At 71.0% G+C, this 57,671-nt stretch carries 47 protein-coding genes and 1 pseudogene (1 of these 48 running past the window's edge); 24 read left to right on the plus strand and 24 right to left on the minus strand.

The genetic code is table 11. The annotated features are described in order from the left end of the window. Positions 1 to 532: endonuclease/exonuclease/phosphatase family protein (locus tag IF61_RS0129275; protein ID WP_043191313.1), on the plus strand; the 532-nt coding region annotated here is incomplete at its 5' end. Between the two features lie 313 nt (positions 533 to 845). Here the strand turns inward: IF61_RS0129275 and IF61_RS0129280 are convergent. Continuing rightward, complete coding sequence (locus tag IF61_RS0129280; protein ID WP_030369564.1) at positions 846 to 1,934, minus strand: endonuclease/exonuclease/phosphatase family protein; 1,089 nt, start codon at positions 1,932 to 1,934, stop codon at positions 846 to 848. A gap of 661 nt (positions 1,935 to 2,595) precedes the next feature. Between IF61_RS0129280 and IF61_RS0129285 the strand changes: the two genes are divergently transcribed. The 6 genes from IF61_RS0129285 to IF61_RS0129310 all read left to right on the plus strand — a co-directional run bounded on the left by IF61_RS0129285 (position 2,596) and on the right by IF61_RS0129310 (position 15,787). Beyond that, positions 2,596 to 5,841 carry a DUF6603 domain-containing protein gene (locus IF61_RS0129285; protein ID WP_052393183.1) on the plus strand — a complete coding sequence of 1,082 codons (3,246 nt, stop codon included), beginning with the start codon at positions 2,596 to 2,598 and terminating at the stop codon, positions 5,839 to 5,841. Positions 5,842 to 5,869: 28 nt separating this feature from the next. Beyond that, on the plus strand, positions 5,870 to 8,137 hold the full coding sequence (locus IF61_RS0129290; RefSeq protein WP_052393185.1) for a hypothetical protein: 2,268 nt from the start codon (positions 5,870 to 5,872) through the stop codon (positions 8,135 to 8,137). Between the two features lie 11 nt (positions 8,138 to 8,148). Beyond that, complete coding sequence (locus tag IF61_RS33690; protein WP_052393187.1) at positions 8,149 to 11,847, plus strand: hypothetical protein; 3,699 nt, start codon at positions 8,149 to 8,151, stop codon at positions 11,845 to 11,847. Next, positions 11,844 to 12,959 (plus strand): hypothetical protein, encoded by a 1,116-nt coding sequence (locus tag IF61_RS0129300; protein WP_030369568.1) that lies wholly within the window; start codon positions 11,844 to 11,846, stop codon positions 12,957 to 12,959. The genes IF61_RS33690 and IF61_RS0129300 overlap by 4 nt, the downstream gene beginning before the upstream one ends. Positions 12,960 to 13,023: 64 nt before the next feature. Beyond that, positions 13,024 to 14,628: a hypothetical protein gene (locus IF61_RS0129305; RefSeq protein WP_052393188.1), complete on the plus strand. Its 1,605-nt coding sequence runs from the start codon at positions 13,024 to 13,026 to the stop codon at positions 14,626 to 14,628. A gap of 37 nt (positions 14,629 to 14,665) precedes the next feature. Next, positions 14,666 to 15,787, plus strand: coding sequence for a hypothetical protein (locus IF61_RS0129310; RefSeq protein WP_030369570.1), 1,122 nt, complete (start codon positions 14,666 to 14,668; stop codon positions 15,785 to 15,787). A gap of 206 nt (positions 15,788 to 15,993) precedes the next feature. On the opposite strand, the gene IF61_RS0129315 is transcribed toward IF61_RS0129310, so the two are convergent. The 7 genes and pseudogenes from IF61_RS0129315 to IF61_RS35570 form a co-directional block, all read right to left on the minus strand. Beyond that, positions 15,994 to 16,593, minus strand: a complete 600-nt coding sequence (locus tag IF61_RS0129315) for a hypothetical protein (protein ID WP_030369571.1) — start codon at positions 16,591 to 16,593, stop codon at positions 15,994 to 15,996. 329 nt (positions 16,594 to 16,922) lie between these two features. Further along, the gene (locus IF61_RS34770) at positions 16,923 to 17,078 is read right to left on the minus strand and encodes a helix-turn-helix domain-containing protein (protein WP_211264953.1); all 156 of its coding nucleotides are present in this window, start codon (positions 17,076 to 17,078) and stop codon (positions 16,923 to 16,925) included. Between the two features lie 8 nt (positions 17,079 to 17,086). After that, entirely contained in the window at positions 17,087 to 18,070 is a 984-nt protein-coding gene (locus tag IF61_RS0129325) for a terpene synthase family protein (RefSeq protein WP_030369572.1), read from the minus strand. 422 nt (positions 18,071 to 18,492) lie between these two features. Further along, positions 18,493 to 18,705 (minus strand): hypothetical protein, encoded by a 213-nt coding sequence (locus tag IF61_RS37280; RefSeq protein WP_030369573.1) that lies wholly within the window; start codon positions 18,703 to 18,705, stop codon positions 18,493 to 18,495. 53 nt (positions 18,706 to 18,758) lie between these two features. Continuing rightward, positions 18,759 to 18,887, minus strand: a pseudogene (locus tag IF61_RS37810) (hypothetical protein); the annotation flags it as partial. A 229-nt stretch (positions 18,888 to 19,116) separates the two neighbouring features. Further along, complete coding sequence (locus tag IF61_RS0129335; RefSeq protein WP_157848713.1) at positions 19,117 to 19,431, minus strand: hypothetical protein; 315 nt, start codon at positions 19,429 to 19,431, stop codon at positions 19,117 to 19,119. A 13-nt stretch (positions 19,432 to 19,444) separates the two neighbouring features. Further along, on the minus strand, positions 19,445 to 20,767 hold the full coding sequence (locus IF61_RS35570; RefSeq protein ID WP_157848714.1) for a hypothetical protein: 1,323 nt from the start codon (positions 20,765 to 20,767) through the stop codon (positions 19,445 to 19,447). 216 nt (positions 20,768 to 20,983) lie between these two features. On the opposite strand from IF61_RS35570, the gene IF61_RS0129345 reads away from it, so the two are divergent. After that, the gene (locus IF61_RS0129345; protein WP_030369576.1) at positions 20,984 to 21,964 is read left to right on the plus strand and encodes a hypothetical protein; all 981 of its coding nucleotides are present in this window, start codon (positions 20,984 to 20,986) and stop codon (positions 21,962 to 21,964) included. Between the two features lie 391 nt (positions 21,965 to 22,355). Here the strand turns inward: IF61_RS0129345 and IF61_RS0129350 are convergent, their stop codons facing one another. Together IF61_RS0129350 and IF61_RS0129355 are read right to left on the minus strand one after the other, a co-directional pair. Further along, positions 22,356 to 22,688 carry a hypothetical protein gene (locus IF61_RS0129350; protein ID WP_078660599.1) on the minus strand — a complete coding sequence of 111 codons (333 nt, stop codon included), beginning with the start codon at positions 22,686 to 22,688 and terminating at the stop codon, positions 22,356 to 22,358. Positions 22,689 to 22,941: 253 nt separating this feature from the next. After that, positions 22,942 to 24,192: an IS110 family RNA-guided transposase gene (locus IF61_RS0129355; protein ID WP_030369578.1), complete on the minus strand. Its 1,251-nt coding sequence runs from the start codon at positions 24,190 to 24,192 to the stop codon at positions 22,942 to 22,944. Positions 24,193 to 24,361: 169 nt separating this feature from the next. On the opposite strand from IF61_RS0129355, the gene IF61_RS0129360 reads away from it, so the two are divergent. The 3 genes from IF61_RS0129360 (at position 24,362) to IF61_RS0129375 (ending at position 27,231) form a co-directional block, all read left to right on the plus strand. After that, positions 24,362 to 24,544 (plus strand): hypothetical protein, encoded by a 183-nt coding sequence (locus tag IF61_RS0129360; RefSeq protein ID WP_030369579.1) that lies wholly within the window; start codon positions 24,362 to 24,364, stop codon positions 24,542 to 24,544. A gap of 243 nt (positions 24,545 to 24,787) precedes the next feature. Beyond that, positions 24,788 to 25,030 (plus strand): hypothetical protein, encoded by a 243-nt coding sequence (locus IF61_RS32870; protein WP_043191326.1) that lies wholly within the window; start codon positions 24,788 to 24,790, stop codon positions 25,028 to 25,030. Between the two features lie 209 nt (positions 25,031 to 25,239). Continuing rightward, on the plus strand, positions 25,240 to 27,231 hold the full coding sequence (locus IF61_RS0129375) for a hypothetical protein (protein WP_030369580.1): 1,992 nt from the start codon (positions 25,240 to 25,242) through the stop codon (positions 27,229 to 27,231). A gap of 129 nt (positions 27,232 to 27,360) precedes the next feature. On the opposite strand, the gene IF61_RS0129380 is transcribed toward IF61_RS0129375, so the two are convergent. From IF61_RS0129380 to IF61_RS0129400, 4 genes are all read right to left on the minus strand, one after another. After that, complete coding sequence (locus tag IF61_RS0129380) at positions 27,361 to 28,137, minus strand: helix-turn-helix domain-containing protein (protein ID WP_078660596.1); 777 nt, start codon at positions 28,135 to 28,137, stop codon at positions 27,361 to 27,363. Between the two features lie 6 nt (positions 28,138 to 28,143). Continuing rightward, positions 28,144 to 28,428 (minus strand): hypothetical protein, encoded by a 285-nt coding sequence (locus tag IF61_RS0129385; RefSeq protein ID WP_030369582.1) that lies wholly within the window; start codon positions 28,426 to 28,428, stop codon positions 28,144 to 28,146. 1,148 nt (positions 28,429 to 29,576) lie between these two features. After that, positions 29,577 to 30,314, minus strand: coding sequence for a hypothetical protein (locus tag IF61_RS0129395; RefSeq protein WP_030369583.1), 738 nt, complete (start codon positions 30,312 to 30,314; stop codon positions 29,577 to 29,579). Between the two features lie 322 nt (positions 30,315 to 30,636). Further along, the gene (locus IF61_RS0129400; protein WP_030369584.1) at positions 30,637 to 31,122 is read right to left on the minus strand and encodes a hypothetical protein; all 486 of its coding nucleotides are present in this window, start codon (positions 31,120 to 31,122) and stop codon (positions 30,637 to 30,639) included. A gap of 99 nt (positions 31,123 to 31,221) precedes the next feature. Here IF61_RS0129400 and IF61_RS0129405 point away from each other — a divergent pair, with 99 nt between their 5' ends. Next, entirely contained in the window at positions 31,222 to 31,611 is a 390-nt protein-coding gene (locus tag IF61_RS0129405; RefSeq protein ID WP_157848715.1) for a hypothetical protein, read from the plus strand. A 175-nt stretch (positions 31,612 to 31,786) separates the two neighbouring features. Here IF61_RS0129405 and IF61_RS36090 read toward each other — a convergent pair whose 3' ends face one another. Next, positions 31,787 to 32,068 carry a hypothetical protein gene (locus tag IF61_RS36090; RefSeq protein WP_157848716.1) on the minus strand — a complete coding sequence of 94 codons (282 nt, stop codon included), beginning with the start codon at positions 32,066 to 32,068 and terminating at the stop codon, positions 31,787 to 31,789. Positions 32,069 to 32,236: 168 nt separating this feature from the next. On the opposite strand from IF61_RS36090, the gene IF61_RS32875 reads away from it, so the two are divergent. After that, complete coding sequence (locus IF61_RS32875; RefSeq protein WP_052393192.1) at positions 32,237 to 32,611, plus strand: hypothetical protein; 375 nt, start codon at positions 32,237 to 32,239, stop codon at positions 32,609 to 32,611. A 253-nt stretch (positions 32,612 to 32,864) separates the two neighbouring features. Here the strand turns inward: IF61_RS32875 and IF61_RS0129415 are convergent, their stop codons facing one another. The 4 genes from IF61_RS0129415 to IF61_RS0129430 all read right to left on the minus strand — a co-directional run bounded on the left by IF61_RS0129415 (position 32,865) and on the right by IF61_RS0129430 (position 36,314). Next, complete coding sequence (locus IF61_RS0129415; protein WP_030369586.1) at positions 32,865 to 33,059, minus strand: hypothetical protein; 195 nt, start codon at positions 33,057 to 33,059, stop codon at positions 32,865 to 32,867. A gap of 46 nt (positions 33,060 to 33,105) precedes the next feature. Next, entirely contained in the window at positions 33,106 to 34,191 is a 1,086-nt protein-coding gene (locus IF61_RS0129420; protein ID WP_157848717.1) for a hypothetical protein, read from the minus strand. A 509-nt stretch (positions 34,192 to 34,700) separates the two neighbouring features. Next, entirely contained in the window at positions 34,701 to 35,162 is a 462-nt protein-coding gene (locus tag IF61_RS32880; RefSeq protein ID WP_157848718.1) for a hypothetical protein, read from the minus strand. Positions 35,163 to 35,363: 201 nt separating this feature from the next. Further along, positions 35,364 to 36,314, minus strand: a complete 951-nt coding sequence (locus IF61_RS0129430) for a hypothetical protein (protein WP_052393195.1) — start codon at positions 36,312 to 36,314, stop codon at positions 35,364 to 35,366. A gap of 201 nt (positions 36,315 to 36,515) precedes the next feature. On the opposite strand from IF61_RS0129430, the gene IF61_RS0129435 reads away from it, so the two are divergent. Further along, a complete protein-coding gene (locus IF61_RS0129435) occupies positions 36,516 to 36,770 on the plus strand; it encodes a CPBP family glutamic-type intramembrane protease (RefSeq protein WP_157848719.1) in 255 nt (84 codons plus the stop codon). Between the two features lie 96 nt (positions 36,771 to 36,866). On the opposite strand, the gene IF61_RS0129440 is transcribed toward IF61_RS0129435, so the two are convergent. Then, positions 36,867 to 38,087 (minus strand): lipase family protein, encoded by a 1,221-nt coding sequence (locus IF61_RS0129440; RefSeq protein ID WP_030369591.1) that lies wholly within the window; start codon positions 38,085 to 38,087, stop codon positions 36,867 to 36,869. Between the two features lie 553 nt (positions 38,088 to 38,640). On the opposite strand from IF61_RS0129440, the gene IF61_RS0129445 reads away from it, so the two are divergent. The 3 genes from IF61_RS0129445 to IF61_RS0129455 all read left to right on the plus strand — a co-directional run bounded on the left by IF61_RS0129445 (position 38,641) and on the right by IF61_RS0129455 (position 40,217). Next, on the plus strand, positions 38,641 to 38,925 hold the full coding sequence (locus IF61_RS0129445) for a hypothetical protein (protein ID WP_030369592.1): 285 nt from the start codon (positions 38,641 to 38,643) through the stop codon (positions 38,923 to 38,925). A gap of 102 nt (positions 38,926 to 39,027) precedes the next feature. Further along, complete coding sequence (locus tag IF61_RS0129450) at positions 39,028 to 39,744, plus strand: aminotransferase class IV (RefSeq protein ID WP_245684660.1); 717 nt, start codon at positions 39,028 to 39,030, stop codon at positions 39,742 to 39,744. After that, a complete protein-coding gene (locus tag IF61_RS0129455; RefSeq protein ID WP_052393199.1) occupies positions 39,729 to 40,217 on the plus strand; it encodes a 2'-5' RNA ligase family protein in 489 nt (162 codons plus the stop codon). Before IF61_RS0129450 ends, IF61_RS0129455 begins: the two co-directional genes overlap by 16 nt. 75 nt (positions 40,218 to 40,292) lie before the next feature. Here the strand turns inward: IF61_RS0129455 and IF61_RS0129460 are convergent, their stop codons facing one another. Further along, on the minus strand, positions 40,293 to 40,748 hold the full coding sequence (locus tag IF61_RS0129460) for an NUDIX hydrolase (protein ID WP_030369595.1): 456 nt from the start codon (positions 40,746 to 40,748) through the stop codon (positions 40,293 to 40,295). Between the two features lie 42 nt (positions 40,749 to 40,790). Here IF61_RS0129460 and IF61_RS0129465 point away from each other — a divergent pair, with 42 nt between their 5' ends. The 3 genes from IF61_RS0129465 to IF61_RS0129475 all read left to right on the plus strand — a co-directional run bounded on the left by IF61_RS0129465 (position 40,791) and on the right by IF61_RS0129475 (position 44,066). Then, a complete protein-coding gene (locus IF61_RS0129465) occupies positions 40,791 to 41,519 on the plus strand; it encodes a DeoR/GlpR family DNA-binding transcription regulator (protein WP_052393200.1) in 729 nt (242 codons plus the stop codon). Positions 41,520 to 41,684: 165 nt separating this feature from the next. Then, a complete protein-coding gene (locus IF61_RS32885) occupies positions 41,685 to 42,587 on the plus strand; it encodes an alcohol dehydrogenase catalytic domain-containing protein (protein ID WP_342668028.1) in 903 nt (300 codons plus the stop codon). Between the two features lie 72 nt (positions 42,588 to 42,659). Then, positions 42,660 to 44,066 carry a xylulokinase gene (locus IF61_RS0129475; RefSeq protein ID WP_030369597.1) on the plus strand — a complete coding sequence of 469 codons (1,407 nt, stop codon included), beginning with the start codon at positions 42,660 to 42,662 and terminating at the stop codon, positions 44,064 to 44,066. A 57-nt stretch (positions 44,067 to 44,123) separates the two neighbouring features. Here the strand turns inward: IF61_RS0129475 and IF61_RS0129480 are convergent, their stop codons facing one another. Next, positions 44,124 to 45,140, minus strand: coding sequence for an NAD-dependent epimerase/dehydratase family protein (locus IF61_RS0129480; protein ID WP_030369598.1), 1,017 nt, complete (start codon positions 45,138 to 45,140; stop codon positions 44,124 to 44,126). After that, positions 45,137 to 46,087 carry an alpha/beta fold hydrolase gene (locus IF61_RS0129485; protein WP_052393202.1) on the minus strand — a complete coding sequence of 317 codons (951 nt, stop codon included), beginning with the start codon at positions 46,085 to 46,087 and terminating at the stop codon, positions 45,137 to 45,139. The genes IF61_RS0129480 and IF61_RS0129485 overlap by 4 nt, the downstream gene beginning before the upstream one ends. Positions 46,088 to 46,368: 281 nt before the next feature. Here IF61_RS0129485 and IF61_RS0129490 point away from each other — a divergent pair, with 281 nt between their 5' ends. Beyond that, positions 46,369 to 48,027, plus strand: a complete 1,659-nt coding sequence (locus tag IF61_RS0129490) for an AMP-binding protein (RefSeq protein WP_169748859.1) — start codon at positions 46,369 to 46,371, stop codon at positions 48,025 to 48,027. Between the two features lie 30 nt (positions 48,028 to 48,057). Here the strand turns inward: IF61_RS0129490 and IF61_RS0129495 are convergent, their stop codons facing one another. Continuing rightward, the gene (locus IF61_RS0129495) at positions 48,058 to 55,593 is read right to left on the minus strand and encodes a type I polyketide synthase (protein WP_052393204.1); all 7,536 of its coding nucleotides are present in this window, start codon (positions 55,591 to 55,593) and stop codon (positions 48,058 to 48,060) included. 232 nt (positions 55,594 to 55,825) lie between these two features. Between IF61_RS0129495 and IF61_RS0129500 the strand changes: the two genes are divergently transcribed. The 3 genes from IF61_RS0129500 to IF61_RS0129510 all read left to right on the plus strand — a co-directional run. Continuing rightward, positions 55,826 to 56,788: a 3-oxoacyl-ACP synthase III family protein gene (locus IF61_RS0129500; protein ID WP_078660598.1), complete on the plus strand. Its 963-nt coding sequence runs from the start codon at positions 55,826 to 55,828 to the stop codon at positions 56,786 to 56,788. A 264-nt stretch (positions 56,789 to 57,052) separates the two neighbouring features. Beyond that, positions 57,053 to 57,250, plus strand: a complete 198-nt coding sequence (locus tag IF61_RS0129505) for a hypothetical protein (protein WP_030369603.1) — start codon at positions 57,053 to 57,055, stop codon at positions 57,248 to 57,250. Between the two features lie 237 nt (positions 57,251 to 57,487). Continuing rightward, positions 57,488 to 57,671: the 5' end (the start) of a serine hydrolase domain-containing protein gene (locus IF61_RS0129510; RefSeq protein WP_043191330.1), read on the plus strand. 1,085 nt of this gene lie beyond the right edge of the window; only the first 184 of its 1,269 coding nucleotides appear in the window; the start codon lies at positions 57,488 to 57,490; its stop codon lies off the right edge, out of view.

Raw genomic sequence — 57,671 nt, forward strand, 5'->3', positions numbered from 1 at the left:
CCGTGCGCTGACCGACCGGACTGTCCACACGTTGCGGTATCCGCGCGTCCCAGCACCACGCCAGGATGGCCCCTGCTCGCTGCGCGACCCCGGGGAGTACCTCGTGCTCCTGGTCGACGGGCCGAGCCGGGGAGTCGCCACTGTGTCCTTCGAGGACGACCGAGGGAAGGGCGCGCTCGCCGTCGAGGTCGCCGGAACGCTCATCGTCGCCACCCACGTGAGCGGGGACCAGCGGCGCACGCGCCAGCTGGCTCGCCTGGCCGAACTGGCCGCCACTCCCCCGGGACACACGGCAGTTCTTCTCGGTGACTTCAACACCGACCGCGCCACCGTGGCGTCGGCTCTGGACACTGGCTTCACCGTCGCGGATCTCCCGTCAGACGCCCTGCCGACACGGCCGCACCCGCCAGGCTCGGCGTCACCGTGGATCGACCACGTGGTCGTACGAGGCGCTGGCGTCAGCAGCGCGGCGGTCGAGAGCGCGGACGGCCTCTCGGACCACAACCTCGTCCGCGCCACCATCACCGTGTGAGCCCCCGCCCCGGCTCTCGGCAACGGGGCCGGCTCACCACTCTCGGTGAACGGTTCGCCGGACGGATGCTGGAGACCCTCGACGCGCTGTGCCGCGCGCCGGAACCGGCCTCGGCACTGCGCCACGCCGAGTCCGTCGGCCGGGCGGGGCCGGGCGCAGGCCGCCCTGGAGGTTGGAGACAGAAAGTCCGTGGACCCCCTCACGCTGCGCGCCGCTCGTCGCGACGCTGTCGGCGTACTACCTGCTCACTCAGGGGGTGAAGACCTGGTACATCTGTCGTTTCGGCACCTGGCCGTGACCGGCCGCGCACGCCTCACAGATCGAGTTCGGCGACGACGGCGCCGTGATCGGAGGCCTGGTCGGCGGGTCCGTGCACATCGGGGAACGTGCTGCCGAAATCGAAGATGCCGCGCCGCTCCACCTCCACCTCGGTCACCTTGGCGAACAGCTCCGGCGAGAACATCAGGTAGTCGATCTTCTCCTCTGCCGTGCACTTCCCGTGGGTGCCGGGCGGTCCCTCATAGCTGCTGTGGGTCATCGCGTCCTGTAGGCCCGTGGCCAGCAGGAACGACAGCGGCACGCTGTCCGGGGTGTCGTTGAGGTCCCCGGCGACCACGACATGGGCCGAGCGCTCGAGGGCGGCCTGGTAGATCTCGGCAACGCGCTCGCCCTGGAGCTTGCGCTTGTCGGCTCCACCGCCGCCGCGCTTGCTCTTGAAGTGGTTCCCGAGCAGCCACAGCGGCTCGCCGTCGATGTCGATCTCGAATTCCGGGCAGTCCCGGCTGAAGACGAGCCGGGAATTCTTCTTGTCGAAGATGTGCGAGCGTATCGAGGTGATGGGGTGGCGGCTGAACAGCCCGACGTCGATGCCACGCTCGTCGTTGCCGTCGATCAGCATGTTGAAGGGATATGCTTCCTCGCCGATCTGGCCGTGCAGCACTTGAGTGTTAAAGCGGTCCAGGGTGAGCCGGTCCTCGATCTCGACCATCAACAGGACGTCGGCCTTCACCGCGGCGATCACTCTGGCGGTGTTCTTGACAGCGGGCAAGCCGAGGTCGTCCGTTTTCAGCTCGGCCCAGCCGACCCAGGCGGGCCGTCCCGTTGCCTCATCCCTGACCTGGATGTTCTTGCCCTCACCCTTGAGCAGCCTCGCATGCCCGCGGGTTTCGTTCACCAAGATCGTCTGGGTGGATACGTCCTGGGAGACATCGACGCTGTGGGCCAGGAGGATCTCGATGATTCTGTCCTTGTCGTCGGACGTGTACGTCTTGTGATCGAGGATGCCGACGAGCTCTCTGAATTCGTTGAGTACTGTATTACGTACGTCGTCGTTCTCGATACCGAAGACGACGGGCCGCCGGAAGAGGTTCTCAGCGTTGAAGGTGGCGATGCGGATGCTCATGCTGCCTCCTCACATGCACCCTTTATTTTCCGGCGGCGCGTCGGCGCTGTCGAACGGAGCGGGCCGCTCCCGGAGGGGCCGCTCTGACGCACCAGCCGCGCGGCGGGCCCTCGCAGCGGTAGTCCGCCGACCCGATCGGCCCAGGCGCGCCGCTGGTGGTCAGGGCCAGGCCGCCCGGCCGGACCTCTGCTTGGAGACGCCGGAATCCGGAAGTCCGGAGTCTGCGTCCCGGAATCCGTAAGCCCGGAGTGACGACTCGTCACCTTGCGCCTGCTTGTCCCGGCGGGTCGTGATCCGCTCCGGGGGCCACGGAAGTGGATCAGTGCTTGCAGTCATCCGCACCACGTCCCTTTCGCCCCTGCATTCCCGGCAGCCGCAGCCGCCTCAGCCGCCCCAGCCCCGCCGGGGGCGATATCGCGACGTCCGCGGACGGCTGTCCCGTTCCCCAGGGGCCTCACCCCCTCACGCCCCCGAAGGTATTTGTGGTGAGCATGAACCGTCTCCCGCATCAGCGCCCTTTATGCGCGGATTTAACCATTGGCCGGATGCAATCACTTCAGTTCAGGTGTTGTCGGCATATGCATGAGGAGCTGTCCCGCACATGCCATGATGCCGCCCGGTTCCACGCCCACTCGTCGCCCATGTCCGGGGAGAAGAACCCATGGCGTTATCGCTCGACGAGCTGCTCGGCCTGTTCCCCGACTCCGGTGAGGACTTCCTCCTGCCCGTCGACCGGCTCGGGGACATCCCCGGCATCGGCCCGCTCCTGGAGACCTGGCTGGCGTCGTCCGACCTGACCGTGGGCGGCGCCATCCCCAACCGCGGCGAAGTGACCGTACAGGGCACGTACTCCTTCACCCTGGTCGAAGGCCCCTGCCCCGTCCTCGTCTCGTTCACCGTGGACGCCGCCATGCTGGTCACCGGGATGGCGCTGGACTTCGCCCTCCCGGCGACGGAGGACGACGCCGGCGAAGAGGATTCCTTCGCCCCGCACCTGGTGCTGTCCGCGAGCGGGCAGGGGCTGTCCGCCGCGCTCGTGCTGAAGTTCTCCGACGCGGACGACAAGCCCAAGGAGATGGCGTTCACCGCCACCTTGGACGGCACGACGGTGATCGGTGACTGGTCGTCCGACGACGGCCTGTCCTGGAACGACGTCGCGCACGCGATCGGCTCCGCCCCCGCCGACCTGCCCGACCAGCTGGTCCCCGTGCTCAAGCAGGTCGCGTTCGCCTACGACAAGCGCAAGAGGGCGTTCGTGCTCTCGGCCGCCACCAAGTACGTGCAGCTCGCCTTCGCCTCGCTGCCGCACCGGGCCGGCACGGGCGCTGCGGGGCCCCGGATCCGCGTCGTCCTGCTGCAGGGGAAGTACGAGGCGGGCCTCGCCGACCTGCCGTCGATCGGTGACCACGCCCCGGTCGAGGACGACCTGGTCTTCGCCGGGCTCCAGGCCTTCCACCTCTCCGCCGCGCTCAAGGCCCGCAAGGTCAAGGCCCTCAACGACCTGATGGCCAACACCGGTGTCAACCTGGGCCTGCCCAGCCGCAACCTCACCGCCGGCGCCTCCCTGGCCGTCACCGCCGGCGTCGCCGCGGCCGTCAAGAACTACGCCCTCGTGTATCCGCTGCGCCGCAAGCAGCCGGCACCAGGGCCGGGGCCGGGGCCAGTCCCGACGCCCCCGCCCAGCCTGCCGGCCGTCGTGCAGGAGGATCCGGACGACGTCCCCGCGCAGGCCAGCATCCCGGTCGGCGTGACGTTCGGGCCGCTGCGGGTGTCCGAGCTCGGCCTGTCCTACGCGAACGGCACGGCGCGGATCACCATCGACGCCACGGTCGACGCCGGCGGGATCGAGCTGAGCGCGTCCGGACTCGGTTTCGCCATCGCCCTGGACCGCGGCGACGGCGACTGGACCTTCCAGGCCACTCTCAGCGGCCTGGGCCTGTCCTACGACCGCCCGCCCGTCAGGATCGGGGGCGCCTTCCTCGTCAAGGAGTCCGAGCCCCCCTACGACATGCTGTTCGCGGGCATGGCCGTGATCGAGGCGCGGTTCGCTGCCATCAAGGTCCTCGGCGCGTACGCCCAGGCCGAGGGCGGCTACCCGTCGCTGTTCCTGTACGGGGTGCTCGCGGGCCGCAAGGGGCTCGGCCCGCCCCCGTTCCAGATCCGCGGGATCGCCGCCGGCTTCGGCTACAACAGTTCCGTCCGGCTTCCCGCGCCGGTCCAGACGCCGGAGTTCCCGTTCATCTCCGAGCTCGGTCACGGCGGCGCCGAGCGCCCGCCCCTGGAGGTGCTGGACGACCTGCTCGACGGCACCGGGGGCCGGCCCCCGTGGCTGACCCCGGCGGCCGGGCAGGTCTGGTTCGCCCTCGGCATCGACTTCACCGTCTTCCAGCTGGTCGGCGGCCAGGCACTGGCAATCGTCGAGTTCGGCGACGACTTCACCGTCGCCGTCCTGGGCCTGGCCACGGCCGCGTTCCCCGTCCGGCGCGGCTCCGGCGGAAAGACGTACGCCCAGGTCCAGCTCGCGATGCAGGCGCTGTACACCTCGCGCGAGAGCATGCTGGCGCTGGCCGCGGAGCTCACGCCCGAGTCGTACGTCCTCGACCCCGAGTGCCGGCTGACGGGCGGCCTGGCCTACCGCACCTGGTTCGGCGGGCCGTACAAGGGCGACTTCGTGTTCACCCTCGGCGGCTACCACCCCGCATTCGAGGCCGAGCGGCCCGATCACTACCCCGTCGTGCCGAGGCTCGGCTTCACGTGGGGCATCTCCGACGTCGTCACCGTCCGCGGCGAGGCGTACTGCGCACTGACCCCGTCCGCGCTCATGGCCGGCGGCCGGCTGGAGGTGTCGTTCCACTCCGGCATCGTCGAGGCCTGGCTGGTCGCCCGAGTGGACGCGCTGGTCCAGTGGAAGCCCTTCTACTTCCGGCTCGGCATCGGCGTCCGCATCGGCTTCGCGGTCGACCTGTGGCTGTTCACCGTACGGGGCGAGGTCGGCGTCGACCTCGATGTGTGGGGCCCGCCCGTGGGCGGGATCGCGACCGTGCACCTGTGGTGCATCGACTTCGACGTGGCGTTCGGGGCGAGCGGCGAGCGCAAGCCCGATCCCGCCTCCTGGAGCGAGTTCCAGGAGCAACTGCCCGCGCGCGACCAGATCCTGCGCATCACACCGCTCACCGGCATCCTGCCCGAGGACGAGGGCACGCGTGCCCGCCGGATGAAGGCCGGTGACGACCGCTGGGTCGTCTCCGCCGACGGCTTCTCCTTCGCCACGTCCACCGCCCTGCCGGCGTCGCAGGCCACGGCGGGGTCACGGCAGGTGGGCGGTAAGTCCCTCGACATCCGGCCCATGCAGGCCACCGGGCAGTCGTCCGTCCACCGCCTCACGGTGCTCCTCGGCGGCGACCCGTTCGACCCCTTCGACCCCGCCGTGCCGGAGCAGCGCCGCTGGCGGCTCGACCCCGTCAAGGACAATGTCCCGGAGGCTCTGTGGGGCACGGGCGACCCTGCGGACGAGGACTTCACGCCGGACCCGATCATCGAGGATCAGCTCACCGGGCTCGGGGTCACCGTGCCCAAGCCCGTGGACGGTCCGACGCCGGGCAGGATGACCGACGTCTCCCTCGGCGTCGAGCCGCTGATCCCCAGCGACGCCCTGCCGATCAGCCCCGCGGACCGGCCCACCGGCCCCGTACCCCGGCCCTGGGAACCGGGCGACGACCCCACCGGCATCGGCACGATCGCCGCCGGGATCGCCACGACCACCGTGCCCGCCCGCGACGCGCTCTACACCGAGCTGACCTCGCTGGGCCTCGCCCCGCCCTCGCACGACCGCCTGGACGGCTTCGCCGCCCTCGCGGACAACACCTTCACCGCCGAACCCATGACGCTCGGCCCCGCAACGCTCTGACACCCCCAACCGCGCGAGGGAATCCGCCATGACGCAGCCCGACGCCGCCGGGACCACCGGGGACGAGACCGAGACCCCCCGGTTCGACATCCACTTCCACGACGACCACGTCGCGCCCGCCCCCGGGGGCCTCTACCGGCTCACGCTCGAACACGAGGTGTCCGGCGACAAGGTCGGAAGCGACAGACTTCCGCCGGTCCAGCAGGATTTCGAGATCCGGACACCGCAGTTCACCATCGACGCGTCCTTCGTCCACGCCCTCCACCCCGCCCCCGCGGCGGTCGGCGCCTTCGACCGCGTCCTGCCGCACCTCACGCTCAACCGGCTCATCCTGCCCTGGGAGCGCGCCGTCAGCCCGGACCTGACGGGCCTGCCCTGGATCGCCCTGCTCCTGTTCGCCGAAGAGGAGTTGCCCGGCGACCCCAAGGCCCAGGGGCGCACCGACACGAGGACGGTCCGCCAGTTCCTCACCGCCACGGACGGCGACGTCCTCCTTCCCCGCATCGACCTCGACGACGTCCCGCCCGAGCTGTGGGACAGCACGTGCACCACCATCGACGTCCCGGCCGCCGTCTTCAAAGACCTCGTACCGCGGCGGGCCGACCTGCCGTTCCTGTGCCATGTGCGCAAGGTCCGGCCGTGGCAGCCGCCCGGGTCGGCAGCGGCCTCCGGCGAGAATCTGGAGATCGGCGACTACTCCGTCGTGGTCGCCAACCGCTTCCCCCGTACCGCCGGGCGCTACGCCGCCCACCTCGTCTCGCTGGAGGGATTCGGCGACCACCTCGCCGGGCAGCAGCCCACCCGGCCGGTCGTGCGCATGGTCTCCCTGTGGTCGTGGTCCTTCGAAGCGCGGCCCGACCCCACCGGCCACTTCGACGCGCTGATCCGGCACATGGCCGAGGACCCGGCAGGGCTCGGACTGCGCCTGCACCCCCGGCGGCCCGCGGGCGCACGGACCGCCGCCACCGACCGCCTCGATCTGGGCTATGCGCCCGTGGACTACGTCCTGCCGTCCGGGGAGCGCACGTTCGGCTGGTACCGGGGCCCCTTCACCCCGGTCGTGGCACCGGCCGTCCCCCGCCCCGCGGAGGGCTACCGGCAGGCGGACGAGGCGCTCGTCTACCTCACGGACCCCGGCGTCTTCGATGTCAGCTACGCCGCCGCCTTCACCCTCGGCCGGTCCCTCGCCCTCTCCGACGACACCCTGGCGGCCTCGCTGTCGGCGTTCCGGTCCCGGGCGCGCCACATCGCCGGACGCGCGCTGATGCGGACGAGGACGCCGCTGGCCACGGCGCCGGGCCGGGCGCACGAGCGCTTCCACGAGCTGATCGCCGGCGGACTCGGGCACCGGCTGCACGCCGCGGCCACCACCCCGGCCGCTGAAGCGCGTACGGGCGGCGCGACGACGCCACGGCTCCGAGCCGGAGGCGTCCCCCGGCCCCCGGCCGTCGAGGCCCTCCTGGACCGGTTGCGCGACGGCCGGGCACGGCAAGGGCTCCGGGCCGCGCTGTCCGCCCACCTCGCCCCGCTGATCAGCGCGGTCGACCAGGTGAGGCTGCTGGCGGCGACACCTCTGAGCCACCTGGTACCCGACGCACGCATGCTGCCCCCCGAGAGCCTGCGCTTCTTCCACGTCGATCCGCAGTGGTGCACCGCCGTGCGCGACGGCGTCCTGAGCACGGGCATCGGCACCTCACTCGACGCCGCGATCAACCGGCTGGCCCACGAGGCGCTGGACGAGCCGCAACGGCTCACCGGGCTGCTCATGCGGTCCGCTCTCGTACGGAACTGGCCCGACGTCGTGGTCGAGCCCCGCGTCACCGGCAGCGACGGCAAGCCGGAGCCGCTGACCGTCTTCCACCGCGTGATCATCGGCCCGGACCTGCTGCTGTGCCTCTTCGAAGGTGTTCCCGAAGAGGTGCGGTTCCGCGAACCGCACGAGGGCATCCACTTCGGCGTCGACGAGGGCGAGCGCATCGGGCTGCGCAGGCTCACCGAGCCGGTCGGCGCGTCGCTCAGGCAAGCGTTCCCGCCCGAGGGCGAGGGGGACATCACACGCTTCCTGCGTGCCGCCGGCGGTGACGGTGGCGGACCCGAGATCCTCGACCTCGCCGCGGGCGACGACCCCCTGGTCCCCGCCATGGCCGTGGTGCTCCGGGCCGCCGGGCAGCTCGGCCCGGACGACCCGCTCTCCCCCGCCGCGTTCGCGGTGGAGCTCGTCAACGCGCCGCAGTGCATCACCTTCTCCCCCTCCTCCGCCTCCGCTCCCTCCTTCGATCAGCCCGGCCGACAGTGAGGACCCGCACGATGAGCTCCCAGCCGCCCCTGATCGTCCCTGTCCAGGTGGACGCGTTCCTGGTGAACGAGCGCGTACGCAACAACCAGCCCCACCACCGCTGGTACGCCGACTTCGAGCAGTTGGACAAGCGGCAGATGCCCGAGCCCGACCCGTTCGACGTAGCGCCCGGCAAACCGGGGCTCGGTGTTCACGTGCAGTGGCTGCTTCCCGACGCGCTGCGGCGCGGCCGGCAGGACGGCCCGGCGGGCAAGGTGGAGTTCCCGGTCGTCCCCAACCGCTGGCTCGTCGTCCGCTACAGCCGCCCGGCGGACCGGCCCGAAGAGACACCGGCTGTGGCCGGCTGGGTCGTCGACAGCGACTACCTCGACTACGACGAGGGCACGAGCGCATTCCTCGACCCCTTCGAGGAACGGCCGACGCCCACCTACATCGGCAGGGCCCACGACCTGGCCGACGGCCCCTGGTCCGAACCCGAAGGGCGCCGGAAGTTCCTCACGGCGGTCGGGCCCGGCCTGCCGACCTTCGCCACGTACCAGCCGTACAGCGAGAACGTCTTCTCCCTCCACGACCCGCTGACCGGGCTCCCCGGTCCCGCCCTGCTCGGCTACGCCGTCGTCGGCTGGTACTCCGACCCTGCGTGGGACGTCCTGCAGGCGCCGCCGGACGGCGACGTCCGGGCACTGCTGGAGTCCCTGCGGTGGTCCACGACCGATCCCGCGGCGGCTCCCGCCCGGTCGTTCTACGCGGGCACCGCCCTCGGTCTCCACTGGGACCTCAAGGGCGACCCTCCGCTTCCGGGCAAGCCGGACGTGCGCGATGTCGACATCGCCGTCGGGCACATCGTCACCGACGCCGAGACCGCCCTGCTCCCGACCGCGCTGAACGACCCCGAGGCGGCCCTGCTGTGGGAGGCGTTCGCCTACGACCTGCTGGACGTCCTCGACGAGGGTGACGAAACGGCCCTCGACCAGGCCACCCGGCGCACCTGGTTCGACGCCGAAGGGGGCGGCTACTCCTGGCGTATCGTCGACTGCCCCGACCCGGCCGGCGGCGCGTGGCCGCAGCGGACACCGGAGCAGATCGCCGAGGAACGGCGCTGGCTGGCCGAGCTGAACCAAGTGCAGGAGGAGCACGACGTCGCCTCCCGCGAGCTCGCCCACGTCCAGCGCCGCCTGTACGGCCTGTGGTGGCTGAGCGGCCGTCCCAGCCGGCCCGCCGGCTGGGACGCGGCGTACGAAGCCGAGACCAAGCCGGAGGTGGAGGGCACGCTGGCCTGGCAGGTCCGGCAGCAGCTTGACACCGTTTTCGGCGCGGACGGTCTGCGCTCCCGCATTCCGTGGGGCGACACTGCCAAAGACCTCGACGACGCGGTCCGGGAGTACGCCGAGGAGCACGGCCTGGCACCGGGCAGGGAGCTGCAGCGGTGCGCCGACCCAGCGTTCCACAGCACCCCCGACCCGTCCGTCATCGTGCGCGGCGCCAAGCTGGACCGGCAGCTCACCGACGAGAACGCCCTGCCCTGCCGGACCCCCGCCGAGACGGTGACCGGCATCCGCATCGGCGGGGAAATGGTCCGGCCGCCCGCCGAGGTGCCAGCTCCCCCGCTGCCCCAGCTGCCGGAGTCCGGCGTGCTGCCTGCGCTCCTCGGGGAGTTCCTCCTCCTCGACCGCGCCGCCGTCACGCCCGGCTCGGCGCCCGATACGACGGCTCTGGAAGAGGCCCTCGCCAACGAGGAAACCCACGTTGACGGGGAAGTCGCCCGGTGGATGCGACTTTGGGCGCAACCCTGGTCGCCCCTGCACCTCATCTGGCGGATGAAGTGCTATCCCACCCCGTACCGCACCGGGGACGAGGACAACTGGTACTTCGACGGCACCCGCTACCGCTGGAACGGCGACAACATCGCTCCCGACGGTTTCGTCAACGGACGTGCCCTGCTCAACCCGCTGCCCTCCTTCAACACCCGCTCCCGCCTGGCACAGCACGCCCGCACATACCGCAGCGGGCCCGTGGCCGAGCTCAACGCGCTGCGCGACAAGGCCGGGGACTGGGACCAGCTGTCCCAGCGCATCCTCGGTGTCAACGACTGGCTGGCCCAGCACTCTCCCGCGACCGGCATCGCCCCCTCCTCGGACGACGATCTCGCGCAACTGGTCGACAACAGCCGCACCCGGGCCTCGCTGAGCGAGGTGCCCGACCCCGGTCCGGCCTCCGGATCCGGCACGCCCCGCGAGTTCCGCCCCGTCAGGGCCGGGCAGATCGCCTTCGAAGAGCTCCACGTGATCGACCGGTTCGGCCAGTCGCTGGCCGTCATCAGCCCGGACAACGTGGAACGGTTCAGGGTGGAGCGCGCCGACAGCGTCACCCCCGGCATCCCCGTGATCCCCGACGACTCCTACCGGTGCATCGAGCTGCCCCCGCGCCTGCTCCAGCCCGCCCGGCTGCGCTTCGACTACGTCTCGGCCCGCGACGACCACCACCGCATCGACGTCGACGCCGGGCCGCGGGAGGCCGCGGGCGAGAGCCCGGTGTGCGGCTGGCTGATCGTCAACCACCTGTCCGGGGCCCTGCTCGTCCACGCCCCGGAGGGCGGCGGGCTCGGCGAGATCCGGATCGTGCTCGACACCGCGCACCGACCGGTGCCGACCTGGTACCCGCTGCCCGGCTCCGCCTATCCCGACCCCGACCCGGAGACGGAATCGGGGCGGGCGTTCGCCGCGGCGCTGCCCCACCTGCACGGCTTCGTCACCGAACTCCTGCACGGCGGGGAACCCGCCTTCGCCCAGCTGCTCTCCGTCGTCGACAGGGCCATGTCGGCGACCGCGCACGGCGGGGACGACGACAGCCTCGCCGCCCTGGTGGGGCGGCCGATGGCGCTGCTCCGTTCGCGGCTGCGGTTCGAACTCAACGGTCCCGGGTTGACGCCCTCGTCCTGGGAGGACGTCATCAGCCCGCCGCCCGTACCGGAGTTCACCGGCTATCTGTGGAACGTCCGGCTGGGGGCCGGGGACATGCTCGGCGACGGGCTGGCCGGATTCTTCCGCGGCACCGACTACACGCGGCTGCACGCCGTTCCGGAGCCGGAGCAGCAGGCCGCGGGCGCGCAGTACGTGGTCCCCATCGACGGCAGCGAGATCGCACTGCCCGCGCGGCCGGCGGCCGCTCCCTCGCCGGAGGCCCGTGCCCGGGACGAGGAGGCCGCCGCCTGGGTGACGCTCCTCGCCGACCCCTGGGCGGCCGTCCACGCCGTGACCGACATCCTGCCCGTGGGCCGGCTCCTGCTGCCGCCGACCTGGGTACGCGAGCCCCTGGCCCGGCTGAAGTTGTCCTTCCGGATGGGTCCGCTGCTGGCGGGGACCCGTATGGTGACGGACGGGCAGGACAGCACGCCCGGCGAGCACGTCGTCACGCCCGGCCCCTCCGGCTGGCGCGGCACGTGGGCCTGGGCCGAACCGGTGGCCGCGAGCCGGGCGGTGCCAACGCCCGGCGGCCCGGCGCCCGACGGCCCGGCGGTTCCGGCCGAAGGCCCCGGAGCGTGGACCGTCCGTCCCCTCACCACCCCCGACGCGGCCCTCGCCCTGTCGGATGTCACCCCTGCCGCCCGTACCGGCTTCCTGCAGCTCAGCGGTGCGCTGGGCGAGACCGGCGAGAGCCGGCAGCGCCCGCCCGCGCAGGGCCCGGCCCCGACCCACGGGAGCACGTCTTGAACTCCTCGGCCACCGCGCTGTCCTACAGCGTCCACACCGACCCGGCCCCCTTGCGGATCGGCACGGAGAAGGCCCCCGCACACGCCACCGTGCGCATCGCTCTCACCAACTCCGGCCCGGATCCCGTCCCCTGCGGCACGATCGCCTTCACGCTCCCGGTCGGCGGCGGACCCGAAGCGCTCACAGCCGCACCGGACACCATCAGGGCGTCCACGGACGACGCCGGCTGGTCGGCCGAGCACCGGGGCGACGGGGTCTTCCACGTACGCCCGGCCACGGACGGCACGGAGCTCAAGCCGGGCGCCCGGATCGTGGTCACCCTCGCGGACGTCACGGTGAATCACGCGGTCGGCGCGTTCACGCTCGGTATCGGCGAGAGCGGGGGCGCGGGCGGGGGCGCGGAGAGCCTCCGGCGCGTGCCCGGCGGACTGCGGCTGGCCAAGGCGTCGCCGACCGCCATGCTGGAGGACTTCCGCCCGGACCAGGTCGACGTCCCCAACGGCGGGACGGTCAAGCTCACGTGGAAGTGCGAGGTCGGACCCGACTACGAGCTCTTCTACGGCGACCAGCGCCGCCTGGTCAACGACTGCATCGACGAGGACGGCAACGGCGAATGGACCTCGCCCGGCCTCACCAGCGCCACCGCGTTCATGCTCCTGGGCTCCACGGTGCAGGGCGGCTCCCCCGTCACCTACGGCCTCACCACCGCCGTCACCGTCACCGTGCCCGACCTCGAGGTCGGTGACCTCGAGGTCAACGGCTCCGTCCGCCTGTTCGGCCGGGCCGCGGAGATCGCCGGGGGCACGGAGAGCAGCCCGGCGGAGTACGTGGCCGACACCGACGGCGTGATCACCGGCTACATCAAGACCACGCAGGACCAGGTGCCTGCCGAGCTCAAGGTCTTCGTCACTCCCCCGGAACTGAGGCGACAGCAGTTCGCGACGCAGTCGTGGGACGCGCGGGGCGGCACGCTCAACCAGGAGGCGAGCCTGTTCGTCCCGGTGCCCAAGGGCTCGCACGTGCGGGTGGTCCAGAAGGGCGACACGAACTTCACCGCCGCCCTGACCTGGTTCCCGTTCGGCGCGGGCTCCCTGGCCCCTCCCCCTGCGTGATCTGTTCCGTCCTCAGCGATCTGTTCCGTCCCGTCCCTGCCCGGCGACCGCTGGAGTTCCCGTCATGCCCGAGAGCACCGACAGCACTGACAACACCGGCAACACCGACCTCACACCTCCGGGCGTCAATGCGGCGTTCAGCCTCCCGGACTCGGGCCCGTCCCGGGCCTCCGTCTTCATGGTCCGCGGCGACTGGGCCGTCCGGCACGAGGCGGCGGCGGTGGCCCCGCCCGCCGAGGGGGCCGCCGTGCGCGACCTGTGGCCCGGCCTGCCCACCGCGTACCGGAACGGCTTCGACGCAGCCTGCTCGACGGACACCGCGCGTGTGTACCTGTTCAAGGGCGCGACCTGTGTGTTCTACGACGTCGCGCAGAACGCGACGGTGCCGCCGAACTCGTCACCCGTGCCCATCGGCGACAAGTTCCCCGGGCTCCGCAAGGACGCACCGGACTTCGCCGACGGCATCGACGCCGGCCTGCCGGCACCCGACGGAACGGTCTACTTCTTCCGCGGCAGCCGGTGCGTCAACTACGACATCGAGGGTGACGAGGTCCTCGAGCAGGGCGCGATCGCCGACTTCTGGCACAACCCCGACCACCCCGACCCCGGCATCGCCGACGGCATCGCGGCGGCCTTCAACCACCCGGCCACCAGCAACGGCTATCTCGTCACCCGGGACGGCAAGCGCTACGTCGAGTGCGACACCGACCCCGTCCGGCACCGGATCACCTCCGGCACCAAGACGCTCCGGGACCGGTGGCCGTACCGCACGTTCCTGACCGTGCTCGACGGGTCCGACGGCCGGCTCTGGGTCTTCGACGCCGACAGCGGGCAGACGATCAGGCAGGGTCAGACCGGCCGCGAGCCCGGCGGCGTCGTGATCTCCCCCGACGGTTTCCGGGTCCTGGCGACCGCCAAGGGGGCCGCCGGAGGCGAGGGGACCCTCGCCCTCCTGGACATCACGGCGGGAGCCCTCAAGACGGTGGCAGCGGGTGCGTGGCCCTACCGGGTGGCGGTCCTGCCCGACGGCTCCGCGGCCTACGTCACCAACCCGCTGGACGAGGCCGCGCACGCGATCGACCTCGTCACCGGGGAGAAACACCGCATCGGCACCGGCCCCCGGCCCGACGGCGTCGTGGCATCGCCGGAGGGCGACTTCGTCTACATCGGCTGCGACGACGACCCCGCCGTGGCGGTCGTGGACACGGCGCGGCAGGAGGTCACCAGGGGCCTCGGCGGGTGGACGACCGCGACGTGCATGGCACTCACCCCCGACGGCGCCACCCTGGCCTTCGGTATCCCACCCGTGAACATGGTGGCCGTCGCCAGCACCTCCGGCAGCGGCGAACCTCCCCTCGTCCCGGTCGGGCAGTCCCCGGAACAGCTCGTGGCGTCACCGGACTCCCGGTACGTGTACGTCGCCAACCGCGGTGCGGAAGTGAAGGTGATCGATGTCGCCACCGTCCGTGAAGTGACGCCCGTCCGCGTACGCGACCGCTCGAACGCGATCGCGCTCTCACCCGACGGGGAGCACCTCTTCGTCACCAGTGAGCGCGTCGCCTCGGTACAGAAGGTGCGGGTGTCCGACGGAGTGCAGGTCGAGGAGTTCCCCCTGGGAGCGGCCCTGGGCCTCTCCGCGTACCTGGCCGTCGGCCCCGCCTGGGGCTGACGGGACGGCGGAGACCGAGACGGAGGCGAGGCGCGCCATGGGCGTACGACGACCCGAAGACAGCACCTGTGTACTGACCTACACCGTGGAGACCGACCCGGCACCGATCCAGGTCTCCCAGGGAACGACCCCGGCGACACCCACGCTGCGGATCACCGTCACCAATCACCAGCAGACCCCGGTCTCCGTCGAGACGGTCCGCTTCTCCTACCCGGTGGGAAGCGGGCCCGGCGACCTGACGGCGAAACCGGACAGCGGGGTCCCCGACATCGACGACAGCCAGAAATGGGTGTTCGAGCGCGACTCCGAGACCCCGGCGTTCGTCCTCAGGCCGAGGCGCTTGAACCGGCCCTTTCCCCCGGGGGACCAGGTGGAGCTGTCGATCGCCGGCATCGAGGTCAACTCGGCGGTCGGCACCAGCAAGCTGACCGTCACCGAGACGCTCCTGGACGGGGGCGAGCCCCAGCAGGAGGAGTGGCCCCTGGCGAAGGTCCCGGCGGGGTTCACCGTGAGCGACTTCCGCCCCACGTACATCCTCGTCCGGAGCGGCTCCCCGGCCGAGCTGACCTGGCGGGGCACCAACCGGGACGGAGCCACGTACACGATGCTGCACGGCGGAGAGCCCGTGGACGTCACCGGCATCCACAACTGGCCCACACCGAACCTGCACCGCGACACCGTGTTCGTACTCGCGGTGAAGGTGGACGTGGACGGCAACGTCGCCGAATACGCGCTGACGACCGCCGTCACGGTCGCCCGGCCCGACCTGACCATCGGCGACCTCACCGTCAACGGGAAGACCACGCTCACCCACCTGCCCACGGAGTTCGGCCTGGGAGATGCGGACGAGCTCACGTACACGGCGGAGACGGACGGCCTCCTCACCGGGCAGCTCGTCACCGAGGAGGACGCGCCGGGCGACGACGCCCCCACACTCACGGTCACGGTCTCGGCCGACGGAACGGACCGGCTCACCAGCGTCCAGTCACGGCACGCACCGCCGGACCCCGAGGACCCGAGGTTCCCGGGCTCCCGGCTGACAGCCGTCGTTCCCCGGGGAGCCCGGGTGAGGATCGGCCGGTCGGGCACCGCACCGAGCCGGCACCTCCTGTCCTGGCTGCCCTTCGGCACCGGCGAACTCAAGCCCGTGGACTCCTGATGGCTGTGTTGCCGCGGTGCGGGGCCCCGTCTCGGTACGGGCGCCCAGCTCGCGCCACGGCAGCAGGCCCAGCGGGCGCAGGTTGTCCCGCAGCCCGGCCACGAGCTGCGGGCTGACCTCGCCCTCCTCGACGGTCCATCCGTAGTGGGCGGGCAGCCGCGTCACGGCCAGATGCGGGAAGAACTCGGAGTGTGGCCGGCGGCCCTTCAGATCGGCAGCCCGATGATCCCCCACCCACGGTGGTGGGCCTCCGCGACGACCTCGGCCCATCCGTGGAGAAGCGTGGTGAATTCCTCGAACGTACCGACCCACTCCCCAGGGGCGGCTGCACGGGTGTCGAACGGTTCACGCAGCGTTTGGAGACGAGGGCCGGCTGTCGTCCACGCCTGTGCCAGGGCCGGTACGTCGGGAGGATGGCAGTAGGCCCACATGGCGTCGTACCAGAATTCGGCGTCGTCCTCGCCCTGCGGATCGCTTTCAGTGCCCGGCAGAACCCAGGTCAGTCCGGCAAGGAAGGTGTCCAGCGCCGTGCGCAGGTCAGCCGGGACGTGCTCGCGAACGGCCTCCCACCGCTCGCCCGCCCAAAAGTGCGGCTTGAACGATCCCAGCGTGCCGGCGAAATCGTACCGTGCGCACCAGGCCGGGACCGGTTCGGGAGCGGGAGGCAGCCAGGCCCAGCCCTCATCGAGTGATCCGTCGTAGTCGTCCGGCTCCGCGGCCTCGATGAGCGCGCGCTCGCGTTCGAGAACAGGGATGTTCTCCAGTTCGGTCCAGTCCACTATGACCGCCGTGATGTCCACTCCCATGATCACGAGCCTACGTCCTGATGGATCTGCCTGGTGGAGTTGCTCGGCAGCTGCGGGGCTCGGCGATCGCCCTGGGCGCCGTCACCCGCTCCTCGCCCTCACCGCCGCCCGGCTGCGGGACCGCCCCGCGGTGCGGTCGGTGGCATATGCCTGCCCCCTGTCCTAACAAACGATGAGGTGAGTTTGGCATCGGCCTTCCCGCCGAAAACCGCCTCTGAGAGACGCGCCGACCAAACCGCAGCACGCCGCTCACCGAGCGGCGCACGCGCCTTGTGCGCCACCTCCTACCAGGGCTGACGGCCCAACAACGGACCGGTCGCAGATGGGGCTCACCGGCTGCCGCCTTCAAGCTGGGCGGGGATGCGGCCGGCCCGCAGTTCACCCAGGTCGGGGATGTGGTTGTAAAGCGTGCCCGGGGAGACGCCGAGCATCTTGGCGATCGCGGTGATGGAGTGCTCGGGGTTGGGCAGCAGATCCTGGGCCACCCTTCAGATCACGGTCGTCGGTGAGCGAGGGGGGCGTTGTAGCGGCGGGTGGCCCGGCACCAGTCGTAGTGGCCGCGGACCCATGCCCGCAGTACGCGTGCGTAGTCGATCAGTCCCGCCCTGCCGGTGGCCAGTACCCTCTGCTCCGCGTCCAGGTAGGAGCGCATGGTGGTGTCGTGGATGTGCGCGGCCTCAGCCATCGCCGTGCGCGGATCCTTGCCCTGAGCGGCGATGAGGCCGGGCAGGTGCGTGATGCCGGGGTTGACTCTCGTCTCGTGGTCGGCGGAGTGGATGTCGTTGCACCAACCCATCTGGTAAGCGGCCAGGCAGCCCATGAGCACCGCGTCCGGGTGGGCCAGGTCCTCTGCGGTGGCTGAGCAGCCAGCCACGATCTGCGCCAGGGTCACATAAGGGAGGGAGGCAATGTTGTACATCCGGTTCGCGCAAAACCCGGCCAGGCGCATCGGACGGCCGGACACCAGGGTCAGCGCCTCATACAGGTAGCTGTACGACCACAGCACCATGTGGGTGCACAGCCGGTCGAACTGCTCGGGCCGGGCAACAACCGCAGTGCGTTCCAACAGGCTGTGCATCACCGGAAGACGGTGTTCTGTGTCGGTGTGTGCGTACACCGGTGCCCCGCCGGTGCCGCCCGGTGGGGTAAATGTGGAGACGATCGCGATGACGGCCTCGGCGACGGTGGCAGGCCCGTTCGCCGCAGCGGACTCATCCATGAACTGGTCGTCGTAGAAGAAACCGAAGGCGAGCCATTCGGTGTAGAGCTTCATGAGGTCCAGGGCGATCCCGGGGTGGGGGCACGTGCGGGCGGCGAAGGTTCCGAACTTCGATGCCTGGTATTGGGCGAGCTTCGCCGAGTTGGCATACAGGTGGTTGTCCGCCATCCACGCGGCAGCATGCTCGTTGAGCGCGTCAGCCCAGTCACTGACGGCCGACGGGATGGGGCAGTACAGCTCGGGAACGGGGGCGGTCATAACAGCCTCGATCGGAAGAGAAGCAGTTGCTGTCGACCAGGGCGGGCGAGCCAACGGGGAGGCGACATGTTGCGGACCAGCTCCACCGCGACCGCGGCGTGAATGGCCTCATCGAGCGTGCCGGGAGCTGCCTGAGCCCCGAGTACCGCCGGCATCGGGCGTATGTCTTAACTATCCCCGGGCACACCGTCACTACAACCCCGGGCGCAGGCGGCGCACGGAACGGACCGGGGCACCGCGCGTGACCGCGGCACGTTCCGCGCCCCGGCGTGCGCTACGAGCCCGAACCGCCGACCAGCCGGCCGGGCCCGGCTGCGCACCCGCCACCGCGGTCACGGCCGCGGTGGCGGCCGGCGAGCGCATCCGACCCGGAGCCCTTCGACGCCTGCTGCCCACCGGCCCAGCGCATCCCGCTGCGCCGCCTACAGCCCGGCTCCAGGATCATCCACAGCCACGGTCCGCAGCGGCCGATGCCCCCGGTCGTCGAGCTGGGCCAGTTCGTGCTCGTAGTCGACGGTGATGGAGCCGTAGTAGTTGACCACCGAGCCGCGGGCCGGGGAGATGTGGGAGAGCACCTCGGCTTCCACCTCGCGGCCGGCGGTGCGCAGTTCGCCGACGGCCAGCCCCATGTCCACCCCAGATACTTCGCCACCTGCCGCAGATGGTCCGTACGCGTCTGCTCCCGCGCCACCCCGTAGCCGCGCAGCACCTCGACCGGCAGGCCGAGCTGCCGGGCCAACCGCCCCACCGCGGCCGGCGGAGCAGAGGGCACCTCGTCCGGCACGAACCCCAGCCACGGCAGCGTGCACAACTGCACCGCGGTGCCGAGAACCGTCTGGGGACGCAGGAACTTCCGCCTGACTCAGCAGATAGGCCCTGCCTCCAAGCCCTCACCATCACGGACCAGGTCGGCCACGCCGACCCCGAATCCCTCTCCGTTCTCGGTGACCTCCTGGACACGATGCACGGCCGCACCCAGGTCAAGAACGGCAGGACGGTCCGTCGCTGACTACCCCAGCCATCCGCACGGCCATGGCTGCTGCTCCTCAGCTGTACTCGTAGCGAGCGGCCCGTTCATCCATCTCCCGGTCGTACTCTTCGAGCCGGTCGAGGAAGGGGGCGAACGCTGCCTGGGCCTGGGCCGCGGTGATCTGACCTGTCTCGACGGCGGCGAGGAGTTCCAGCACGGCGGGGAGCTCCACGGCGGCGCCGAAGCCCGGCTTGGCGGTGCGGTGCTCGGAGTAGACGGCGCCTACGGATCCGCGAACGCCGGGCAGGACGATGGGGCCGGCGGTGATGTCGCGGGTGACGTCGTACGGCATCGGGTGTTCCTCCAGGTAGGTCAGGCGGGGTTGGGTCACAGCGCCAGTGGCGTCACACCCAGAAGGGGCCGCCGCGCTGGGAAAGAACGGTCGGAGTGAGCGTGCTCTCGAGGACGGCCTGCCGCCACAGGGTGCGGTTCCTGTAGCGGGCCTGGTCGATGTCCTGGGGGTTGTGCTGCCACTCGGCCAGGTGCTGAGCGACGGCGGCGAGGACAGCGGCGTCACCGGCCGCGGCCTCCTGCAGCCTAGCCGTGTCCAGAGCGGCCACAGCGGCACGGGCCGGGTGGTAGCTCAGCCCCATCACGGGCTCCGGCGCGTCGATCCCCTGCCGGAGCGCAGTGATCGCCTCCTGGAGCTGCTCGTCGTCTTCCGCTGCGGGAACCGTCAGCAGCGCTTCAAGGAGCACCGTGGCCTCGGTGGTGTTCAGCAGTGTGGTGGTGCTGCCGCTGAAGGTGTGGTGGAAGACCCGAAGAAGCACGTCGGTGAGGCGGGGCTTGTCCCGCCGGTCGAACAGGCAGTGGGCGCACAGCCAGGCCATCGGAACGTACGGCTGGCGCGGGTGGGGCATACGGCCGATGAGTTCGCCGGCCATCACCGGCGCGGCGCACAGGTTGCAGGAGAAGTCCGCGACGGCGTTCTTCGTGCGCATCGGCGCGGTCAGGCCGCCGGGCTCGGGCGGCTCCGGGTGGGTGTAAGCGCGGTACGAGTCGGGATCCTCGATCCAGGCCCGGGCCTGGATGATGGCGTCGCGCAGTTGCTCGTCCGTTGCCTCGGCGCGACTGGGCGCGCCCATCCAGTCGTTCAGCTGTTTCTGGACGAAGGGGATCGGTTCGCGCAGCGCTCCCGCCAGCGGCCCCACGTAGGTGGAGAGGAGCTTGCGCAGCTCGGCCCCGTGCAGCTTGTCGAGATCCCCGGAGGAGGGAGCGGGGAGCCCGGTGGGCATGGACGACGGGTCTTCCAGCCACCGCTCGACGTTGGTGAGCGCGACCCCGAGCTGGGCCAGCGAGACCCCTGACCGCGTCTTCGCCCCAATTGAGTCGTTGACGATGCCGTTGACCCTGCGTCCGTGGATGCCCGTCGCGGCGGCGAGCTGCTCGACCCTCCAGTTGAGCCGCTGCCTCGCCTGGTTCTCGGTGAGCAGGACGACCGGCCCGCACGTCCGGCACGGAACACCGGCCGCGGGGGCCGGCCGTGTGCCGCACTGCCAGCACACGAACCCCGGGCACGCCGAGCACAGCGTCTCCAGGCCCTCGCTCTCCGCGGGGACGGGCGGGCACAGCTCCTGGCGCAGCTGCTCGGCGAGCGACCGGCACTCGCCCATGCAGTTCTCGGCGGCGGCCGCGGCGCCGGGCTGATGGACCAGGGCCTCGCGCACGGTAGGCCACCGCACGGTCGCGTGGGGGTCGGTGAAGTCGTCGGCATGCCACTGCTCAAGGGGTAGCCGGATCATCGGCCGCAAAAACAACGGATATGGCTGACCTGGGCAATGCGGTTACTCGGCAGGTTGCGCTGGCCCAGGTAGTCCAGCAGCATCCCGGCGAACGGGGACCCGGACGACCTGTGCGAGCGGCCGGTTCTCTATCGTGGCCGCATGTCTGGGGAGCGGGAACTGGAGAAGTACATCGGCTTGAGTCTGGCGCGGTGGCGCGGGCGGCTGTTCGAGGCCGGTCATTCGGAGCGGTCTGGTGCGATCTGGTTGACCGCGCTCGACGGGGATGACGAGCTCGGGGAGCTCGCGAGCGGGGTCCGGTGGGGCAAGCCCGCGCGGCTCGTGTCGCTGGACGAGCTCTCCGAGAAGTACGACGTGGCAGCGAATTGCACGCTGGACGGCGTGCACCTCTCCGTGACGAAAATCGACGGCGACACGGTTCACGTCTGGTACTCCAATCGTGGCGAGAACGCCTTCACCCGGGCGCACGGCCTCGTCCCCCAAAGCTGGGACTACTGCGTCGGCGAGGTCGACCGCGCACAGCTCGACAGCCTGGAGGTGGAACGCCGGGAACTCCTCGAGCCGGAGCGTGCCCATGCCGGGCTCGTCGCGGTTTTCGGCGAGGATCTCGTGGACCTCAACCGGTCGTGGTGCCGCCGCCCTGCGGATGCGAGACCGTGGCTGGGCTCCAAGCAGGTGCCGTCGCCCTACGACTTCAGCGGCGCGACAGTGAAGATGGTGGGGGAGCCGAGGATTCAGGTTCCAGTCGAGGAGCTCGAGAGCTGGACCATCTGTGTCGCCTACGCGTTCTACGACGGTCACGAGGTCTGCGTGGACTCGACAGCCCCCGGCTACACGGCCACGATTTGCACTGCCGACGCCGCGTGGGCCGAAGCGGAAGGCATGGGGCCGACGCTCCGCGGGTGGCATCCGGTCTACTGGCCGCAGCTGCAGTACTGGAAGAAGAAGGTGCAGCTCACCGAGCTCACCGACTTCCGCGCCGAGCGCCTCGACGTGCTCGCCCGGATCGCCGCCCGCGGCACCCGCCATGCTGCGAATGGCGGCGCCTACTCCGCCACGCATGACGACGAGGAAGCCGGAGGAACCTGGCGTCACTATGCCCCTGGCGATCACTCACGATGACCGCAATCCGTGATACGCCTACCTGGCTATTGACCAAACGAGCTCGGAGCTTCGACCACCAGCAGTCAGTCAGTCAGTCAGTCAGTTCAGAGATACATCCGCGAACACTCGCGTCGTCACCAGGCCCCCCACCGTCGATCACCCGCGGACGTCCAGTCATATGGACGGTTTACCGCACTACACGGTGAACGATCTGGCTGCCGCACACGACACGGGATCACGGCTGGTCAGAGGCGGTCGCAGCCATATCCGTTGTTTTTGCGGCCGATGATCCGGCTACCCCAGGTCGCGGGATCGGGCAGATGATACGCGCGGGCGATCACGGTGAACGCCGGCGTTGTACCGAGGGCCCGCACCCCCGTTCGGGGTAAGGGCCCTCGGCATGCCGCCGTCAGCGAGCGATCAGCGCGGCGGTCACAAAGCGATCGGCCTCCTCCGGGGTCCACTCGAGGCTGCTGGACTGCGTCAGGGAGTGGCGGAGACAACTCGCGACGTCCTCGAGAGACGGGCCGCCCTCGTCGGTGCTGACGTTCGTGAGGGCCCGCTGCACGAGGTACAGCGATGTCTGCGGAGACGTCTCGTGCACCCACTTAACCGCCGTGACGATGTCGCCGTACAGGTCGGCGCCATCGAGCTGGCCCGGGAACCGCTGGTGGTAGTGGCGGAGGTTGGATTCGAGGGCGAGCCGGATCGTTCCGTACACGGCGCCGGGGATATCGCACACGTCCTGGTGCTCCTTCTCGTTCGGGTGCACACAGCAGACCAGGACAGACAGGGTTGGCGGTATCCCGCATGCGGCCACCAGTGGGAGGTCGGCTGCGGCGGTCTGCCGGTGTCGAGGCCGGCTGTCAGTGGCGGGTGCGACTCTGTACCCCAAGGAACCCGCAGCTCAGCCCCGGAATCAGCGGCTGGCGCCGAACATGAGGAGAACCACCACCATGCTGATCAACTACAAGACACCTCGCGACGCTAAGGCGTCAAGCGGTGGAGGCGAGAAGCGTGGGGAAGGCGAGCTGTTCATCGAACAGCTCGCCTTTCTGTAGGCAGTGGTGGAGCTGGCCGATCATGCGGTTGAAGAGGTTGCGCTGCGCGGAGGCGTGCCAGTCTCCGTGCTCGTCACGCCGTCGCCGGTAGTGGGCGCCTGCTCCGGGCGAGTGGCGCATGGCGGAGAACGCCCACAGGTAGCCGGCGTGGTTGAGCCGGTCGTTTTTCACCCACCGCCGGGTCACGCTCGACTTCTTCCCGGACGCCCGGGTGATGGGCGAGGAGCCCGCATACGCTTTCAGGTCTCGGGCGTCGGCGAAGCGGTTGCGGTCGTCTCCGATCTCGGCGAGCACCCGGGCGCCGAGCTGGACGCCGAGGCCGGGGAAGCTAGTGATCACTTCGGCGTCCGGGTGCTGAGGGAAAGCCTCCTCCACCGCCTCGGCAAGGTCGTCGGCGGTGGTGCAGGCGGCGGTGAGTTGGATGAGGAGGGCGAGCATCTGCTTGCCGAGCGCGTCCTCGACCAGAGGCGGCTGGTGGGCCCAGTCGGCGCGGAAGACCTCGCGGAGCCGCTCGGCCTCGGCCTCAATCCCGCGCTGGCGGCCGGCCCGCTTGAGCGCGGCGGCGATCTGGGTGCGTGTCAGCCGGGCCGCCCGGGCGGGCGTCGGGGCGGACTTGAGGAGTTCGCGGGCTTCGGGGCGGCACAGGCCGTTCCGCCAGGGTTCGAAAGCGGCCAGGGCGGCCGGGTAGTACTCGCGAGGAAGCGAACGGAGCTGGTTGGCGGCCTGCTGCCGGTTCCAGACCACATCCTGCTGGGCCCGGGCCAGGACAGCGATCGCGCGGGCCAGGTCGCTGTCGCCCGGCAGGGGCCGGTGGGCGTGCATGTCCGTGCGGAGGATGTTCGCCAGCACCAGGGCGTCACCGGGGTCAGGCTTCTTCCGGCTGACGCTGTGGCGGTCGCGGTAGCGGGCGGCGGCCATCGGGTTGATCGCGAAGACCTGCCGCTTGCCGGTCCGCAGGACGGCGACGAGAAGGCCGCGGGACGTCTCGATCGCGACCGGGATCGGGGTCTCTTCGGTGTCGCCATACTCGATGAGCAGGTCCAGCAGGATGCGGTAGCCGGTCGCGTCGTCGGTGATGTGACGCTTGGCCAGCAGCTGGCCCGAGTCGTCGACCAAGGCAACGTCGTGGGTACGTTCGGCCCAGTCAATGCCGCAGTAGATCAAGATGCTCCTCCCCTTGAGCATGGGCTGTTTGCGCTGGTCACGAGCGCATGCGGGCCACGCAGCGACCTAATTCCAGGCCTCGGCACCAAGGCCGGGCCGCCACCTCGCTAGCCGTTCGTGACACCAGCGCGCCACGCGGGCCTCGGTCTATACGGGAGCTCAGGCGGCTCAGGCGAATCGAGAGGTCACCGTGCGGCGGGCTCGCACCACGAAGATCAACGAGCGGGACCTGCAGCAGGTGGTGGCGGCCACGAGGACGCCGAACGCCGCCGATCTACGGCGAGGCATCGAGGGCCAGGGCAGGAAAAGGCGTCCGCCCGGCGCCCACGCGACCGCCACCACCACGAGCACGAGGGCCGTCCGCACGGTCTAACCGGAGGCTTCACCAGCCCAGCTCCATGAAGGCGTCACGGTCCCCAGCACTTGAACAACCCCCACGAGGCACCTGGGCCTCACGGGGATCGTTCAGAAGGAATTAGGTCCACTGGACCCCCGCCGACAGCACCGCACGCCGCACCTCGGCCGTCTCCTACGACCTTTCCACCGCACAGGAACGACAGGCAGAACTGGAGCGCGGCGGAGCCCTCGACGTGGAGATCGAGAAGATCACGCTGAGATGACCGCCCCGGATGAGGCGCCCCTCCCCGACGCCGAGCAGTACCCCCTGACCGTTCGCTTCCGCCCCGACGGCACAGCCGTGACCGGCACGTGGACCAGCAGCGCGACCGCGCTGGAGAAATACGGCCGCTGGATCGGCACACACGGAAGCACCCCCGGCGTCACGATCACCCTTGAGGCCGAGACGGCCGGCGTACGGACAACCGCCAAACGGTGGGCAGTCGAGCCTGGGCAGCGCTGAGCACGAGAACCGGGCCGCCCGGTCCCGGCGCGGTCCAGCATGCATTACGCGATCCGCGGCCGAGGGCGACGGCAACCGCTAGTTGGCAGCGTCGCCCGAGGGAGCGAAGCCGGTAGGCCGAACCGGTGGCCATGGCCGGACTGTGCCTGCGGACGGGGCCATCGTGGGCTGCCAGGCGACGGTGACGACGGGCTCGGCAGGGAGCGCTCATGGTGTACGAGGTGATCACGGCGAGGTTCCGTACCGAGCTGGATGCCCGCTGGTCGGTGTTTTTCGATCACCTCGACGTGCCCTACGTCTACGAGCCGGCGATCTTCCAGGCCCCCGACGGCACCGTGTGCACGCCGGCCTTCTGGCTCCCGCGCGAGCGCCTGTGGTTCGTCTGCGAAGCGGACACTCCCCCGCCGTGGTGGGGCCGGTTCGCCGCGGCCGTCAGCAACCAGGGCTGCGTCTGGGATCCGTGGAGGGACTGCGGCGACGAGCAGTTCACCGATCCGGCGCCGTTCGATGTCGAGGAACGGTGGCAGGGCCATGCCCTGCTGTGCCTGGGCGGGATCCCCGACGGATACGCCCGGTCCCAGAACCTCACCGACGGCCCTTGGCACCAGCACGACCTGGGCATGCACTCCGAGGGCGACTTTCCCTACCGGTGGACCCTGTGCCCGGAGTGCGGGACGTTCGGCGCCACCTTCTGGGGGTACGCGGAGCGGCTGCGGTGTGGGTGCATTGACGACCGCGTGCGCCACAAGGTCGCGAATGCCGCCGACGGACGGCTGCTCGCTGCCTACCTCGCTGCCGCGCACGAGCACCTCGACAACGACCCGCAGCCGTCCGGGCTGTCAGTCATCCGCGAAGCCCTGGTGTGCCAGGAGGGCGCCAACCTCGCCGCGGAGCGCTGTACGCAGCAATGCCGGTCAGTCGGCGAACAGCTGCGCGCCGAGCTCCCCGATGACGCGTACGTGGACGAGGCGGCCGAGGCCGCGGACGCCCTGTGCGGGGAATGCCCGGGCTTCGTGTGCATCCAGTGCGGCCGACGGCCGTCCGCTACGGCCGGTGCGGCGTGCCGGACGTGCGAGCCTCTCCCGCTGCTGACCTACGTCCGGGCCCGGCAGGTGCTCGACGACAAGGCCGCCGAGGCCGGGCACGCCGCCCGGCGGTCGGCACGCGAGATCAACACCCTCCTCAACCGCGCCACGCGGGTACGGCACCGGGGTGAGGCGTCCGTGGAGCAGCTGGCGCAGGCCCTGACGCTGGTGGACCGGTGGATCGCCGATCCGTCGCAGCTCCCGCAGACGGGGACCGCCCACCGTCCTGTGCTGTCCGAGGAGGAGCTCGAGGCGCTGCACGGCAAAGAACTGAACCACGTGCTCAGCCAGTGGGTTGGGCCGCTCGCCGCGGCCACCGGCGAACGGATCCCGCTGCTGCAGCTCTGGCTCAACGACGTGATGGGCGTGGAGACGCGCAGCGAGGCGGGCGACGAGCAGCTGCGTGAAGGGATCTTGCACGCTCAGGCGTGGGTGCAGGCCCCGGCGTCCTACCGCGAGCATCTGCGTACCGCCCAGGAGGAGGTGGAGCCGGGAGGCATGCCCGAGCCGATGCGTATCCGGCCGGCCCGGGCAGAGTCGACCTGCAACCTGTGCACCAGCCCGGTGGGAGAAGGCGATATGGTCGGCCGGCTCCACGCGCCGGCCGGGCGCCGGTTCGCCCGGATGGGCTGGCTGTGCACGCACTGCCTGTACGACCGCCGGGCCAAGCCCCGCCGCCTGGACGTGCTCCTGCGCATCTTCCACCAGACCTTCTCCGGTGACGGAGTACGGCTGAACGCGGCCGAGGCGGAAGCACTGCTGCGCTGGCTGCTCGAGGCCCTGCCCCCAGCCGAGGCCGATCAGGAATCAGCACAGGAAGCGATCACGGCGCCCGGGCACGGCATCGACAACCAGGAGACCTCGCTCCTGCTGCGCTACGAGCCCGTCCAGGCCGTCGTCCGCACACTGCACCAGGCGGCCGCCGTCCCGCAAGCCGCGGACCCACAGATCACCGTGCTCAACGCCGTAGCCCAGCACCTGGCGCAATGGCGCGACAACCCCCAGCGCCTGGACCCCGCCCACTACCCCAGCCGCAAAGCGTGGCGGCGCGCGATCCTCGAGCAGACCGCCCAGCCCACCGTGCTGTCCCAACGCGGCGGCCCCTTCCCCGTGTAGCCCGCTGCCGACGCGCGGTATCCCCGGAGCTGCTTTCGCCGCCGGAGCACCCGCGTCCCGTGCCCGCCGGGGCTGCGCAGCCCCGGCGGGCACGGCAGCGCCAAGGGGCCAGCCGGCACCCCAGGGTGGTCAGGCAGCGACCTCCATCCCGCCTACATCAGGCTTGAGAAAACTGCGGAGGCTGCTGAGCCGTTGCTGGCCGTTGACGACGCTGACAGATGCGAGCTCCGCGCGGGCCTCATCGGCCACGGGGCGGTCCTGTTCTGTCGTGATCACCCACAAGATGAAGAGTTCCTCCCCTGCTGTGGCGGGGATGATGACGGGTGGAATGCGGCCGACTCCGTACACCTTGACCCAGGCAGCGAACCACGGGATCAGGGCGCGGCCGGTGATCTCGCAGGCTTCCAGGAAGGCGATGTAGGAGAGCACGTACTTGGGGACCGTGCGGGCTCTGATGATGGCGTGTGCGGTGCTGTGGGGCAGCCGTCCGGGGCCGGCGTGCCGTTCCATTTCGCGGACTGAGGGACTACCAGCACGGCGGTAGGCGTCGCGCAGGGCACCGCTGAGGTCGCCGAGGTCGCGGACGAACTGGGGCTTGGGCACCACGGTAGTGCGGCGGGCGTCGCGTGCGGCGGTCACCGCCGCGTCCTGGGCTCGCTCGTACAGGAAGCGGGCTTCGTCGATGTCGCCGTGACCGCACAGGTGCACGTACTGGCATACCATCTCCCAGTCCGGCGGGCGGACGCCGCCCGACGCGGCGCGCTTGAGGGTGGCCTGCGAGCACAGGGCGCCTGCGGCGAGCTCGGCGTAGGTCCGGCCGGACGCGGCGCGCTGGGCGCGGAGGTAGGCGGCGAGCGCGCCGACCTCCGGCACCGTGTGATCGATCGGCTTTTCAGGTCGGGGCATGGCGCCTCAGCTCCCCGAGCCGTTGGTCAGGGCGGCGTTCAGCAGCCGCCGCAGCAGCCCTCGTCCCCCGCCTGCGCTCCTCCCTCCCTTCACGCTGGCGGCCAACAGGACGGTGACGCCGACGACGCCGGCGGCGCCCAGGAAGATGGCCACGTCACGCACCGGCATGCGGGCGGCGAGGCTGAGGGTGACGGCCGCGGCGAGGTAGGCCACGAGCACGAGGGCCTGCGGCATGCCGAAGCGGCCAGCCGAATGCGCGGGTGAGGTGGGTGTCTGGTCGGTGTGCTGCATCGGGAACCCCCCGAGGGACGGGCCGGGCGGCGGCCTGGGTGGGCCGCCGCCGGCTACCTGGTGCTGACTCACCGAGCCGGGGGACCGCGAGGTGCTTGGCGGCACCTCGTACGCGGTCGTGGCTCGAACGGCGGAACCGCGAGGTGCTTGGCGGCGCCTCGTACGCGGTTCCGTAATCACAAAGCGTCGCAGGCCCCATGCGTCTCGCGTAGCCGTTCACGGATTGGCTCAAGTACCGTCCAAGCGGGCGCCTGTTTGACGGCCTGCGGGCCAAAGTGGGGCTGACCTGCACGAACGGATGCGGCCGGAGAATTAGCTCACCCTGTGTCCCGGTTTTCTTGCTTCACGATGCCGTTCGTTGCCGGGATAGTCCTTATCAACTTGGTGCAGGGAGTTGGTACCTGACCTACACCAAGGCCCCCGCGAGTGCTGACTCAAACCGATTCACGAGGGGATCGCAAGAACCGTTGATCAGGCTTGGCGACTGGTCAACACCATGAGGTCCTGCGGACCGCCCCTGGCACGGGCACCACTGCAGGCCTCGTCGGCCGGACGTCCCCCCGCAACTCCGAAAGCCGCAAGGCCAGGGAGTTCCGGGGTTCCGTCCTGCTGAAGGGATTACCGGCAGGCCCACCGCCTTCCGGACAACATGGTGAGGCACAGCCGTTATCGGCCGAGCCCCACCATCGCTTGCGCTGGGGCAAGCAACCGGACATCGGCCGCCCGCCCGAACATGACCTGCCGCCATCCCGGACAGGCCCACGGTGGAGTGATGCATTGGGGGGTGAGCGAGCAGTGGGAGGCTGCCCAGATGGCTACCGCGCGTGACTACGACCGCCTGCTTGCCCGGCTCATGCCATTCGCCGGTGACCTGGCCGCCGTGGCGAAGGTCGTGACGGGCGAGCAGCTGAACGCCGAGTAGATCGGCCAGCTGATCACCCGCCTCGAAGCACGGTACGCCGAAATCGAGATGGGCATCCGCATGTGCGAGGCCATCTCCGACGTGCTCCGTGAAGAGAACGGGTGATCACATCCCGCTGACCGGAGCTACGTCCAGCACCGCTCGTCACCCGACAGTCAGCTCCAGGCACCCTGCCGCCCGCAACACGTTCTCCTGGCGCTCGTCAGCGATCACCGCGTGCACTGCATCAACAACTCCGGCCAGCAGGTCCTCGAACATCTTCGCCGAGAGGAACTCGTACAGAGTGCTGGGCAGGTGGCCGGCCAGCGCAATGTGGGCAGGCGGGATGCCTTGATGGCGGCGCTTCCTCCTCACCCGCCCACTCAAGCTGCGCGACCCGGTAGGCGGCCAGCAGGCGTTTGTCGCTGCCGCCTGCGACCTTGTGGTGCTCACGGTCATCGAGGCAGCCGCAGGGCAGCCGCTCGGCGTATCCGCAGAACTCGGCGCCGAAGGACCCGCACTGCGGACACATCGTCCACTGGTACGGCTCGTCGCCGTAGACGCTCATCCCGTTCGCCTCGTGGAACCGCCACGGCCCGTTCCACGGGTCGGGGCGGCCCCACGTGTCGACGCCTGCCGTGTCGTCGGGGAAGAACGGGCCCTCGGTCAGCAGCGCTTTACCGTGCCACTCCTCCGGAACCTGCACCGGAAGGCAGCTTTCGGCCTCCTGGTCCCGGTCGCCGAGCCACTCGTCGCAGCCCGAGGCCGCCATCGCGAACCGGCCCCACCACACCGGGGCCTCCACCTCCGCCATGAACCAGATCCGCTGCTCCGGCAGCCAGAACGCCGGCGTGCGCGGCGAGCCCTCGCTGTCGTAGAAGGTCACCGGCTCGTACGCCCACGGCACGCGCAGGTGGTCGAAGAACACCGACCAGCGGGCATGGAGCTCCGTACGGAACTCCGCCCTGATCACCTCGTACGCCACGTGCCGCTCCCTGCCGATGCCTCTGGGCTGTTGCCAGGCCTCACCCTCCACCCGGCAGGGCGAGCACCGATGCACGCCGTCACCGGTTCGGCCCATCTGTGTCCCTCTGCCGAGGTACGGCACTCGGCTGTCGGTGCCGCGCCGTAGCGTGCGCCCATGACGTTCACGTTCATACCGCCGGTTCCGGCGGAACAGATCCGGCAGCTGCCCACCCGGGACGTTGCGCTCCTCTTTCATTGCGGGCGGCATCGAGGTGACCAAGACCACACTCCCGAGTGGCCTCGCGCCTCGGCTCCCAAGCTCATAGCAGGCGGTTGAAGTACTACGGAGCCTTGTTTGGACAATGGGTGTCCACCCATGTGGCCGTCAGGTCGCGGCAGGTCACGGTGAGCGTGCCCGGACGGAATGCGATCTCGTGGGTGCAGCCGCGTTCGTGCGGCAGGATCTCGTCCAAGATCACGGTTTCGAGGTTTGTCCACTCGGGACCGGCGGGAGCGTCGACCTCGAAGGAGGAGACGCCCGTGTAACAAATGATCAGGTCCTCTTCGTGCTTCCAGCAGTTGTGCCGGAACCTGAGTTCGATCTCGTTGTTCTCGCCGCTGCTCGGGTCGCCGAACCGAACGAGTTCGAGACTCAGGTCTTTCACGCATCGTTTGCCGTAGAAGTCGTAGTGGTCCGTGTCGGTCGTGAACGAACGGGCTCCGGCCGGCAGGGCCTCAACGAACGAGGGAAGCCGTTCCAGGTAGTCGGTCGGGCTGATGACCCCTGTCAGCTCGCCAAACGTCGCGTTGAGGTTGACGTACTGCATCTATCGTTCCTTCATCCCCCACTCACCTCGGTGGGCTGCGGTTATCGTCACATGGCATGTCACCGTGCCGCCGTTCGATTTCGTCGTGAGGCGGCTGAGATGACCACATGCCACGTCAGCTGCAGGATTCGATCGTGGTGCCGCGGGCTGCGGGGAGGCATCCAGCAACCCGACGTCCGGCACGTCGTGACCGCCCTGGGCTCCGGCGGCACGATGGCCGACCTGGTCGCCGCCCTGGGAGCCGAACGCGTCCTGGGCGTCGACGTCGGTGCACTCCCCGAATCCGCCTCCGTCACCGCCACCTTCGCCTCGGAACTCACCGGCAGCCAGGTGACAGCCGAGTCACGGTCCTGCTGCACACTGGCGGCCTGCCAGGACTGTTTGGCCACGCCGAAGCAGCACACCGCATCGGCCAAACCCCGCACACCTACCGGTGACATCGCCCCCGCCCCAGGTCAACGAGATAGCGACCTGGTCCTCTCCCGCTGACGCCGCCGCCCTGCCGCCCCCCCGGTCGGAAGCGCACGCCGTACGAAGGGGGCGCGGGTGGCGACCTGTGCAGCGGCGCGGCCGTAGCCCCCGCAAGTAACCGTGCTGAGGCTGCGATGCTCTGTGCGCGGCCAACGTCCGTATGGGAAAGGCGGGCCTATTCAACGCGAGCTCGCTACACCTCGTCAGGAGGCCCCTGAAAATAGTGGGACTCCTGATCCGGTGGGCGCCTCACGTGGAGCCATCTTGAACTCGCAATTTTCTCCGGAGAGCGATCGGTCAGGACAATCCTGTTGACTTTATACCCCTTGGACTCCAGGAAACGCTGCACAGTCTTCTCAGGGTCGACCTCGATCTGCTGACGTACTTCGTCGTCGAGTTCGAGGTTCAGCTTGATAGTTTCGAAGTCCCCTTCGCCGGTCCTTTCGACACTGCCTTTCAATCGTCCATCGGACATGAAAAACCTCCGATTGGCTAGTGACACCTTTTTCGAGTTTCATCCACGGCCATCAAAAGGGCAACTTGAGACGGTGCCAAGCCGAACTGTGTAGCGGGCCGGATGCGCCCTGATGCCTCGCGAGTTGGCGCTGCCCGGGGCACCGGCATCCGCACGACCAAGTGCGGGATGGCCTTGATCGAAGCGCCGTGGCTGAACCGGCTGGTGGCCTGCCGGGCCGACTGGGAGGCCACGCTCTCCGAGCTGGCCTCCATCACCGGCGACGACTACCTGTTTCGCCCGCACAGGAAGGTCGCAGCAGCAAAGAATCTGGTCAGCTCCTGGCCGGCCCGGCACCGGCCACCCGCCGGGCTACCGCAGTTGTCCACCAGGCGTCTGCGCTCGACGTGGATCGTGAAGCTGCTTGCCCTGGGCATTGCCCCGGCTCTGGTGGCCGAGTCGGCCGGCATGGCCTCCACCGCCGGTCTGGCTCCGTACTACCAATGGGTTCCGCCCTTGGACCGTGAGGCAGCTGCCCATCCGCTGCATGGGCGCCGCTCTTGATGCATCCGCCGGGCGATCCGGATGGCGCGACCCGGCTGCTGCGGCCCAGACTCCGCCGAAGTGGTCCTGCCCAGATTTCCTAGGTGACTCCGGACAACAGAGCGGAGGATCGATTCCCCTTCCCCGTATGGGTGATCAGGGGATTTTCAGCCCACCTGGCTGGGCAGCTCACTGCCGGCCACCAGGCCGCAGTCCTTATCTGGCGCTATCTTGAGTCCTTGCAGGTCAGTACCAGACGGAGGTTGCAGTCACGTTAGGCACGTGTCGCGAAGCCGCTGATCCCGCCGGACCAGGTGCGCGCCGCAGGGCGGCTCATCAGCGGGACGTCGCGCTTGCCGGTAGGCAGCGCGTGCTCCTGGTCGTCGTGGATGAGGAAGGAGCCGGCCAGGCCGCGCCAGACCTGCGGTCCGTCGAGTCCCGGCACGTCCAGCCCGGCCGTGCCCTCCACACCACCTCTTGTGCCGGGCGGCTGTGGATCCGGTCGGGGGTGCCGGTCAGCCGGGGCTGACGGTGCCGCGTGCGTACATCAACGTCCCGGTTCCGTAGGCGAGATGAGCCGTACCGTCCTTGCCAAACTCCAGGGACGGCCAGCCGTCGCCGGTGGCAACCGGCTGACTGGTCCACCCCGCGGGTCCGCGCCTGGCGAGCACGACCTGACCGTCGTCGAGGTAGGCGATGAACAGGGTCTGGTGCGGGTCGCCCGCGGCAGAAGGGAACCGGGGGCCGTTGGCGTCGTTGCCCTCGGCGACCACCTCGATCCTCGGCTCCGTCCCCACCGAGCTGGACCAGGCGCGCACGGTGCGTGTCCGGACGTCGGCGTACGCGACGAGCACCTTGGAGAAGAGGCCTCGGGCCATGGACACGCTCTCGGCGGCGCGCATGTCCGGGTCGATCACACCGTTGACGAAGGTCGGCGGGTGGGCGTCCTCGGCGTCGCTGACCTCTTCCTGCGCCAGCTTCAGCGGTTGCGGGATCACGGGCGACCCGTCGTCGAAGCCTTGGAAGTAGGCGAGCCTGAGCCCGGCGCTGTTGTCGAAGGCCAGCGACAGGCCTGTCCTCGCATCGCTCGGTGCGTCGACGTCGCTGATCTGCCAGGATCCGCCGATCTTCCGCGCGACCGCCGCAGAGTCGCCGTGGAACGCGTCGCGGTACCCGACGGTCGGGGTGTCGGCGAAGGGCGGATCGTTCAGGTTCGGCTCGATCTGCATGGAGACGTCGGCGGCGGAGCGCACGAAGAGCCCGGCCTGGGTGGGGATCGCCTCGAGGGACCAGCCGTCGTCGCGCCTGGTGCCGAAAATTGCATTGCCGCTGTCGCCGTCCCGGTAGGCGACGTGCGGGACGCCGCCCGAGTCGAAGCTCAGACTGATCCGCACGTCGTCCCCCGCGGGGAAGCCGCCCGTGTCCTCGTGCGTCCAGTGACCGTTGTGCCGACGGGCCACCCTCACGGCGGCGCCGGCCGCAGTACCGATCACATAGGCGACGGCGGGCGCCCCGGCGCCGTCCACAGCGAGGAAGGACTGCCCCACAACAGCGGAGTCATCGACAGCCTCCAAGGTGAACTGAAGGGCATGAGTGGTCATGACGAAGGCCTCCTTTCCACGCGGGAGAGGTTCGGGCGCGACGCCTCGAAGGGTGCGGCCTGCCATGTCTCCCTTCAGGTTACGACGCTCACCGGCGGCCCGCTGACCAGATCACCACCCGGTACGGGTGTGAGCCCGTTCCGGGCCGGAGTCGCTGAGCCCTTCGCTCGATCGTGGCAGCTGAATGCCCCATGCCGCACGTGCCATACACCCATCGGGTATCCCTAAGGCACGTGGCTTCCAGCCCCACTTGCCATACGTGCCTGATGGTTCCGAAGCCCCCTAGATAAAACCCCTACTCACCGGGAGCCACAGGTGCGCACCACTGTCAGGTGCTGTCGCAGCAGGACGACGGCCCGTTCGGGCTGTCCGGCCTCGCGGTGGCAGATCGCGCTCTGCGCCATCAGCCGGTCGGTGGTGTAACCGGCGCACAGCGGGCCGGTGCAGGTCGAAAACGGGCAGGCCTCCCGTCCTTGTGGAAGACCTGCCCGTCATGTAACCGCTCGCTGTCAGGCGTCCGCTGGCCAGAACTGCAGGAGCCACCGCTCTACGCCGTGGACGGGGCCCGTCAGCCGGGTCTGCCGCTCAGCTTCTGCCCGTCCAGCAGCAGCTGCGCGGACGGCCCAGTGGCCGGGCCGTCCCAGAGAGATGCCGTTGCCCTGCTGCGGGCCGGTGTCCCACACGGCCAGCTCCCCCGTGGGCGTTTCGATCACAGATTCCTCTACTTCGTCCCAATCCTGATGCAGGTCGCTGACGGGACAGGAATCCCAGATCTCCACAGAAACGGACACCGTATGGGTGTGGCCAGCGCTGCCGAGGTCGAGCCGCCCGGGGAAAGATTGAAGGAAGACACCCGACTTACTGGCGTCGGGATAAGGGATGGGAACGTCGTCGTGATAGAACTCCTGGATTCCGAAGGAACCGTATTCCACACGGACATCCATATCTTTCTTACTGAGCAGAATCGGCACTCTTCCCTCCACTGACGTGCTGGTTCAAGGCGTCCCGGATCGGACAGATATTCTCACTGGAATACCGTGGATGCGGTAAATGACACAGGCGTCCTGTGTCTCATTTGGATACGCCCACCTTCCAGCGGGCTCCGTGCTGCGATGCATAGTCCCATTGCTGAGCCAGGGCGCAGGCCGCCCGGCCATCGGCGTCGAGGACTGTCAGCTCTCCCAGTAGTCGCCCTCGGGAAGCTCCACCCAGGCATCGGGTTGCCCGGTGATGGCTCGCGCGTCGGTCGGGCGCAGCCCCACCCAGGCGCAGGCGTGGGCTATGGGGTGGTCGCGGTAGAGGTAGGCGAGCAGGACGTCTTCGGAGGTGACCGTGTCGAAGGGATCCGGGCCACCGCCGGGGTGGAGGTCCCCTCCTTCGATGACGCCGTCGCGGGTGAGGGTGCCCTGGTTGCCGCTTTTGGCGTTGGCGTAGAGGCCGTAGCAGACCGTTGCGGTGGAGAGCCGTTCTTGCACAGCGGTGACCGTGGGTATGTAGCCCCAGGGCTGGGTGACGATGCAGCCACCAGGCACGGTGGTCACGCCGACGATCCGCAGATCGCCATCGAAGGCGTGGCCTGCCGCAACATCTTCCAGCAAGGCTTGCAGCCTGCTGCCGTGCACAGGGGTTGCGTCCAGGCGGCGTATCGTTTCCTGGGCATCAATGCCGGCCACGCACGCCAGGCCCAGGCCCTCGTGGTGAGAGTCTGCCAGGGCAGTGCGGAGCCGTTCGGCCTCGAGGACTGCCGCGCGCTCGGCAGCGCTGAGCCTGTGCTGCCCTTCCGGTATGGCGAACAGGCCCGGCATGGGGCCGGCCAGGCTGAGCCGCCCCGGGGACCAGCCGCCGAGCACCGGTTGCCACGGATCAGCGCCGGCCGCGAGGAGCTCCGCCACGAACTCCGGCTGGTCGTCCATCAGCACTTGCCACAGGCCAGGTGTGCCGTCCGCCGGCTCGTCATCGAAATACCAGGCAAACCCCTCCTCGTCGTCGGGCTGAGGCACCATCTGGTGCACGAGCCTGCTCCCGCCTGTTGTCTGCGGGGTGGCACCGTTGCTCAGGCGCTCCCGCGCCTCCTTGTGGATGTGCCGGTCCGTGCTGTCACGGCCGTCTTCCTGCGGTGCCACGCTGTTCCCCTCCCACGCGATAGAGCGGCAGATACCACCGCCGCACCGGACACCCTTCCATCACGCACTGACACACGTGAGGAGCAGGGACTTCCTCCGCTGACTCCGGGACCTCGTCGTGCGGATCTGCCGCGCCGGGGAGAACGAACGGCTGCAGTCTCTTGGGCCCGTCGTCTCGCCAACGGCCTCTACACCAGTGTCTTGGAGGAGCTGGTGATGGTCATCGCGGTCGTTGTCCTCGCCCACACGGCCGGGCTGCCACTGTGGCCGGTGGACGTGATCAGCATCGGCGTCCGCGTGACAGCCCACCTCTATCTGGGGGTCCCTGCCATCGGCATGACGATCCTCGGCGCCGCCAGCGTGTGGCTTTACCAGCGTTACCAGCGCTTGCTCCCGCTCTTCTTCGTCCACCTTCTGTTCGACACCGTCGCTGTGATCCGCGGTGCCCTGTGCTAGGGCGTGTCCGGTGGGTCCAGGGCAGCGTATCCGGCGGGCGACGGACGGCACGGTCGGGTGCACCCTCGGCCGGCCGGCCGTTGCCAGTGACGTGCTTCAGTCGGTCTTCGTCGACTCGTCGAAGAACCTGACGATCCGGGGCAGGGCTTGCCGCACCGATCCGTTGTGGTCGTAGTTGCCGACGTCGGTCAGTCGGCGCGCGGCGCCGTTCCTTGTCAATTGGTCGGCGCAGTACGTCGCGTGGCTGAAAGCGACGTCCTTGTCGCCCCGGCCGTGGAAGATCTCCACCGGTACGTTCGGCCGCCAATCGCAGGTGTTATCCAGCGGGCGCAGCTTGTCATTCAGAGCGCCGTCGGGCTTGCGGACCTTGTTCAGGAAATCCTCGGTGAACAAGTCCTTTGAGACGGCCGTGAGTTCGCCGGCAATCTGTGCGGGGGTGTGATAGCCGTCAAAGAGGCTCTCCACCTTGCGGTCGTAGGGGGAGCGGAAGACGTCGGCCGGCGACGCGTAGAGGCCGTACATCTTGTTCCAAGCAGTGGCGAAGTAGGCGAGGTAGAGGCCGGATTTGGCGATCTTGTCGTCGGCTGCGGCTGCCTCGAAGGCCGAGAGGTTGAAGGGACCGCTGACCGGGGCGAGGGCCCCCAGCCGGAAGTAGCGGTCGGCACCCTCCTGCTGAAGCGCCCGGCCTACCAGCATGGTCGCGGGGCCGCCCTGCGAGAACCCGCTGACCTGAACCTTCCGCTTCAGGTCCCGGCCGTTCCGGTGGGCGACGGTCCGGGCCGCGCGCAGGCCGTCCACCGAGGCCGCGACCGTGGCCCGAGGGTCACCGTAGGGGTGGAAGCCTTCTCCCGAGCCGAGGCCCACGTAGTCGGGCGCCGAAACGGCGCGCCCGGTCGCGGCGAACAGCAGTGCGGCGAGCCGGTCGTTGGACTTCGGATTCTCCGAGGCAACGTCCTTGCGGTAGACGGTAGTGCCGTGCAGCCAGGAGACGGTGGACAGGTGGCGCGCCCCGTTCTTGGGCAGGACGACGAGCTGGCTCGCGGTCGTGGGGGCGCCCGCGCTGTCAGTGGTGCGGTAACTGACCCGATAGGCGGTCACGCCGTAGCGGACCTGGGACGAGTCGATCTTTCCCCGGAGTTCCCCGGCCACTTCCTCCGCTGTCAGGTCGGCCGCTTGCTCGACGGAGACGACTGCCCCGCCTTGTACCCGCTCGCCGTGGGAACCGGCCGCCACCGAGACCGGAGCGGCCAGGGTGGACACACTGCCGAGTACTGTCGCACCAGCCAGAATGCGCATTTTTGTTCGCCGTGAAGTCATGGACGGATCATGCCCATTGGCCAGACCGCTGGGGCATGGAGCGACCACCCGGGCCGCAAGGGGGAAAACCCCCTCGGGGCCCGTAGGGGCTGCCGGATGCCCCATCCCTACGGGACCAGGTCGGATGCCGAACCGTGCTGGAAGGGTGGACCGTTCCGCTCGGCAGCAGGTGGGTCGGGCCGAGGGCCATCAGGGCCTCGTCCGGGACGCCGATGGTCGGTGCTGTGTCACGCGACCCGTCGGACGCGCCCTAGTCGTGTGGTGGCCGTGGCCCAACGCCATCGTGACCGCGAGGACGTGGCAGATGATCGCCCGCGGGCATCGCGTTCGTTGGACGTAGGATTCGCAGCGTGTCCTCCACGTACGTAGAGCGTGCATCCCAGCTGCCCGGTGCCGTTGTGTGGGCACGAGGATCTGCCGGGCATTCAGGTGATGGCGCGGCGGCGTCCGTGCTGCCGGACGGCTGCATGGACTTGCTGTGGACCGAGGGTCGGCTCGTTGTTCGCGCGGCGAACTGTTCCTCGCGGCCCGCCTGAACGGAGAGGGCCCGGACGTGCCCGCGGACGCAACCGCCCTGCTCATGACCCTGGCCGATCGCGTGGCGGGCGACTGCCTGCGGGCCACCGAGGTCGTCCGCTCGGCGGGTGCGGACGTGCCGGAGCTCTCCGGACCGTATCCGGCGGCGGAGTCGGCGCCGTTGCGCTGTGCGGTCGCGCAGGCGCAGACGCGGGGGCCGGACGCGGATCTTGCCGCGGTCCTGCTGAACGCCGACACCGAGGCGTGGCTCACCGGGGTCGCGCACGACGCGGCCCGGGTCGTCCGCACGGCCGCTCGCTGAGCGCGTGCCGCCCTCCTCCGGCGACGTACGGCGAACGATCTTGCCACCCCGTACGTCCAGGTCGACGGGCGTGCCGTCGACGCCGATCCGCTCTTCCTCGCCCTGATGGGCGGCTACGGGCACATGACCGTCATGCAGATCCGAAACGGCCGGGTGCGCGGGCTGGACTTCCACCTCACCCGGCTGGACACGGCCACCAAGGAGCTCTTCGGCGAGGGGCTGGACGGCGAGCTGGTGCGGGAGAGGATCCGCAGCGCCCTGGACGCGGCGGGAGTGCGTGATGCGTCGGCGCGGGTCTACGTGTACGCGCCGGAGCCGGGCGACGGGACGGTGACCGCGGTGATCCTGCGGCCCGCCGTGCCGCAGCCCGGCCCGCAGCGGCTGCGCAGCGTCCCGTACGCCCGGCCCACCGCCCATCTCAAGCACGTGGGGGTGTTCGGACAGGCCTACTACCTGCGCCAGGTGAAGGCGGCGGGCTTCGATGAGGCGCTGCTGGTGGAGCCCGACGGCACGGTGGCCGAGGGTGCCGTCACCAACGTGGGCTTCCTCGAAGGCGACACAGTCATCTGGCCCTCGGCCCCCGCTCTGGACGGCATCACCATGCTGGTGCTCCAGCGGGAGCTGGACCGGGCGGGCCTGCCGTGGCGGCGGCAGGCGATGCAGCTGGACGAGGTGGCGCGCTTCGACGTGGCCTTCGTCTGCAACTCCGTGGGCGTCTCACCCGTACCGCTGATCGACGATGTGCGGTTCCCCTTGGGCGCGGAGCCCGTGCGCACGCTGAAGCGGCTGTACGGGGCCGCGCCGTGGGACGCGATCTGACCACGGCGGGCCGGGGCCGGGCCGGCCTCCACGTGACCCTCACGCGCATCGGCGCGGTCGACCAGGTCGAACCCGGCGACCTCGAGCGCCTCGTCGAAACGGTCCGCGAGCGCGCCCTGCCGGTGTTCCGGCTCGATGCCCATCCGCTCGCCGGCTCCCGCGGAACCGTCCGGTTCCCTCTCGCACCGTGGACACCGCTCGTTCAGCCGCATGCGGCACTGAGCACATCAGCCAGGCAGACCGGTCTGCCTGGCGGGCGACCGACCAGCGGCTTTCGACCACACCTCGGAATCTTGTACGGCAACGCGGAGCGCGACGCCCAGCCGGTCATAGAGGCCGTTTCAGCTCTGCGGGCCCTGCCTCCGGTGCCGCTGTACGTGGACACCGTGGACCTGGTGGAGCTGCGCCGCGAGCGCGCAACGTACCGGTGGAAGTCCCTCCACACGGTCCGACTCGCTCCCTCCCGGCCCTGATCCCCGGCCCGACGAGAGCGCAGACGGTGCGAGCTGCTCGACAGCCTACTCCGCGAGCTCGTGCCGTATGTGCGCTCAGGAGGCGAGCACGGGCTCCCAGCCGAATCGCGAGCGCATCGTGCCCTGGGCGATGTGGGCCAGGGCCGCGGCATGGTACGGGACGGTGTTGTCAGGGATCTCATCGAGGCGGAACCAGCCCAGGCCGCCGCACTTGTCGGGCTCGGCGTTGCGCGGCTCGCCTTCCCAGGAGCGGGCGCGGTAGAAGACGCCGAGCCGCGGTTCCTCGCCCGGGGCCCGGTGATCGATGAAGTGCACGAATTCCAGCTCGCCCGGGGGCACACGGACGCCGATTTCCTCATGGCCCTCGCGGGCGGTGCCGTCGTCGGTCGGTTCGGCCGCCTCGAGGTGGCTGCTTGGCACCTGCCACAGGCCGGCGGCGTAGCCGCCCTTGCGGAGGTCGAGGAGGACCTGGTCGTCGCGGAGGAGAAGGATGCGGACGTCGCAGATGCGGCGGTGGCGCTGTGCGGTCACGGTGGCATTCGTTTTCCCGCGGGGCCGGTGGAGTCACCGATTATGGTGACCGCCGACGAGCTCGGCGTCAGCGCGATGACCGTGCACCGCGACCTGTCCAACCTGGAATCTCGGCAGCTGCGGCAGAAGCGGCGCGGGGCGGCCGTGGCACTGCTCAACCTGACCATGGAGACCGCCACCCGGTTCCGCGAGTACCGCGAGGCCCGGGACAAGGAAGCCTTCGCCGAGGCGCTCATGAAGGAGGTGCAGCCGGGCCGCACGGTGCTCATGGACTGCGGCAGTACGTTCTTCCCGCCTGCCCGCCGGCTGGCCCGCACCGAGGGCCTGAGCGTGGTCACCAACTCGCTGCGGATCGCCGGGATCATCGGGCAGGACACGGCCCCCGGGACCAAGGTGATCCTGCTCGGCGGCGGCTACCGCGCGGACTTCGAGGCCTGCGCGGGCACCGAGACCCTGCGCCATCTCGCCCGGATCCGGGCGGACGTGCTGTTCTCCTCCGTCACCTCGGTCCAGGCCGGCCGGCTCTACCACCCGGTCCAAGAGTGGGCGGACCTCAAGAAAGCCATGCAGGACTGCGCCGCGCGGCGCATCCTGCCCATGGACCACAGCAAGTTCGGCCGCACCGCCACCCACGGCTACGGCGACGCCACCGGCTACGACCTGATCGTCACCGACGAAGCCGCCCCGCACGAGGAAGTGCAGGCGATCGAGGGTCTCGGCGTGCCCGTCCGGCTCGTGCCCGTCGAGGAAACACAATCTTGCGGTCAATGACCCGGTGGCTCAGCGGCTGCACATCCCGCCCACCACATCCGCCTGAAGCCCGAAAGGCAGTCAACCCATGCGTGCAGTCGTCGTCGAAACCCCGGGGAAGTTCTCCGTCCGAACATCGCGGACCCCACGCCCGGGCCCGGCGAGGTGGTGATAGCCGTTGCGGCCGTGGGTATCTGCGGCACCGACATCCACATCGTGGACGGCGAGTTCGCGCCCACCCCGTACCCGATCATCCCCGGGCACGAGTTCACCGGAGAGGTCGTCGCACTCGGCGCGGGAGTGAGCGGGGCGAGCGGGGTGCGCGAGGGCGAGAAGGCCGCCGTCGACCCGTCCCTGTTCTGCGGCGCCTGCCACTTCGGCGCGATCGGCCGGGGAAACCTGTGCGAGCGCTGGGGAGCGATTGGCGGCACCGTCGACGGCGCGATGGCCCAGTACGTGAAGGTCCCGGCAGCCAACTGCTACCGGCTGCCCGACAGCGTGGACCTCGCCCACGGCACGCTCATCGAACCGCTGTCCTGCGCCCTGCACGGCTTCGACCTGCTCCCCCGCGACTTCGGCGCGCACTACCTGATCTACGGCGCGGGCACCATGGGGCTGATGATGCTCCAGCTCGCCGCCCGCGCGGGCGCGGCCTCCGTTTCGGTCGTCGACCTCAACCCCGGCCGCCTGGACATCGCCTCCAAGCTCGACGCCGACGCCGCGAGCGCGGACGACCTCGACCGCCCGCAGGGCCGGGACGCCGTCATCGACTGCACAGGGGTCATCCCCGTCATCGAGGACGCGCTCACCCGGGTGCGCCGCGGCGGCACCTTCCAGCAGTTCGGCGTCGCCCCCTCCGAGGCGACGGCTCGCATCTCGCCGTTCCGGATCTACAACGACGAGATCACCGTCGTCGGGTCCATGGCCGTGGTGCACAGCTTCGGGCGTGCCGTGGAGCTCATGGGCAAGGGCGTCCTCGACGCCGGCACGATGATCACCCACACCTTCGGGCTCGACGCCTTCCCCGACGCCCTGCAGACTTTCCGCGAGGGTGCCGGGCTCAAGATCCAGATCCGTCCGGCAGCCTGACGCGCGCCACCCCACCACCCCGCAGATCCAGCAGATCCAGCAGATCCAGCAGATCCAAGGAGAACGGGCGCCATGCCGGCCGTCGCCGGAATCGACTCCTCCACCCAGTCCTGCAAGGTCGTCGTGTGCGACGCCGAGACGGGCGAGGTACTCCACCGGGGCCGCGCCCCGCACTCCGAAGGCACCGAGGCCGACCCCGAGGCCTGGTGGCAAGCCCTCCGGGCCGCGGGCGAGGGCCTGCTGGACGACGTGGACGCGATCGCCGTCGCCGGACAGCAGCACGGGCTCGTCGCGCTCGACGACGCAGGCGAGCCCGTACGCCCGGCCCTGCTGTGGAACGACACCCGCTCCGCAGGCGCGGCCGCCGGGCTCGTCCGCGAGCTCGGCGGCGCGCAGGCCTGGGCGGACGCCGTCGGCACCGTACCGGTGGCCGCCATCACCGCCGCCAAACTCCGCTGGCTCGCCGACCACGAACCCGCCGCCGACCGCACCGCCACCGCCACCGCCACCGCCATGCTGCCGCACGACTGGCTCACCTGGCGGCTGTGCGGCGGCCCCTCCTCCGGCGCGGAGCCCGTCACCGACCGCGGCGACGCCTCCGGCACCGGCTACTGGTCCCCCGCCGACGGCCGCTACCGCACCGACCTGCTGCGGCTCGCCTTCCGTGGCCGTACGCCCCGGCTGCCGCGCGTCCTCGGCCCGTACGAACCGGCCGGCCGCAACCCCGGGGGCACGCTGGTGGCGGCAGGAACCGGCGACAACATGGCCGCGGCCCTGGGCCTCGCCCCGGGCGACGCCGTCATCTCGCTCGGCACCAGCGGCACCGCCTTCGCCCGCTCGACCCGTCCCACCGCCGACCCCACCGGCGCCGTCGCCGGCTTCGCCGACGCCACCGGGCAGTTCCTCCCCCTCGTCTGCACGCTCAACGCCGCCCGCGTGCTCAGCTCCACGGCCCGCATGCTCGGCACCGACCTGGACGGCCTCGACCGCCTCGCCCGGCAGGCCGGACCCGGGGCGGACGGCATCGTCCTCCTCCCCTACCCCGACGGCGAACGCACCCCCGACCTCCCCGACGCCGCCCTCCTCGGCATGCGCACCGCCAACATGCACCCCCACAATCTCGCCCGCGCCGCCGTCGAGGGCATGCTGTGCGGCCTCGCCCACGCCCTCGACGCCCTCCGCAGCCAGGGCACGGCCGTACAGCGGCTACTGCTCATCGGCGGTGCGGCCAGGTCACCGGTCGTCGGCGAGACCGCCGCCCAGGTCTTCGGCATGCCCGTCACCGTCCCCCGCCCCGACGAATACGCAGCCCTGGGAGCCGCCCGGCAGGCGGCCTGGACCCTCAACGGCACCGACAGCCCTCCCGCATGGAACCGTCCCGACGCCGTCCGCCACGCCGCTCCGGGGGACGGAGGGGCATCCGGCCGGCGCATCAGAGACGCGTATGCCGAGGCCCGGAGAGCACTTCACGGCCGCTGACACCGGCACGCCGGCCCACGGCCCGGGTCACAGCCCGGGTCAGGACTCGAACCAGCGTCATGGGCCCGGCATGCCGGCGCCGCCGCCGTACGTCACGGCGTCCCGCCCCAGGCGCCGCAACCCCTCTCCGGTACTGACGAGGGGTACGTAGCCGAGGTGGGTGCGGGCGGCGGAGATGTCGAACCAGTTCGCGTACAGCGCTCCCGCCACCAGGCACCGGTCGAGCGGAGGCTCTCCCGGAAGACGCAGGCGCCGCCAGCCGCTCTCGCACAGCCCGCCGGCGGCGCGGGCGAGGGAGCCGGGGACGGGCTGCAGGCGGGGACTGGAGCCCAAGGCACGGAAGAAGAGGGCCAGGCTCCGCGCGAAGGTGCACGGCACGCCCTGGGTGATGAAGTACGGGCGGCCTGCCGCCGGTGTGCCGGGACGCACCCGGTCGAGGGCCAGGAGGTGGGCGTGGGCGGCGTTGTCCACGTAGACGGTGTCGATGAGTTTGCGCCCGCCGCCGGGGAGCGGGAAGACGCCGAGGCGGGCGGCGCGCAGCAGCCGGGGGGTGAAGTGCGGGTCGCCGGGGCCCCAGATGCAGTGCGGGCGCAGGGCGGCGGTGGCGAGGTCGGGCCCGTCGGCGGCGAGGACCAGGCGTTCGGCGGCGGCTTTGGAGGCCGGGTAGGGGCCCAGGGGCCTGCGCGGGTAAGGCAGGGTCTCGTCGGCGCCGTCGATGTCGGTGTTGTCGAAGACCACGCTGGGGCTGGAGGTGTGGATCAGGGTGCCGACGTGGTGGCGCCGGCATGCGTCCACGATGTGGCGGGTGCCGGTGAGATTGGTGGCGAAGAAGGGGGCCGGGTCGCCGGCCGGGCCGACGCGGGCGGCGGTGTGCACGACCGCGTCGCAGCCGGCGGTGGCGCCGTGGACGGTGTCGGGGTCACGGATGTCGCCCAGGCGCTGTTCGATGCCGAGTGCCGCGAGGGGCGGGCTGAAGCGGCGCTGCAGTGCCCGGACCTCGTGTCCGGCGGCGGTCAGCCGACGGCACAGCGCGCGGCCGAGGAAGCCGCCGCCTCCGGTGACCAGGACCCTCACCGGTCGTCTCCGCGGCCGTACCGGCCCCGCTCGGGCAAGGGAGCGGTGTCGAGGAAGCGGCGGATCTCGGGGACGAGTTCGGCGCGCGCGTCCTCCAGCACGTAGTGGCCGGCCCGGGGGCAGCGCAGCACCCGGGCGTGGGGGAAGCGCCGTTGCCACTCGTCGGCCAGCGGCGGCCGCAGGACCGGGTCGCGCATGCCCCAGCAGACCAGCATGGGTATGGGCCGCAGGGCGGGCAGCATCTGTTCCACGACGGCCAGCAGCGACCAGCCGGGATCGGTACGTGTGAGGGGCACGTCCTGGATGAAGCGGGCCAGGGCCGCGCGTTGCCGGCGCCGGCGGTACGGCGAGGTGAAGGCGCGGCGGACGTCGGCGGGCATCGGGGTGGTCACGCCCAGCCGTGCGGCCCCGTAGGCCCAGCCCGGGGTGTGGTGCGCGGCGAGGGCGCTGACGGCGCGCAGCCTGAGCAGGCGGAACCACCATGGGGGGAGGCCGTGCGCGGGGAAGCGGAAGACGGCGGTGTTCAGCACGACGATCCGGTCCACCATGTCCGCGTTCAGGCAGGCCCAGGCCAGTGCGATGGGTCCGCCCCAGTCGTGGGCCACCACCGTCCACCCGCGATCCGGTGCACGGTGTTCGTCGGTCAGGTGGCGGACCAGGTCGCCGAGTGCGGCGATCTGGTATCCCGCGAGCAGCCTGGGCAGGGGGGCTGACGGGCGTCCGGACAGGCCCATGCCGAGCAGGTCGGGGACGATGCACCGGTAGGCGTCGCTCAGTCCTGCCACCAGATGCCGCCAGGCGTAGCTCCAGGCGGGGTTGCCGTGGACCATCAGGACCGGGGGGCCGGAGCCTTCGTCCAGGTAGTGCTGGCGGGCTTCGGCGTGCTCGAACCACCGGGAGGCGAAGGGGTAGTCGGGCCGGCGGGGAGGATCGGTTGCTGTGTGCACGGGGCGGCCTTTCGCTGTACGGCCCTTCGGCGCCCGGACGTCCGGCGGTGCGCTCCCACCTCCCTGCTCGGTCGCGCCGGCTGCACCGCCGCGGCGCCCGGCCGCGTCAACTGCGCTTCTACGGCGTGGAGTTCATGCCCACGATGCGGGCTCATTCGCTCCCTGGTGCGCCCGAATCACCCATGTAGGTGATGCGGGTGCGTCGGCGGGGCCCGCATGCTGGTGGGGCCAGCCCGTCGTGGCCGTGTCCGACGGGGCACATCGCACCGGAGGTGTCCGCCGTGGCCCCGCTGGCCCGTACGGTCCTGCGTGCCCTGCAGGACGCACCCGAGGGCGTGTGCCTGCGCTATCCGAAGGGCCGGCGGGGGTTCGCGGCGCTCACGAACGCCGAGGCGGCCGCGCTGAGTCTGTCGACCGCCGCGGCGCTGGCCCGGGCCGGGATCCGTCCCGGGCACCGGGTGGCCGTCCTGACCCGCGACCCGGTCGAGCTGGGCACGTGTGTGCTGACGCTGACCGGCATGGGCGCCGTCCCGGTCCTCGTCGACGGTTCCCTGCCGCTGCCCACGATGGGGCGGTGTCTGGCGGCAGCGGCGCCGGACGCCCTGCTGGCCGAGCCGCTCGCCCACATCGCCGGCCGCCTGCTGGGCTGGGGCGGCGGCACCGTCCGCCACCGGGTGGTGGCCGGACCACGGCTCTGGCCGAGCCGGACGCTGGAGCGGCTGCGGCGCGCCGGCCCTTCCTGGCGGGCGATGGCCGACTCCCGGGACGACGCCCCGGCGATGGTCCTGTTCACCTCTGGTGCGACGGGACCGCCCAAAGGCGTCATTCACGATCACGGCACCGTGCGGGCACAGCTTCAGGCGCTCCCGCACGGACTGGACCTGGCCGGGCGGACGGTAGTGGCGGCGTTCGTTCCGGCCGCGGTCCTCGGACCGCTGCTCGGCGCCACCACGGTCGTCCCCCGCCTCGATCTGATGCGGCCCACCCGGGTACGGGCCCGCGCCTTAGTGCACGCCGTGAACGGGACCGGTGCCGACGTGCTCATGGGATCGCCCGCCGTCCTGGACCGCCTGGCCCGGCACTGCATCCGCACGCTCACTCCCCTGCCGACCCTGCGGCACGTCCTGTCCTTCGGTGCCTCACTGCCCTACGCGGTCCTCGACCGACTGCGGGTGTGCCTGCCCGCCGCCGCGACCGTCCACAGCGTCTACGGCGCTACCGAGGCCCTGCCGGTCAGCACGATCGACCACCGGGAGCTGCTCCCGCTGCGCTCCGCCACCGTCCAGGGGCAGGGGGTGTGCCTGGGACGCCCCGTACCGGGTGTCACCGTCCGCGTCCTGCCCCTGGACGCGCCGCCCACCGGGCAGCTCGCCCCCGAGACTCCCCCGGGCACGGTCGGCGAGCTGGCCGTCTCCGGCCCCAACGTCAGTGCGGCCTACCTGGATGTGCAGGCCACCCGTGCGGCGAAACTGCGCGGAGAAGACGGCTGCATCGTGCACCGTATGGGTGACATCGGCCGCTTGGACGAGGAGGGCCGCATCTGGTTCTGCGGCCGCCTCGCCCACCGGGTGCGCACCACGAAGGGCGATCTGTTCACGGAGCAGGTCGAACCCGCCCTCGACGCCGTACCGGGCGTACGCCGTACGGCCCTGGTCGGCATCGGACCCGCCACCGCGCGCCGCCCGGTGGTGATCGTGGAGCCGGAGGCGGGGACACCGCGCGCGGCCCGCGCCGCGCTGCGCCGTGGGGTCCTGGAGGCGCTCCATGGCCTGCAGGCACTGGGGGGCCCGGGAGTACTGCACGACCTGGAGGGGCCGGTGACCGGCGCCGTCCCCGTCCCCGTACTGTTCCACCGGTCGCTGCCGGTGGATCACCGCCACGCCGCGAAGATCGACCGGGACCGGCTGGCCTCGTGGGCCGCTCGCCGGCTCGCGCGTTGACGTCATGTTCCCTGCATGTCACGGCATATGTCACGGCTCCCCTGCTTCAAGGGCCGCCTGCGGCTGGTGGGACAGATGGGTGCCCAGCCGCTCGTGGATCAGCCGGGCGAAGTGGGTCAGGGTGCGGCCGCTGCCCATGAGTTCGCCGGGCGGGATGTGGATGTCGAAGTACTCGCGGGCGTGAAGGATGAACTCGGCTCCCATCAGGGAGTCCAGACCGAGTTCGTCCAGGTGGCGGTCCGGGTCCAGTGCGGACGGGTCGGTGTGCAGGACGGTCGCCAGCTGGCGGGCCAGGGCTTCGGTGATGGTGCGTACCGCGTCCTCGGCAGTCATCGCGGCCAGGGAGCGCAGCAGTTCCTCCCGGGTGTCGTCCGTGTCCACGGCGTCGCCCGGGACGAGTCCGGTGAAGCGGGGTGAGGCGAGGAGAGGGAGCAGGCGGCGGGCGCGGCCCCAGCGGTAGCGGCCGATGCCGGCGACGTCGGTGCCCGCGGCGAGCAGGGGGCCGGCGGCGGTGAAGGCCTCGGCGGGGGCGAAGGGTTCGAAGCCGAGGCCGGTCATGGTGGCGGCCAGGTTGGTGCGGGCGACGTATCCGGTGCCGGCGATCGGGCCCCACGCGATCGCGGTGGCGGTGCGCCCGGCGTGGCGGCGGGCCCGTGTCAGGGCTTCCAGGTAGGCGTTCGCGGCGACGTACGGGGCCTGTGCGATGTTGCCGGTGGCCGCGGTGACCGAGGAGTACAGGAGGAAGAGGTCGAGGTCGTGACCGGCGGTGAGACGGTCGAGGATGTCCGCGCCGGCGGCTTTGGGGGCGAGGACGGCGGCGAAGCGGTCGTCGGTGAGGCCTGCGAGCGGGGCGTCGTCCAGGTGCATGGCGCAATGGACCACCCCGCGCAGGGGATGCGCGCCGGCGTCCACGGCCGCGATCACTTCTCGGACGGCCTCCTCGTCGGTGACGTCGGCGGCGTACGCAGTGGCCTGCACGCCGTGGCCGGCCAGCCGCTCCAGCACGGCGGCCGCTTCGGGTGCCCCGCTCCCCCGGCGGCCGAGGAGGGCCAAGTGGCGGGCGCCGCGCTGGGCGAGCCATTCGGCGGTGGCCGCACCGAAGCCGCCGAGCCCGCCGGTGACCAGGTACGTGCCCTCCGGGTCCGGCACCGGAACGCCGGGCAGGGGTTCGACCGGCACGGGCTCGTCCAGAGGGTCGAAGGAGACGACGACCTTCCCCGTGTGGCGGGAGTGCTGCAGCAGCCGGAATGCCTCTTCCACCCGGGCGGCGGGGTAGATCGCGTGCGGGAGGGGGCGGTACTCCCCGGAGGCCACCCGTGTCGTGGTGTCGTGCAGCAGCCGTCGGCCGCGGACCGGGTCGAACACGATGCTGTCGAGGTTGAAGCCGAGGAAGGTGATGCTGCGGTGGAAGGGGCGCAGCAGGAGCGGGTTGTTGAAGAAGATGTCGCGCTTGCCGAGCTCGATGAACCGACCGTTGGGGCGCAGCAGGTCGAGGCTCTGGGCGATGGCCTCGCCGCTGAGGGAGTTGACGACGATGTCGACGCCCTGTCCGCCGGTCAGTTCGCGGACGCGGGGAGCGAATTCGAGGGTGCGCGAGTCCAGGACGTGCTCGGCTCCGAGCGTGCGCAGCAGGTCGCGTTTGGTCTCGGTGCCCGCTGTGGCGATCACGCGCAGTCCCAGGATACGGGCGCACTGGACGACGGCCAGGCCCACCGCACCGGCTCCGCCGTGCACCAGCACCGTCTCGCCGGGGAACGGCCTGGCTTCGTCGACGAGAGTGTGGTGGACGGTGAAGACGGCCACCGGGAAGGTCGCCGCCTCGGCGTAGGACATGCCGTCCAGGAGGGGGCAGGCCGTGAAGGCGGGCATGACGGCATGCGAGGAGAGGGCCGCGGCCATCAGCCCGCCGACCCGGTCGCCGATCGTGAACCCCGTGACTCCGGGGCCGGTGGCGACGATGACGCCCGCCCCGTCGGTGCCCAGGCCGCGGCTGAGCGGCGTGCCCTCGACGGCTTCGGGCGGCAGCAGCCCGTTGGCGCGCATCGGGTCGCGGTAGTTCAGCGCGACGGCCCGCATCTCGACCAGGATCTCGCCGGGCCCCGGGCGGAGCGGCTCCGTCCGGCGCCACACGAGCCGGCGGGAGAGGCCGGGGTTGCGCACGTCGAGGGTGTACGAGGAGGGGGAGGGCTGGGCGGAGTCACTGGGGGCGGGCTGGTCGGCAGGGTGCTGGATCTGGCGGGGGACGAACCGGCCGCCGCGGGTGAGCACGATCTCGTCCTCGTCGGTGGGTGCCCGCAATTCGAGCACCAGACGGCGGGCGTCGGCGGCCGGGTCGCCGGTGCGGTCCAGGGAGATCCGCCGCATACCGAGGTCGGGGCGTTCGTTGGCCAGGGTACGGGCGGCGCCCCACACGGCGGCGTCGGCGGGGTGGGCAGGCCGCTCCGGAACGGGGAACAGCCCGCTGGGACGGGCGATCAGCCACAGCTGCGGCCGCGGGCCCTCCGGCCGTTCGTCGCAGGCCGCAGCCAGTGCTCGCAGGACGGCGGCGCGGCGGGTCGTCAGGGCGACGACGTCTTCCCGGCCTCGGCCGTCCGGTCCCCGGGGGTCGCCCAGGAGGAGGACGACTCCGGAGGTGCCGGCGGGCAGTGCACCGTTCCAGGTGGCCGGATCGTCCGTGGCCGTGACGATGCCGGCGCCGCCCAGCAGCCCGGACAGCGCCCGCGCTGTGGCCTCCTCGCCGGGGGATTCGGTGGCGACGACCCAGGCGGCGGTGTCCTCTTGAACCGGTGCGGGCGGGGCGGTTCCGCCGCCCTGCAATCCGCCCTGCAATCCGCCCTGCAATCCGCCCGGCATTCCGCCCGGGCGGCCCCCGGCGGCGACCATGAGTACGGAGCGGTCGTCGGTGCCCGTCTGGACAGTGCCAGTGAAGCCGCACTCCTCCAGGAGGGGCCTCCACCGGTTCCGGGGCAGCAGCACGGTCTCGGGGCGGAGGGTACGGTCACGGCGCTGCCAGAACGCGTCGGTGCCTCCGAGGAGCACGGCCAGCCGCTGCGCGTGGTGCGATTCGGCGGCGAGCAGGTGCCCGCCGGGGGCGAGGAGGGTGCGGACACGGCTCAGCGCATCGGTCAGGTCGGCGGCGCCATGCAGGGCGTCGTCGGCGACGACCAGGTCGAACACGCCGTCGCAGAAGCCCTGGGCGACGGGGTCGGTGTCCAGGTCGAAGGTCCGGTACTCGACGAAGTCGTAAGCGGCGAAGCGGTGTTTGGCGGCGGCGAAACCGGCGCCCGAGCTGTCGGTGCAGGTGTATCGGGTCCGGTCCGCGGGCAGCAGCGGAAGCAGTGCCGCGGTGAGGGCATGAGTGCGGGCGCCGATTTCCAGGACGCGCAGGGGGCGGTCCGCGGGCCAGCGGCGGACGGCCTCGGCGAGCAGCGCCTGGGCAACGCGGTGGGCGAAGCGGGAGGCGGGCGCGGCTTCGTAGAGCTGCTCGTAGGCGGTGGCACCGGCCCGGAGGAGCTCTTGTGCTTCCTCGGTGTCGCGCAGCACTGCCGGCAGGTGCCTCAGGTGCGCGTTGAGGTGGATGGTCTCGGTGATAAAGGCCGGATGATCCTCCACCAGAGCCCGCAGCAGCGCCTCATGGCGTGGTTCGGGGCGTGGTTCGGGGCGTGGTTCGGCGCACGGCTCGTCGCCCGTCAGCAGCCACCGGCCGTCACCGGCCTGCTGCGCCAGCCCGTGGCGGGCCAGAAGCGGGAGCATCAGCCGCGCCAGCCGCCGGTGCCGCGGCTGGAGTCCCCCGGCCACGAGGTCGGGCAGGCCGAACGGGGCGGCCGGATCGGTGACCAGGCCGGCGACGGCCACGGCCCAGCAGTGGGCGGCCGTCTCGTCGACGGCCGCAGCGAAGCGGCCATGGCCGGACTCCTTCAGGGCGTCGTGCGCCCGGGTGATCCGGTCACGCACGGCGGCCGCCAGCTCGGTGGGCGGGGGCAGCGGTGAGGGGGCTGCCGCGATCTGCGGGTGCGGCGCGGCGCGCAGGACCGTGTGCTGGACGGTCAGCGGGGTGTGGCCGGTGTTGTACGCACGGCGGGTACGGAACCCCTCGATCTCCGCGGCGACGGTGCCGTCCTCGTCGGCGTAGGTGACGTCCCAGCAGAACTCCGTCTCGGTGTGGCTGCGCCGGCGCAGGTACATGACGCCGGTGGCAGAGGGCCGCCGCCACACCCGTACCGATTCGAACACCGACGGCAGGTAGGCCTGGCCGCCGCGCATGTGCTGCTCCACCAGCGCGACGGTGGCCTGGAAGGGGCCGTCCAGCAGGACCGGGTGCACGGTGTACGCGTCTCCCGGGTCCTCGTGCCGGTACGAGGCCAGCAGCTCCGTCTCGCCGACGTGGAGTTCACGCAGGAGCTGGAAGGAGGGCCCGACGTGGAGGCCGACGCTGTGGCATGTCGCGTAGAAGTCCGGTGCGCCGACCGTACGGGGGCAGCGTGCGCGGATCGCTCCGGGGTCCAGGGGCGGGGACGCCGTGCCGAGGAGGGTGCGGACCTGGGCGCGCACGACGGTGCGGCATTCCGTTCCGCGGCCCTCGCTGCTGCTGATCGCCAGCGCGCCGTCCTCCGCCGTGACGGCGGTCTGCAGCCGGATGGTACCGGGGTCGGGCCAGGCGACGGGGAGCGGACTGGCGATGCCCAGGTGCCGTACCTCGACCGGACGGTTCAGCGCCCGTCGCCCGGCGGACAGCGCCATCTCGACGTACGCGGCAGCGGGCATCAGCACCGAGCCGGCGATCTTGTGGTCGCCCAGCCAGGGCACCAGCTGAGGCTCGACGGCGGCCTCCCACGACGCGTGGGGGGCCGGGAGCCGTTCACCCAGCAGGGGGTGGTCGATCCGGCCGGTGCCGCTGGTGCGGAGCACGAGGTCCTGCGGGGTGCCGAGCCAGTACCGCTCGTGCTGCCAGGGGTAGGCCGGGAGATCGGCCGTCCGGCCGGGGCGCGGGAAGTGGGCCTGCCAGTCCACGGCGGCGCCGGCCGCAAGCAGGGTGGCGACGGCGGCGGCCGCGTCCCGGGGCCCGTCGCCGTCGCGGCGGAGGGTGGGGACATAGGTGGCGTCGGTGCGCCGCAGGTAGGGGCGCAGCACCGGGTGCGGTCCGATCTCGACGAGGATGCCGACGTGGCCGGCGAGGATGCCCGCGTGCTCGTCGAGGACATGGGCGACGGCACGGCGGAACCGGACCGGCTCGCGGACGTTGCGCCACCAGTAGTCGGCCGTCAGGTTCTGCCCGGCCACTGCCGTGCCGGTGACGGCGGAGATGAAGGGGATGCGGGTGGCGGTGGGATCCAGGCCGGCCAGCGCGGTCCGCAGTGGGCCGGCGATAGGGTCCATGGCGCGGCTGTGGAAGGCGTAGTCGAGGCCAAGATCGCGGAAGAAGACGCCCCGGGCCTCCAGTTGCGCACCGAGGGCGGCGAGGGCCTCGGGATCACCGGCGAGGGTGACGCTGCGGTCGTCGCTGATCCCGGCGATCTCCAAGGCGCCGTTGTACGGGGCAAGTTCCTCGCGGGCCGCCTGCTCGGGCAGCCCTGCGGCCGCCATCCGGCCGGTGCCCGCGGTGGCCCCCTGGGCGCGGCTGCGCTCGGCGATCACCTTGGCGGCCTGTTCGAGGGACAGCGCCCCGGCGGCATGGGCCGCGGCCACTTCGCCGACGCTGTGCCCGATGACGGCGGCCGGGCGCAGTCCCTTGGCCTCCAGGAGGGCGACCAGGCCCACTTGGACGGTGAACAGGAGCGGCTGGGCGGTCTCGGTGCGCTGCCACCGGGGAGCGTCGGGCCGGGTCAGCTCCGCGAGCACCGACCATCCCAGGTGCGGGGTCAGCGCGGCATCGGCTTGTCCGACGGCTGCGCGGAAGGCCGGTCCGGCGCCTTCGCCGTCGGCGCCCAGGAGGTCGGCGGCCATACCGGGCCACTGGGAGGCGTTGCCCGAGAAGACGTACGCCACCGTCTCGTGCTCGGCCTTGCGGGCCATGGCCCCGTGGGTGGGTGTGCCGGCGAGCAGCCGGTCCAGCCGGTCGGCGGCCTCGGCCGGCCCGGCGGCCAGGACGGCCGCGCGGTGCGGGTGGGCTCCGCGGCGCCGGGTGGTGGTGTAGGCCAGGTCGTAGAACTCCTCGGGCGGCGCCGCCCGCATCCGGGCCGAGACGCGTGCGGCCAGCTCGCGCAGGCTCTCGGGCGAGCGGGCGGAGACCACGACCGGGAGTTCGCCGCCGTGGTGAACCTCCCGGGCCGGCGGCGCCGGCGGTGCGGTGAGGACGGCGTGGGCGTTGGCGCCGCCGAATCCGAAGGCGTTCACTCCCACCGCGGCCCGGGCCGGGCGCGGGAGTTCGACGGCTTCCAGGGTGGGCGCCAGGTTCAGGCCGGTGAAGTCGATGTCCGGGTGGAGCGGCCGGGCGTGCAGCGTGGCCGGGGCCGTACCGTGCCGCAGGACCAGCAGGGCCTTCAGCAGGCCCGGGATGCCGGCGGCCGGTTCCAGATGGCCCAGGTTGGACTTGACGGAGCCGACCGGAAGGGGCCCCGTCGTCCGGCGCTGTCCCAGAGCCCGTCCGATCGCCTGCGCTTCGGCCGGATCCCCGGCGGGCGTGCCGGTGCCGTGCGCCTCGAAGTACACCAGTTCGTCGGCCTCCACCCCGGCCCGCCCGTAGACGGCGCGCAGCAGTGCCTCCTGGGCGTGTGGGCTGGGAAGGGCCATGCCACGGGTGCGGCCGTCGCAGTTGGTGCCGGTGCCGACGATCACCGCATGGATCCGGTCGCCGTCGGCCAGGGCGTCGGTCATCCGCTTGAGGACGACCACGCCGCCGCCCTCGGCTCGTACGAAACCGTCGGCCTCGGCGGAGAACGCCGCGCACCGGCCGCGCGCCGACAGCATGCCCGCGTGGGAGAACCCGGTGAAGGAATACGGGTTCCCCAGCACGTTGATGCCGCCCGCGAGTGCGGTGCGGCTGGTGCCGTCCAGCAGGGTGCGGCAGGCACGGTCGAGGGCGACCAGCGCGGAGGAGCAAGCGGTGTCGATCGCCATGCTCGGCCCGCGCAGGTCGAAGCAGTACGACAGGCGGTTCGCGGCGATCGACAGGGTGGAGCCGCTCATCATGTAGGGATTGGCGTACTGCTCCACCGTTCCCTGGACGAGCCCGTATTGCGGGTCGGAGATCCCGATGAAGACGCAGGCGTCCGACCCGGCAAGCGACTCTGCGGGGATCCCGGCGTCGTCCAGTGCCTCCGCGGCGAGCTCCAGCAGCAGCCGCTGCTGCGGGTCCATGGCCTCGGCCTCTTTCGGAGCGATGCCGAAGTAGGCCGCGTCGAAGCCCGCCACGTCGTCGAGAAATCCCCCGGCCGCCGTGTAGCTCCGGCAGGGCCGGAGGGCACCGGGGTCCACGAACCGGGACTTGTCGAACCGGTCCGCCGGGATCTCGCCGATCGCGTCCCGGCCCTCGGACAGAGCCGCCCACAGCTCTCCGAGATCCGATATGCCTCCGGGGAGGCGGCAACCGACGCCGACCACGGCCACCGCACGATCCTCCGGCTCCATCGCCAGTCCCCCCGTCCGGTGCTGCGCTCCGGCGTCGTCGCCTGTACCGGCTACCAGGTCCGTATCCGTACCCGGCGCGGGAAATGACTACGTGACAATTAACCCGTTCGGGTCATGCACGGTGAACGATTGACCGATATCGCCACGCAGCCGCTAGCCTGACCGGGTGACCGCACCCTGTCGTGCCCGACTGGTATCGACTGCCGTCCACCTGCCGCCCCGGTACCGGACCATGGAACAGGCCCGAGCGGCCATCATCGCGGCGAACAGCCCCTTCATCCCTCCGCCCCGCCTGCTGGAGGACATCACCGGCGTGCGCGGCGTCCACGTCAAGGCCGACGGCGAGCAGGCATCCGATCTCGCGGCCGCTGCCGCCACCAAGGCGCTGGACATGGCGGGGACGGGGATCGGCGAGATCGACCTGCTGCTGTTCGCCTCCAGCGGTCAAGACCTCGTCGAACCGGCCACCGCCCACATCGTGGCCGCCAAACTCGGCGCCTTCTGCCCGGTGTTCGACGTGAAGAACGCCTGCAACAGCGTGCTCAACGCCCTGGAGACGACCGCGGCCTTCATCGAGACCCGCCGGTACCGCACCGTGCTGATCGCCTGCGGCGAAACGGCGACGCTGACGGCCCGCTGGCACGTGCCCGACCACGAGACCTTCATGCGCCACCTGCCCGGATACACCGTCTCCGATGCCGGTGCCGCCCTCCTCCTGACCGCCGGACCGGCGGGCCCGGACGACCCCGGGGTGCTCCACACGACCTTCGCCTCCGACTCCTCCGCCTGGGAGGCGTGCACCATCGCCGCCGGCGGCTCCCTGCACCCGCGCTCCACGGACGACGACCACGTGTGCCTCCGGCTCAACGAGGACCAGCTGACCCGGTCCGGCCGGCGCATGGTCGGCCTCGTGATGGAACACGCCCGGGCGGAGATGGCACTGGTGCGCGACAGTGCCTTCGTCGCGGTCCATCAGATCTCCATGCCGCAATTCCACGAGGCCTGCGCCACGCTCGGCCTGCCCGAGAGCCGGTTCATGGCCACCGTGGACCGGTACGGCAACGCGGCGTCGGCCTCCCTCCCCCTGCAACTCGCCCTGGCCCAGCAGGGAGATCGCGTCATGCCCGGAGACATGGTCTCCCTCATCGGCCTGGCCAGCGGATTCAGCATGGGGATCGCTGTGATCCGGATGTGAACCGGAGCGCCGCCGACCAGACGCTGATGAACGCGCAGCCGGGCCTTCATGCCCGGGAGGAGGCTTCCCGCGCGGTGTCAGCCCTGGGGTGCAGGTGGCGCAGGAGGGTGAGGAAATCTTCGTGGAGCTCGGGGTGGTGGGGAATGCCGTCGGGGCGGAACGCGTCGTGGGCATAGGGGACAGCGAGGGCGAAGTCCGTGACGTGAGCGCCACCGCCCGCGGCCTCGTCGGCCGCGGCCTGCTCGTCCGCGAACCCGGACCCCCGTGGACCGCCGCGCCGTACGGCCCAAGCCCACTGCCAAAGCCGTCGCGGACCTGCGCCGCGTCGAAGAGAACTGGGCACAGAGCTTCGCCGCCACCCCGGCGGCGCTCTCCGAAGAACAACGCAACGCCCTCGTGGCCGCCCTGCCCGCCCTGCAGGCTCTGGGGACAGCCCTGAAGGAATCCTCCTGGGAAGGTTGACAGCCGATTCCGCGCGAACGCGCCCGGCCGCCAGGAGCCGGACGGCCGGGTGGGACGACGAGCACCCATTCGGCCGAGCACAGCCGACGACGCGCTACGGTGCCCTCCCCGCGGGCTAGGGCCGGTGACGCCGGTACGGCGGTCCCGCACCGATGGTGGATTCATGCGTCGCGGTGCGCGAACGTACGAGCAGGCCTAGGGTGACCAGGACTTGTCCTCGTCCGGCGGAGGCCTGCCATGAGGTGCCTGCACACGCGTTGGCGCAGAACGTGCGCGGGCCTGGCCGCCGCCGGGCTGCTGGTGGTACCGGCGGCCGCGCCGGGCGCAGTCGCCGCGGACTCCTCCTTCCCCCCTCTTTCCACCGCCGCCTCCGCGCCCCTCGCTTCCTCTCCAGACACCGGCACCCGGTTCCCGAAGCTCG

The organism is Streptomyces roseoverticillatus (genome assembly GCF_000719265.1).
Classification (GTDB): Bacteria; Actinomycetota; Actinomycetes; order Streptomycetales; family Streptomycetaceae; genus Streptomyces; species Streptomyces roseoverticillatus.

Bases quoted from the DNA above. Each gene is read 5' to 3' on its own strand.
- IF61_RS0129280 (WP_030369564.1), bottom strand. From the start codon at position 1,934: ATGAGCATCCGCATCGCCACCTTCAACGCTGAGAACCTCTTCCGGCGG.
- IF61_RS0129465 (WP_052393200.1), top strand. From the start codon at position 40,791: ATGGTGACCGCCGACGAGCTCGGCGTCAGCGCGATGACCGTGCACCGC.
- IF61_RS0129380 (WP_078660596.1), bottom strand. From the start codon at position 28,137: ATGCCCCGACCTGAAAAGCCGATCGATCACACGGTGCCGGAGGTCGGC.
- IF61_RS0129500 (WP_078660598.1), top strand. From the start codon at position 55,826: ATGGAACAGGCCCGAGCGGCCATCATCGCGGCGAACAGCCCCTTCATC.
- IF61_RS0129420 (WP_157848717.1), bottom strand. From the start codon at position 34,191: ATGACCACTCATGCCCTTCAGTTCACCTTGGAGGCTGTCGATGACTCC.
- IF61_RS32875 (WP_052393192.1), top strand. From the start codon at position 32,237: ATGGCCTTGATCGAAGCGCCGTGGCTGAACCGGCTGGTGGCCTGCCGG.
- IF61_RS33690 (WP_052393187.1), top strand. From the start codon at position 8,149: ATGAGCTCCCAGCCGCCCCTGATCGTCCCTGTCCAGGTGGACGCGTTC.
- IF61_RS0129315 (WP_030369571.1), bottom strand. From the start codon at position 16,593: ATGGGAGTGGACATCACGGCGGTCATAGTGGACTGGACCGAACTGGAG.
- IF61_RS0129400 (WP_030369584.1), bottom strand. From the start codon at position 31,122: ATGCAGTACGTCAACCTCAACGCGACGTTTGGCGAGCTGACAGGGGTC.
- IF61_RS0129325 (WP_030369572.1), bottom strand. From the start codon at position 18,070: ATGACCGCCCCCGTTCCCGAGCTGTACTGCCCCATCCCGTCGGCCGTC.
- IF61_RS0129495 (WP_052393204.1), bottom strand. From the start codon at position 55,593: ATGGAGCCGGAGGATCGTGCGGTGGCCGTGGTCGGCGTCGGTTGCCGC.
- IF61_RS0129375 (WP_030369580.1), top strand. From the start codon at position 25,240: ATGGTGTACGAGGTGATCACGGCGAGGTTCCGTACCGAGCTGGATGCC.
- IF61_RS0129355 (WP_030369578.1), bottom strand. From the start codon at position 24,192: ATGCTCAAGGGGAGGAGCATCTTGATCTACTGCGGCATTGACTGGGCC.
- IF61_RS36090 (WP_157848716.1), bottom strand. From the start codon at position 32,068: ATGTCCGATGGACGATTGAAAGGCAGTGTCGAAAGGACCGGCGAAGGG.
- IF61_RS0129345 (WP_030369576.1), top strand. From the start codon at position 20,984: ATGTCTGGGGAGCGGGAACTGGAGAAGTACATCGGCTTGAGTCTGGCG.
- IF61_RS0129475 (WP_030369597.1), top strand. From the start codon at position 42,660: ATGCCGGCCGTCGCCGGAATCGACTCCTCCACCCAGTCCTGCAAGGTC.
- IF61_RS0129385 (WP_030369582.1), bottom strand. From the start codon at position 28,428: ATGCAGCACACCGACCAGACACCCACCTCACCCGCGCATTCGGCTGGC.
- IF61_RS0129285 (WP_052393183.1), top strand. From the start codon at position 2,596: ATGGCGTTATCGCTCGACGAGCTGCTCGGCCTGTTCCCCGACTCCGGT.
- IF61_RS0129405 (WP_157848715.1), top strand. From the start codon at position 31,222: ATGACCACATGCCACGTCAGCTGCAGGATTCGATCGTGGTGCCGCGGG.
- IF61_RS32870 (WP_043191326.1), top strand. From the start codon at position 24,788: ATGACCGCCCCGGATGAGGCGCCCCTCCCCGACGCCGAGCAGTACCCC.
- IF61_RS0129305 (WP_052393188.1), top strand. From the start codon at position 13,024: ATGCCCGAGAGCACCGACAGCACTGACAACACCGGCAACACCGACCTC.
- IF61_RS0129310 (WP_030369570.1), top strand. From the start codon at position 14,666: ATGGGCGTACGACGACCCGAAGACAGCACCTGTGTACTGACCTACACC.
- IF61_RS0129440 (WP_030369591.1), bottom strand. From the start codon at position 38,087: ATGACTTCACGGCGAACAAAAATGCGCATTCTGGCTGGTGCGACAGTA.
- IF61_RS0129290 (WP_052393185.1), top strand. From the start codon at position 5,870: ATGACGCAGCCCGACGCCGCCGGGACCACCGGGGACGAGACCGAGACC.